The sequence below is a fragment of the Blochmannia endosymbiont of Polyrhachis (Hedomyrma) turneri genome, from assembly GCF_000973505.1.
Lineage (GTDB): Bacteria > Pseudomonadota > Gammaproteobacteria > Enterobacterales > Enterobacteriaceae > Blochmanniella.
Map to the genome: position 1 here is coordinate 115,343 of NZ_CP010048.1, position 57,671 is coordinate 173,013.

40 protein-coding genes, 2 tRNA genes and 1 pseudogene (2 of these 43 running past the window's edge) are annotated in these 57,671 nt (G+C 30.4%); 33 read left to right on the forward strand and 10 right to left on the reverse strand.

From position 1 onward, the window contains the following. The 16 genes and pseudogenes from glmM to dnaJ form a co-directional block, all read left to right on the forward strand. Window positions 1–825: the 3' portion of a phosphoglucosamine mutase gene (glmM, locus tag BTURN675_RS00460; protein ID WP_046288637.1), read on the forward strand. It extends 537 nt beyond the left edge of the window; only the last 825 of its 1,362 coding nucleotides appear in the window; the start codon falls outside the window, past its left edge; its stop codon occupies window positions 823–825. Window positions 826–924: 99 nt separating this feature from the next. Beyond that, window positions 925–1,269, forward strand: a complete 345-nt coding sequence (secG, locus tag BTURN675_RS00465; protein ID WP_046288638.1) for a preprotein translocase subunit SecG — start codon at window positions 925–927, stop codon at window positions 1,267–1,269. Window positions 1,270–1,418: 149 nt separating this feature from the next. Further along, window positions 1,419–1,502: transfer RNA gene (locus BTURN675_RS00470), tRNA-Leu, on the forward strand. Window positions 1,503–1,589: 87 nt separating this feature from the next. Beyond that, window positions 1,590–1,666 (forward strand) — tRNA-Met (locus BTURN675_RS00475). A 519-nt stretch (window positions 1,667–2,185) separates the two neighbouring features. Continuing rightward, window positions 2,186–3,463, forward strand: a pseudogene (gene nusA, locus BTURN675_RS00480) (transcription termination factor NusA); the annotation flags it as partial. Between the two features lie 312 nt (window positions 3,464–3,775). Further along, complete coding sequence (gene infB / locus BTURN675_RS00485; protein WP_046288639.1) at window positions 3,776–6,475, forward strand: translation initiation factor IF-2; 2,700 nt, start codon at window positions 3,776–3,778, stop codon at window positions 6,473–6,475. A 106-nt stretch (window positions 6,476–6,581) separates the two neighbouring features. Further along, window positions 6,582–6,941, forward strand: coding sequence for a 30S ribosome-binding factor RbfA (rbfA, locus tag BTURN675_RS00490; RefSeq protein WP_046288640.1), 360 nt, complete (start codon window positions 6,582–6,584; stop codon window positions 6,939–6,941). Window positions 6,942–7,066: 125 nt separating this feature from the next. Beyond that, complete coding sequence (truB, locus tag BTURN675_RS00495) at window positions 7,067–7,987, forward strand: tRNA pseudouridine(55) synthase TruB (protein WP_046288641.1); 921 nt, start codon at window positions 7,067–7,069, stop codon at window positions 7,985–7,987. Between the two features lie 223 nt (window positions 7,988–8,210). Further along, window positions 8,211–8,486 (forward strand): 30S ribosomal protein S15, encoded by a 276-nt coding sequence (gene rpsO / locus BTURN675_RS00500; RefSeq protein ID WP_046288642.1) that lies wholly within the window; start codon window positions 8,211–8,213, stop codon window positions 8,484–8,486. Between the two features lie 231 nt (window positions 8,487–8,717). Continuing rightward, window positions 8,718–10,799, forward strand: a complete 2,082-nt coding sequence (gene pnp / locus BTURN675_RS00505; protein ID WP_046288643.1) for a polyribonucleotide nucleotidyltransferase — start codon at window positions 8,718–8,720, stop codon at window positions 10,797–10,799. A 107-nt stretch (window positions 10,800–10,906) separates the two neighbouring features. Beyond that, window positions 10,907–12,622: a DEAD/DEAH box helicase gene (locus BTURN675_RS00510; RefSeq protein WP_052722566.1), complete on the forward strand. Its 1,716-nt coding sequence runs from the start codon at window positions 10,907–10,909 to the stop codon at window positions 12,620–12,622. A gap of 1,242 nt (window positions 12,623–13,864) precedes the next feature. After that, window positions 13,865–16,339, forward strand: coding sequence for a bifunctional aspartate kinase/homoserine dehydrogenase I (gene thrA / locus BTURN675_RS00515; protein ID WP_046288644.1), 2,475 nt, complete (start codon window positions 13,865–13,867; stop codon window positions 16,337–16,339). Further along, window positions 16,336–17,268, forward strand: coding sequence for a homoserine kinase (gene thrB / locus BTURN675_RS00520; protein ID WP_046288645.1), 933 nt, complete (start codon window positions 16,336–16,338; stop codon window positions 17,266–17,268). Before thrA ends, thrB begins: the two co-directional genes overlap by 4 nt. A gap of 4 nt (window positions 17,269–17,272) precedes the next feature. After that, on the forward strand, window positions 17,273–18,589 hold the full coding sequence (gene thrC / locus BTURN675_RS00525; protein WP_046288646.1) for a threonine synthase: 1,317 nt from the start codon (window positions 17,273–17,275) through the stop codon (window positions 18,587–18,589). Between the two features lie 357 nt (window positions 18,590–18,946). Next, on the forward strand, window positions 18,947–20,863 hold the full coding sequence (dnaK, locus tag BTURN675_RS00530) for a molecular chaperone DnaK (protein WP_046288647.1): 1,917 nt from the start codon (window positions 18,947–18,949) through the stop codon (window positions 20,861–20,863). A 105-nt stretch (window positions 20,864–20,968) separates the two neighbouring features. Further along, window positions 20,969–22,096 carry a molecular chaperone DnaJ gene (gene dnaJ, locus BTURN675_RS00535; RefSeq protein WP_046288648.1) on the forward strand — a complete coding sequence of 376 codons (1,128 nt, stop codon included), beginning with the start codon at window positions 20,969–20,971 and terminating at the stop codon, window positions 22,094–22,096. A 5-nt stretch (window positions 22,097–22,101) separates the two neighbouring features. Here dnaJ and rpsT read toward each other — a convergent pair whose 3' ends face one another. After that, on the reverse strand, window positions 22,102–22,365 hold the full coding sequence (gene rpsT, locus BTURN675_RS00540; protein ID WP_046288649.1) for a 30S ribosomal protein S20: 264 nt from the start codon (window positions 22,363–22,365) through the stop codon (window positions 22,102–22,104). Window positions 22,366–22,581: 216 nt separating this feature from the next. Here rpsT and ribF point away from each other — a divergent pair, with 216 nt between their 5' ends. The 7 genes from ribF to BTURN675_RS00575 all read left to right on the forward strand — a co-directional run bounded on the left by ribF (window position 22,582) and on the right by BTURN675_RS00575 (window position 33,741). Next, window positions 22,582–23,517 (forward strand): bifunctional riboflavin kinase/FAD synthetase, encoded by a 936-nt coding sequence (ribF, locus tag BTURN675_RS00545; RefSeq protein WP_046288650.1) that lies wholly within the window; start codon window positions 22,582–22,584, stop codon window positions 23,515–23,517. Window positions 23,518–23,570: 53 nt separating this feature from the next. Next, on the forward strand, window positions 23,571–26,408 hold the full coding sequence (ileS, locus tag BTURN675_RS00550; RefSeq protein WP_046288651.1) for an isoleucine--tRNA ligase: 2,838 nt from the start codon (window positions 23,571–23,573) through the stop codon (window positions 26,406–26,408). An 8-nt stretch (window positions 26,409–26,416) separates the two neighbouring features. Continuing rightward, window positions 26,417–26,896, forward strand: coding sequence for a signal peptidase II (lspA, locus tag BTURN675_RS00555; protein WP_046288652.1), 480 nt, complete (start codon window positions 26,417–26,419; stop codon window positions 26,894–26,896). Window positions 26,897–27,687: 791 nt separating this feature from the next. Continuing rightward, window positions 27,688–28,512: a 4-hydroxy-tetrahydrodipicolinate reductase gene (gene dapB, locus BTURN675_RS00560; protein ID WP_046288653.1), complete on the forward strand. Its 825-nt coding sequence runs from the start codon at window positions 27,688–27,690 to the stop codon at window positions 28,510–28,512. Window positions 28,513–28,637: 125 nt separating this feature from the next. After that, window positions 28,638–29,774 (forward strand): glutamine-hydrolyzing carbamoyl-phosphate synthase small subunit, encoded by a 1,137-nt coding sequence (carA, locus tag BTURN675_RS00565; RefSeq protein WP_046288654.1) that lies wholly within the window; start codon window positions 28,638–28,640, stop codon window positions 29,772–29,774. Window positions 29,775–29,798: 24 nt separating this feature from the next. Beyond that, window positions 29,799–33,038: a carbamoyl-phosphate synthase large subunit gene (gene carB / locus BTURN675_RS00570; RefSeq protein WP_046288655.1), complete on the forward strand. Its 3,240-nt coding sequence runs from the start codon at window positions 29,799–29,801 to the stop codon at window positions 33,036–33,038. Window positions 33,039–33,210: 172 nt separating this feature from the next. Then, window positions 33,211–33,741: a dihydrofolate reductase gene (locus BTURN675_RS00575; protein WP_046288656.1), complete on the forward strand. Its 531-nt coding sequence runs from the start codon at window positions 33,211–33,213 to the stop codon at window positions 33,739–33,741. Window positions 33,742–33,813: 72 nt separating this feature from the next. On the opposite strand, the gene BTURN675_RS00580 is transcribed toward BTURN675_RS00575, so the two are convergent. The 9 genes from BTURN675_RS00580 to leuA form a co-directional block, all read right to left on the reverse strand. Then, window positions 33,814–34,653 carry a symmetrical bis(5'-nucleosyl)-tetraphosphatase gene (locus BTURN675_RS00580; protein WP_046288657.1) on the reverse strand — a complete coding sequence of 280 codons (840 nt, stop codon included), beginning with the start codon at window positions 34,651–34,653 and terminating at the stop codon, window positions 33,814–33,816. Window positions 34,654–34,821: 168 nt separating this feature from the next. Beyond that, window positions 34,822–35,637, reverse strand: coding sequence for a 16S rRNA (adenine(1518)-N(6)/adenine(1519)-N(6))-dimethyltransferase RsmA (rsmA, locus tag BTURN675_RS00585; protein ID WP_046288658.1), 816 nt, complete (start codon window positions 35,635–35,637; stop codon window positions 34,822–34,824). Further along, window positions 35,618–36,628, reverse strand: coding sequence for a 4-hydroxythreonine-4-phosphate dehydrogenase PdxA (gene pdxA / locus BTURN675_RS00590; protein WP_046288659.1), 1,011 nt, complete (start codon window positions 36,626–36,628; stop codon window positions 35,618–35,620). The genes rsmA and pdxA overlap by 20 nt, the downstream gene beginning before the upstream one ends. Further along, on the reverse strand, window positions 36,621–37,976 hold the full coding sequence (locus tag BTURN675_RS00595) for a peptidylprolyl isomerase (protein WP_320408643.1): 1,356 nt from the start codon (window positions 37,974–37,976) through the stop codon (window positions 36,621–36,623). The genes pdxA and BTURN675_RS00595 overlap by 8 nt, the downstream gene beginning before the upstream one ends. A gap of 144 nt (window positions 37,977–38,120) precedes the next feature. Beyond that, window positions 38,121–40,505, reverse strand: a complete 2,385-nt coding sequence (gene lptD, locus BTURN675_RS00600) for an LPS assembly protein LptD (RefSeq protein WP_046288661.1) — start codon at window positions 40,503–40,505, stop codon at window positions 38,121–38,123. Between the two features lie 381 nt (window positions 40,506–40,886). Then, window positions 40,887–41,501 carry a 3-isopropylmalate dehydratase small subunit gene (gene leuD / locus BTURN675_RS00605; RefSeq protein WP_046288662.1) on the reverse strand — a complete coding sequence of 205 codons (615 nt, stop codon included), beginning with the start codon at window positions 41,499–41,501 and terminating at the stop codon, window positions 40,887–40,889. Between the two features lie 25 nt (window positions 41,502–41,526). Further along, window positions 41,527–42,927, reverse strand: a complete 1,401-nt coding sequence (gene leuC, locus BTURN675_RS00610) for a 3-isopropylmalate dehydratase large subunit (RefSeq protein ID WP_046288663.1) — start codon at window positions 42,925–42,927, stop codon at window positions 41,527–41,529. 16 nt (window positions 42,928–42,943) lie between these two features. After that, a complete protein-coding gene (gene leuB, locus BTURN675_RS00615) occupies window positions 42,944–44,032 on the reverse strand; it encodes a 3-isopropylmalate dehydrogenase (RefSeq protein ID WP_046288664.1) in 1,089 nt (362 codons plus the stop codon). A gap of 7 nt (window positions 44,033–44,039) precedes the next feature. Beyond that, window positions 44,040–45,611 (reverse strand): 2-isopropylmalate synthase, encoded by a 1,572-nt coding sequence (gene leuA, locus BTURN675_RS00620; RefSeq protein WP_046288665.1) that lies wholly within the window; start codon window positions 45,609–45,611, stop codon window positions 44,040–44,042. 757 nt (window positions 45,612–46,368) lie between these two features. Between leuA and rsmH the strand changes: the two genes are divergently transcribed. From rsmH to murC, 10 genes are all read left to right on the forward strand, one after another. Next, complete coding sequence (gene rsmH, locus BTURN675_RS00625; protein ID WP_046288666.1) at window positions 46,369–47,352, forward strand: 16S rRNA (cytosine(1402)-N(4))-methyltransferase RsmH; 984 nt, start codon at window positions 46,369–46,371, stop codon at window positions 47,350–47,352. After that, the gene (gene ftsL / locus BTURN675_RS00630; protein WP_046288667.1) at window positions 47,349–47,681 is read left to right on the forward strand and encodes a cell division protein FtsL; all 333 of its coding nucleotides are present in this window, start codon (window positions 47,349–47,351) and stop codon (window positions 47,679–47,681) included. Before rsmH ends, ftsL begins: the two co-directional genes overlap by 4 nt. A gap of 45 nt (window positions 47,682–47,726) precedes the next feature. After that, window positions 47,727–49,478 carry a peptidoglycan glycosyltransferase FtsI gene (gene ftsI, locus BTURN675_RS00635; RefSeq protein WP_046288668.1) on the forward strand — a complete coding sequence of 584 codons (1,752 nt, stop codon included), beginning with the start codon at window positions 47,727–47,729 and terminating at the stop codon, window positions 49,476–49,478. A 3-nt stretch (window positions 49,479–49,481) separates the two neighbouring features. Then, window positions 49,482–50,978: a UDP-N-acetylmuramoyl-L-alanyl-D-glutamate--2,6-diaminopimelate ligase gene (murE, locus tag BTURN675_RS00640; RefSeq protein ID WP_046288669.1), complete on the forward strand. Its 1,497-nt coding sequence runs from the start codon at window positions 49,482–49,484 to the stop codon at window positions 50,976–50,978. Continuing rightward, complete coding sequence (murF, locus tag BTURN675_RS00645; RefSeq protein WP_046288670.1) at window positions 50,975–52,342, forward strand: UDP-N-acetylmuramoyl-tripeptide--D-alanyl-D-alanine ligase; 1,368 nt, start codon at window positions 50,975–50,977, stop codon at window positions 52,340–52,342. Before murE ends, murF begins: the two co-directional genes overlap by 4 nt. Next, window positions 52,332–53,417 (forward strand): phospho-N-acetylmuramoyl-pentapeptide-transferase, encoded by a 1,086-nt coding sequence (gene mraY, locus BTURN675_RS00650; protein ID WP_046288671.1) that lies wholly within the window; start codon window positions 52,332–52,334, stop codon window positions 53,415–53,417. The genes murF and mraY overlap by 11 nt, the downstream gene beginning before the upstream one ends. Before the next feature lie 3 nt (window positions 53,418–53,420). Continuing rightward, on the forward strand, window positions 53,421–54,755 hold the full coding sequence (murD, locus tag BTURN675_RS00655; protein WP_046288672.1) for a UDP-N-acetylmuramoyl-L-alanine--D-glutamate ligase: 1,335 nt from the start codon (window positions 53,421–53,423) through the stop codon (window positions 54,753–54,755). Between the two features lie 4 nt (window positions 54,756–54,759). Next, window positions 54,760–55,953: a putative lipid II flippase FtsW gene (gene ftsW, locus BTURN675_RS00660; RefSeq protein ID WP_052722568.1), complete on the forward strand. Its 1,194-nt coding sequence runs from the start codon at window positions 54,760–54,762 to the stop codon at window positions 55,951–55,953. Further along, window positions 55,950–57,029 carry an undecaprenyldiphospho-muramoylpentapeptide beta-N-acetylglucosaminyltransferase gene (murG, locus tag BTURN675_RS00665; protein WP_046288674.1) on the forward strand — a complete coding sequence of 360 codons (1,080 nt, stop codon included), beginning with the start codon at window positions 55,950–55,952 and terminating at the stop codon, window positions 57,027–57,029. The genes ftsW and murG overlap by 4 nt, the downstream gene beginning before the upstream one ends. 67 nt (window positions 57,030–57,096) lie before the next feature. After that, window positions 57,097–57,671, forward strand: the 5' end (the start) of a protein-coding gene (murC, locus tag BTURN675_RS00670; protein ID WP_046289080.1) for a UDP-N-acetylmuramate--L-alanine ligase. Its footprint extends 880 nt past the window's final position; the window shows 575 of its 1,455 coding nt (coding positions 1–575); the start codon lies at window positions 57,097–57,099; the stop codon falls past the right edge of the window.

The following is a 57,671-nucleotide window of genomic DNA, read 5'->3' on the forward strand; positions in this document are numbered from 1 at the left end:
AAAATTGTATTAGATTGTGCTAATGGAGCTTCATATTATGTTGCTCCTAATGTGTTATGTGAACTTGGTGCAACCGTGCAGTGTGTTAATTGCCAACCAAATGGCATTAATATTAACAAGGAATGTGGAACTACTGATATTCGTCAGTTGAAAAATTTGGTGATACAAGAAAAAGCTCATTTGGGTATTGCGTATGATGGTGATGCTGATCGGGTAATTATGGTAGATCATTTAGGTAATAAAGTGGATGGAGATCAAATATTGTATATTATTGCTCGTGACAGATATAGGAGTTCCCAGTTGTTTGGAGGAGTAGTTGGTACTCAGATGAGTAATATGGGTTTAGAGTTATCGTTAAAAACATTGGGCGTTCCATTTGTACGTTCTAATGTAGGTGATCGTTCTATTTTTTCTATGATGCAAAAAAAAAGATGGTATATTGGTGGAGAGAATTCTGGGCATATTATTCTTTTAGACAAATCTACTGCTGGAGATGCTATTATCGCGTGTCTTCAAGTTTTATTAGCGATGGTTAATAATCAAATTAGTTTATATGATTTATGTAAAGGGATCTATTTATTCCCTCAGGTCTTGTTAAACGTTCCTTTTGTATGTTCTGGTGATCCTTTGAAATATAGTGTGATTAGGAATATTATTCAAGAAGTTAAGAATGAATTAGGAAGGGATGGTCGTGTTTTTTTGCGAATGTCTGGGACAGAACCATGTATTCGTATTATGGTGGAAGGAAAGTATTATAATCAAGTTACTGATTTAGCAAACAAAATTGTTGATGTATTGAAAAATATTAATGATGAGTTTAGTTAATTTTTGTGTTTGATTATTTTATAGTTTTTTTTAAAAAGTTCATTACATTTATAATATATTTATATTTACACAATATAATGATAGTGTGGATCAAATAATATGTATACTATTTTTTTGGTAATATATTTGTTGGTAGCGATAAGTTTAGTTGTATTAATTATGTTGCAACATGGGAGAGGTATTGATTTTGGAGGTGATGCTTTTAATGTTCGGTCTACATTAGGAGGGTGGAGTACTAATCTTGTTGGTAATTTTATGACTCGTTTAATAACTGTATTAGGGGTGTTGTTTTTTTTTCTTAGTTTGTTATTAGGGAATATTAATAATCAACATAATCATGAAGAGAATAGTAGTATTGATGATAGTCGTTCATTACAAAAATTGCATGATGATGCTAAAGTTAGCAGTGTAGTAGAGAATATACCCAAATCATTATTATGGTAATTTTTTTATGTTAATATTTGTTTTGTGAGATGAATTAGTGTATTTTTTTTGTATTAATATGATAAATAGTAATATTTATGTTGATGGTGTGATTTTTGTTATTGTGGTGAATGTTGTTTATAATTGTATTATGTATACTGTTGGTAGATACCGAGGTGGTGGAATTGGTAGACACGCTACTTTGAGGTGGTAGTGCCCAGTTGGGAGTACGGGTTCAAGTCCCGTCCTCGGTATAGATTTTATTGAGAAAAAGATAATTTGCTTTTTTATTTGTATTGGCGTATCATCAAAATTAATGTCTTGATAGTTTTGATATGAGACGCGGGATGGAGCAGTATGGTAGCTCGTCGGGCTCATAACCCGAAGGTCGTTGGTTCAAATCCAACTCCCGCAACCATGCCATGTATGTATGATGTAGTGGCATTGATTTGTTTGAGTGATGCTATTTGTGTTCTGTTTAATTATATTTATTTTGGGTAGTGTGTTGTGTTTTGTTATTTTATAGTTTTGATATTTTAAGTTAATATTTTGTTAATTCATAATACTAACGTTTCTGTATTAGAAAGATTTTATTTATAAATTTATTATTATTTTAGAATAAATAATATGGCAATGTTTTTTTGTAGATACATTGTTACTTTTGTCGTATTATTTATAAGTATTCGTTGGTTCTATTGTTTTAAATATGCCTGTTGTTGTGTGTTGTTGGATATGTGTGTATTTTTTTACATTAACGTATTTGATATCATCATAAGTAAAGCTTAGTGTATTTTCCCAGATAGGAAAAATCTCGTTTTTTTGTTTCGTTATACATACATAAACTATAAACAGGATTTATTGTATAGTTTGTCAATTAAAGAAGGTTATTGATTAAAAAATATTATTAGTATTTATTAATTTGTGTGAGGCATCTGGGATGAATAAAGAAATTCTAGCTGTTGTTGAATCTGTATCTAACGAAAAAGGTGTTCCGAGAGAAAAAATTTTTGAAGCGCTTGAGATTGCTCTATCGGTTGCTACTAAAAAAAAATATGAACGAGATGTTGATGTACGTATTAATATTGATCGCAAGTCTGGGGATTTTGAAACATTTCGTCGTTGGTTAATTGTAGAAAAAGTTACCCAACCTACTCGTGAAATTACTTTAGAGGCTGCCCAATTTGATGATCCTTCGGCACAGCTTAATGAATATGTTGAAGATAAAGTGTCATCCATAGTATTTGATAGAATTACTACTCAAACTGCTAAACAAGTGATTGTACAAAAGGTACGTGAAGCTGAACGAGCTATGCTTGTGGATTATTTTCGTGATCGTGAAGGTAGTATTGTTACGGGTATAGTGAAAAAAGTATATCGTGATAGTATGAGTGTTGATCTTGGTAATAATGCGGAAGCTGTAATTAATCGAGATGAGATGTTGCCGGGTGAAACTTTCAGGGCTGGTGATCGAATTCGTGGTGTTTTATATTCTGTACGTCCAGAAGTTCGTGGTCCCCAACTTTTTATTAGCCGTTCTCGTTCAGAAATGTTAGTGGAGTTATTTCGTATTGAAGTTCCTGAAATTGGAGAAGAGTTAATTGAGATTAAAGCTGCTGCTAGAGATGCTGGTTCGCGTGCGAAAATTGCTGTTAAAACAAATGATAAACGAATTGATCCTATTGGTGCATGCGTGGGTATGCGTGGTGCTCGGGTGCAGGCTGTATCGAGTGAGTTATCTGGTGAACGAATTGATGTTGTGTTGTGGGATGACAATGCGGCACAGTTTGTTATTAATGCTATGGCACCTGCGGATGTTGTATCTATCATTGTGGATGAAGACAAACATATGATGGATATTGCGGTAGAGTCCAATAATCTTGCTCAAGCTATTGGTAGAAATGGACAAAATGTTCGTTTAGTTTCCCAATTAAGTGGTTGGGAATTAAATGTAATGACTGTTGAAGATTTAAAAAAGAAACGCCAAATAGAATGTAATGAATCTATTAAAATGTTTAGTAGATGTTTAGATATCAGTGAAGAACTATCAAGTATTTTAGTGGAATCAGGTTTTTTTTCTTTGGAAGAATTAGCATATATTCCGATCAATGAGTTATTGGTTAGTCTTGGTGACAAAAATATTAGTAAAGATATGATATATTTTTTACGTGATCAGGCACAGAAGGCTTTAAATGGAGTTATTACAGATGAAGAAAAAGATTATAATTTAGTTTAAAGATTTAACGTATTGATATTTCAATATATTTGAAATGGCTTTTATTGTATTTACTGATGATAGTATCAAGAAAGTAATGAAATGTTTTAGTGGATGTTAGTGTTTATGTTCTTTTTAGAGATTTTTATAATAGTAATTATAATTATATTAAATATATAGTTTTGTTTAGTTAATGTATGGCAGTATTAAAAATGTACAGTTGTATTATAGTTATACAGTCGTATTAGTGTAGTTGGTGAGTAATATTTGGTAATATACAATAAATGATATTTAGTAATATATAAGGAATATAAAATGACAATAGATCTGACTGTAAAGTTACTTGCGATGGAACTTAAGATATCGATTGATCGATTACTATCTCAGTTTGCAGATATTGGTATTAATAAAATTTCTTCAGATTATGTTAGTCAAGAGGAGAAGAATGTTTTATTTACATATATAAATTATAATCAACAGCGGATGGGTGTGTTAAGTAAGTTAACTTTACAGCGCAAAGTACGAAGTACTTTAAATGTTTTTGGTTCTGGTGGTAAAAGTAAAAAAGTTCAAGTTGAGGTACGTAAGAAGCGCACGTATATTCAATGTAATTCAAATATATCACATGATATTAAACAAGAAAATATTGAAAAGACAGATACTAATGCAATTGTAGATAAAAAGGTTGATGTTCTAAATGATACTGATTTTAGTAAAAACAGTTGTTTGCAGTCAAAAATTTCTAGAAATAGTGTTTCTATGGTCGTAAATGATATGCAAGATAAGTATAACCAGTCAAATATTACGTTAATTAAAACAAAATTGAGCGATAATGATGTCATAAAAAATTTTAAATCTAATCAATATAAAAAAGTTAAAAATATTGTTCATGATGCAGCCGAAAAACCAATATATACAAATATTACTTCGCAGGTTTCATATGATGATGTTGATACTAGTATAACTCATACTGTTGGTAATAAAAAGAAAATAAATACTGATCGTCGTGTTCGTGTCCGTCAACGAATTCGTCTTTCTAGATCTCGAAGTAATAAAGCAAACATTAATTTAAAAAATAGAAAGCACAAAGATTCTTTTTTTGAAATGAAATATGATGAGTATGATGATCATCGTTTGTATGTGCGTGGTGTAAAGAATAGACAGAGGAAGCCTAGTGTTTTAACTCATGCTTTTAAGAAACCTGTTAATGTTGTTAGTCGTGACGTTGTTATTGGAGAAATGATAACTGTATCAGAATTAGCGAATAAGATGGCGGTAAAAAGTTCACAAGTGATTCAAGTAATGATTCGATTAGGTACGTTGGCAACTATTAATCAAGTGATTGATCAGCAAATGGCTCAGTTAGTTGCAGAAGAAATGGGACATAATGTTGTTTTACGTCATGAAAACGATTTAGAATCTATGGTTATGAATGATCGAGACGTTAATGTTGGTAGTAATGTTTTATTAAATCATCTTGAACATCGAGCGCCAATTGTGACAATTATGGGTCATGTTGATCATGGTAAAACTTCGTTGTTGGATTATATACGTTCTAGTAGATTAGTGGATTTAGAAGCAGGTGGTATTACTCAGCGTATGGGGGCATATTGTGTTGAAATCCCTAATAAGGGTATGATTACATTTATTGATACTCCTGGTCATGCGGCGTTTACTAATATGCGTATGAGAGGTGTTCGAATAACAGATATAGTAGTGTTAGTTGTAGCCATTGATGATGGTGTTATGCCTCAGACTGTTGAAGCCATTGAACATGTTAAATGCGCTAATATTCCCATGATAGTAGCGTTAAATAAAATTGATAAGTCTATTGATGTTGCTAATGTTGATCGTATCAGAAATGAATTGGCACAACAAGGTGTCGTTTCTGAGGAATGGGGAGGTGAGACACAATTTGTTAGTATATCTGCTAAATTAGGGACTGGTATAGATATTTTATTAGATGCAATCTTGTTGGAATCTGAGGTTTTGGAATTAAAATCTGTTCGGTCTGGCATGGCTACTGGTATAGTGATTGAGTCTTTTTTGGATAAAGGCCGGGGTCCGGTTGCTGTTATTTTGATTCGTGAAGGGACTCTACGGTGCGGTGATATTGTTTTATGTGGTTTAGAGTTTGGACGGGTGCGAGCCATGCATAATGAATTTGGTTCTAATGTTGATTCAGCTGGTCCTTCAGTGCCTGTTGAAGTGTTTGGATTATCTGGCATTCCTTTTGCTGGTGATGTAATGAGTGTAGTTCGTAATGAACGAAAAGCCCGTGAGGTAGCTTTATATCGACAGGGTAAATTTCGTGCTGTTAAGTTAGAAGAAAAGAAAAAAGATAAATTTAAACAAGCGTTAGTTGATATTTCTTCGTTAGAAAACGGTTCAGTTGTAAATTTTAACGTTGTGTTAAAAGCTGATATACAGGGTTCAGTTGAAGCTATTGTCGATGTTTTAAGTCGTTTATCTAATTCTGATGTAAAAATTAATATTGTAGGTTCAGGAGTGGGTGGTATTACTGAAACTGATGTTTCGTTAGCTATTGCCACTCGTTCTATACTATTGGGATTTAACGTTCGTTCTGATATATTAGCACGTCGTATAATTGAATTAGAGAATGTTGATGTTTATTGTTATTCTGTTATTTATGATTTAATTCGAGATATTAAAAAATTAATTACTGGTATGTTAATGCCGAGACATTGTAAAAAAAATGTTGCTGTCGCTGAAGTTCGAAATGTTTTTGGTTCGTCTAAATTAGGTAATATTGCTGGTTGTATGATTTTAGAAGGTGTAGTGCGTCGTCGTAATAAGGTTCGTGTGTTGCGAAAGAAAATTGTAGTTCATGAAGGTGAGGTGGAGTCTTTACGTCGATTTAAAGATGATGTTAATGAGGTTCGCGCTGGCATGGAGTGTGGAATAGTAATAAAGAATTACAATGATATTCATTCAGGAGATTATATTGAAATTTTTGAGGAAAATGTTGATAATATTGGGACAATTTGTGTTTAGTTTTTGATTATTGTGTTGTATATCATTGGTAATTATTGTTATTTATTGATTATATTTAATTTTGTTATTTGAAAATGTTGTTTTAATGTAAATAAAGGGTATGTGAGTGAGAGATTGTAATCGTATTTGTCGCATTTCTAGTGAGATTCGAAAAAATATTGCTATTATTTTGCAGTTTAAGATTAGAGATCCTCGTGTAGCAGGTATAATTACAGTATTAGGGATAGATATTTCTAGTGATTTATCTTTTGCGAAGGTGTTTGTAACTTTTTTGGGAAATATTACTGTCAACCAGTTGGATCAAAAATTAAAAATTTTACGGGGTGCTTCGGGGTTTATTCGTAGTTCTTTAGCACGCGTGATGTTTTTACGGATAGTACCGGAATTGTTATTTATTTATGATGATTCTTTATCAGAGACAATGAAAGTTTATCATGTTTTAACTAAAAAAATCAGTAGTATGTAGTCATTTGAGAAGAGACATTTATCAAATGGTTATTATGTGAATCAATAGACATTGAGGACGTTTTTTAAATAGAATTTTTTGCAATTAAAGAATATATAATATATTTGGTGTAATGTAAAGTGTTTATGAGGGATGTTCATGGGGTGTTGTTTTTAGATAAGGTATCTGGAATTTCATCAGCTTCTGTATTACGTCAGGTTAAAATTTTATTTCAAGCTAAAAAAGTTGGTCATGCTGGTACTTTGGATCCTTTAGCTACTGGTATGTTACCAATATGTTTTGGAGAAGCTACTAAATTTTCTCGATATTTTTTAGCAGCTGATAAATCTTATAAAGTAGTTGCAAAATTTGGTGAACGTACTGATACTTATGATTCTTATGGAAGAAGTATATGTATTCGTCCAGTAAAATTAAATAAAGAATCTTTATATCAGACTCTAAGTTTTTTTATTGGAAAAAGTTATCAAGTGCCTCCTATGTTTTCGGCATTGAAGTATTGTGGACGTCCTTTATATCAATACGCGCGTCATGGTATAAATATCGCAAGGGGTTCAAGGTTGATTAATATATATAATATTAATTTGCTTCAATGGGATGACATGTATATTGAATTAGAGGTATTTTGTTCCAAGGGTACTTATATTCGTTCGTTTGTGGATGATTTAGGAGAGTATCTTGGATGTGGTGCACATATTGTCTCGTTAAGACGATCTTCTTTAGGTCATTTTACCTCTGATTTTATGATTCATGTTACAGTATTAAAAACGTACGTTGATAATGACATGAGTAGCAGTGATTTTGAGAAACTTGATTCGTTGTTATATCCAGTGGATGTAATGGTTAAACATTTTCCAGAAGTTAATGTTTCAGTAGGTGTTTATCGTTTATTACGATGTGGACAAAAAATAGAAATTAGTGGGTTTGGTATTAATGTTACTGGTATTAAATTAGTTCGCATGACCGTAGGGGTTAACAGAAAATTCTTTGGTATGGGTAATATTGTAGATAATAAGTATTTATTAGTAGATCGTTTATCTATTTTTTGAATGTGTTTGTGTGAAAGTATTTTTTAATTTTTAATGATCTTGTGATTATTTTTTTTGAGAGTAAAATAAATGAATGTTTTTTAAAAAGTGATGATGTTGTGTATATATTTGTTGTACCAAATTATTTATTGGTATATAACTGGTAATTAATGAAATTTAATTATTTTGTGTTGTTTTTTTGAGTTATTTGTTAAATTATTTTTGGTTTTTTTAGGACATTGATATGTTAAACCGTATTGTAAAAAAAGAAGTAGAAAAAGTTATTGAGCAATTTGGTTATAATGTTTATGATACCGGTTCCAGTGAGGTTCAAGTGGCTTTCTTAACGAGTCGTATTGCTCATTTACAGAGTCATTTTATTAAACATAAAAAAGATTATCACAGTAGACGTGGTTTGTTACGTATGATTGCCCAACGACGAAAATTGTTGAATTATTTAAAAATTAGTGATAAGGGTCGTTATATGAATTTAATTGGGAAATTGGGTTTACGGCGTTAAATCAAATATTGTGATTGTATATTATAGTAGTGTTGGAAAATTAGTATTATGGGGTAAAATTTTGATTTTTGGTACTATTATTGTGTCGTATTTGATGAGTTTTAATATAAATGTAATTACAAAATTAGTGATATAATATTTTGTTGTTAGATGGTATTATGTAGTGTTGAGAATTTTGTCATAATTAATTTAGCTTATTGATGTTAAATTTTATTATTAAAGGATGGTATTTTGATCAGTCCAATTATTAGACAGTTTCAGTATGGTAATCATATGTTAACATTAGAGACTGGAGTTATTGCTCGTCAAGCAAATGCTGCAGTTATGGTGAGCATGGGGGATACCGCAGTTCTTGTTACTGTGGTAATTGATACCGATGTTCAATCAGGACAAGATTTTTTCCCTTTAACGGTTCATTATCAGGAGAGAAGCTATTCAGTTGGAAAATTTCCGGGGGGTTTTTTTCGTCGAGAGGGTCGTCCCACTGAAAATGAAATTTTAACATCGCGATTAATTGATCGACCTATTCGTCCTTTATTTCCGGAACGATTTATGAATGAAGTGCAAATAATTGCAACGGTGGTTTCGGTAAATCCACAAATAAATCCAGATATTTTAGGAATAATTGGTGCTTCAGCTGCGTTGAGTTTGTCGGGTGTTCCTTTTTTTGGTCCAGTGGGTGCGGCACGTGTTGGGTATGTTAATGGGCAGTATGTTTTGAATCCTACTACAGATGAATTAATTCGTAGTCGTTTGGATTTAGTTATTGCTGGCACGGAGAGTTCTATATTAATGGTAGAATCTGCATCGCAATTTTTAAGTGAAGAGGAGATATTAGAGGCTCTCATTTTTGGTCATCGTCAACAAAAGTTAGTTATTGAAAATATTCATGCTTTCGTTATGGAGGCAGGCAAGCGAAATTGTCAAGTGCAAATAAGAGAAATAAATAATGATTTACAGTTAGTTATAACTAATTTGGTTGGGTGTCGTTTTTTAGATGCATATTCTATTGTTGATAAAAAAAGTCGTTATTCAAAAATTGATTTTATTAAAGGTGAAGTTATTGATGTATTGACTCAAAGTGATAGAAATGTGGATAAAAATGAGATATCTCATATATTACATGATATAGAAAAAAATATTGTCAGGCAGCGAATTTTACAAGGTCAGCCTCGTATTGATGGTCGTTCTTATCAGATGATTCGTGAATTGGATATACGTACTGGCATTTTGCCACGAACCCATGGTTCTGCATTGTTCACGCGTGGAGAAACACAGGTTTTAGTAAGTACAACACTTGGTACTGAACGTGATGCTCAAAATATTGATGAATTAACTGGTGAGCGAATTGATCGTTTTTTATTGCATTATAATTTTCAACCATATTGTGTAGGTGAAATTGGGGTAGTGAGTTCTCCAAAACGGAGAGAAATTGGACATGGCAGGTTAGCGAAACGTGGTATGTTAGCTGTCATGCCAAACATGAATGAGTTTCCTTATACCATACGTGTAGTTTCAGAAGTTACTGAGTCGAATGGTTCGTCTTCTATGGCTTCTATTTGTGGAGCATCATTGTCATTAATGGATGCAGGAGTGCCTATTAAGTCAAGTGTGGCTGGAATAGCAATGGGTTTAGTAAAGCAAGGTGATAATTTTGTTGTTTTATCTGATATTATGAGTGATGAAGATCGTTTAGGTGATATGGATTTTAAAATTTCTGGTAATCGTAATGGTATTACAGCATTGCAAATGGACATTAAAAATTTTGAGATTACTTATGAGATTATTGGTGTAGCGTTAAATCAAGCGAAAGGTGCTCGTTTTAGTGTTTTAGATGTTATGGATCGTGTTATAAAGCTGCCACGAAAACATATTTCTAGTTTTGCTCCTCGTATACATATAATAAAAATAAATCAGGATAAGATAAAGAATTTAATTGGAAAAGGTGGTTCGGTGATCCGTTCTTTAATTGAGGAAACCAAGACTACTATAGAAATTGAAGATGATGGTACTGTTCAAATAGCATCTGTTAGTGATATTAATGTACAGCACGCTATTCGTCGTATTAAAGAAATTACAAGTGAGCTTGAAATAGGTGTAGTTTATACTGGCAAAGTTACTCATATTGTTAATTTTGGTGCTTTTGTTGCTCTTTTAGGTGGTAGTAAAGAAGGTTTAGTGCATATTTCTCAAATTTCCAAAAATCATGTGGATAATATTGATGATTATTTAAGTGTAGGCCAGGATATTTTAGTTAAGGTATTAGAGATAGATCGGCAAGGTCGTGTTCGTTTAAGTATGAAAGATATTTAATTTAGTTATGTATTTTTTTATGAATTTTATGTTGAGAATACCGTTAGTTGGTTATGTGTTGTTTTATATTTTGTTAATAATTGTGGTGATGTGATTTGGAAGTATATATGTCGAAGCTTGAGCTTTCTTTTTTTGATTTAGGATTAAATAAAAATATTTTGAAAGCTTTATCAGATCTTGGGTATGTAAAGCCTTTTTTCATTCAGGAGAAATGTATTCCTTATTTGTTAAATGGTCATGATGTTTTGGGTTTAGCACAAACGGGTAGTGGTAAAACGGCAGCTTTTATTCTGCCGTTGTTGCAGAATATTAATCCTACTTTGTGTTTCCCACAAGTGTTAATTTTGGCACCGACTCGTGAGTTATCTATGCAACTTAGGGATGTTTGTTTGAATTTTTCAAAATATATTCAGGGTGTTAATGTGGTATCTTTGCATGGTGGTCAGAGTTATAATATACAATTTCGTTCTCTAAAAAAAGGGCCTCAAATTGTGGTTGGTACTCCTGGTAGATTGTTAGATCATTTAAATCGGGCCACTTTAACATTATTAAAATTACATAGTGTAGTAATAGATGAAGCTGATGAAATGTTACGAATGGGTTTTATAGAAGATGTTCGATCCATTATATTTAAAGCACCTAAAAATCGTCAAACTGCTTTATTTTCTGCAACATTTCCAAAAGAAATTCGTTCTATTGCACGTCAGTTCATGAATCATCCTAAAGAAATATATTTAGATAACGAAAAAATATCTACTACTATAAAACAAGATTATTGGGTTGTGTCTGGTGGTTTTCATAAAAATGATGCTTTAGTTCGTTTTCTTGAAGTGGAAATATTTGATGCCGCAATTGTTTTTGTTCGTACTAAAGGTGCCACGATAGAAGTTTCTGATATGTTGGAAAAAAATGGTTATAACAGTGCGGCTTTAAATGGCGATATGAATCAAGTTATGAGGCAACAGACGTTAGAGCGCTTAAAATCAGGTCAATTAGATATTCTTATAGCTACTGATGTTGCAGCACGAGGATTAGATGTAGATCGTGTTACATTAGTCATTAATTACGATGCCCCTGTGAATTTTTTATCTTACATACATCGAATCGGACGTACTGGTCGTGCAGGTCGTATAGGTAGATCATTATTGTTTATAAGACATTCAGAATATCGTTTATTAAGGTATATTAAGAAAAGTGTGAATTTAAATATATCTAAAGTGCAAATTCCATCTTTGCTTGTATTAATTAATAGTCGATTAACTAAATTTTCTGCACAAGTTGAGCATGTGTTGGCAAATAGTACTGATTTGGATAAGTATCGTGTTTTGTTATATAAAATTAAACCCCAAAATAATTTTGATATGGAGACTCTTGCAGCAATATTATTAAAAATGGCACAAGGCGGCAGGTCATTAGTATTATCTGCAGATCAGGGACAACAACATATTGAGTCCGAGTTTAAAAATAATAGTAAAATTCATCATGGTCGGTTTTCATTGACTGGTCCTAGAGGTTCAAATAAAGAATGTTCTTCTTTGAGTCGTAGAAGTACGTCGCGAAATAGGAGCATGGACCTTTACCGCATTGATCTTGGCAGAGATGATGGGCTTAGTGTTCGTCATATTGTTGGGGCTATTGCTAACGAATGTGATATTAGTAGTCGACACATAGGGCATATTAGAATGTTTTCATCTTATTCTATTGTTGAGTTATCTAAGGGTATTCCAAGTAGTACATTATTGCATTTTAGTAAAGTTCGTGTATTAAATAAAACTATGAATATTAAATTGTTAGAAAGAGTAGATAAAGATATATGTGTTTAAATAGTATGTACGTGTTAATTGTGTTTGTGTTATTATTATTTGTTTTAGTAAGTGCGTGTAAGTTTTAAAGTTTATTTACAAGGTATGTAGTGATAGTATTTATTTTTTAAATAGATAAAAATTTGTTTAAAATGTTGTGTGTGTTATGTTGATATTTGAAATGATTGCTTTATTTTGGTATGAATTGCTGTTTAACTATAATTACGTGTGTTTTTGATTTGTTAAATTATATTTATATTTAGTGATATTTTTAATTAATTGATATTATATGTAATGCAATAATTGTAATTTTTAAAATTATTAAGAAGTGTTATATCGGTAAATATCGCGTATTTTATTGTTAATTATATTTATATAAATAGAATATTATTTAGTAAATAATAATTATTAAACAGATATTATAAAAATTTTAATATGAATGATTATTTTATTAATGAATTTTTTAATTATATTTTAAATGATAATTTTTAAAAAATATATTTGTAATATATTTTTATATATAAAATTAATTTTGAACTTATGCACAATATAGTATAAAATCCATCAATGTTTTTCGATCATTTTCATGTTATATGTATTATTTTATTTGGATTAATTTTAATAAATTAAGTGGGTATAAATTATTCAGTGATTATTTTTATGAAAATGATATTTTATTAAAAGAGTGAGATTTATTGTATGTTCATTGGTGATTAATAGAGTGTTATGTCCATGATGGTATAATATTTATAATAATAATTAATAATTTTTGAATGTATTTTGGGATTTGAATATAATATATATTATTTTTTTGATACTACTATTACTAGTTTATGGTTTAATTTTAATTGTATTTAAAGATTTTATTTATTAGTAGTATATATTTGATATATTATTTATTAAATAGATAATATAGAATAGTTTGAATTTTAATGATATTGAAATTATTTTTATGTTTGTATTAGTGTTTTATTTGAAATTTATATTTAATATAACAATGTATTTTATGTAATGTTAATTATGAATTATTTTAGTATAAATACTTTGGAGATTATGTATGGATATAATGAGACTATAAATTAATCATATTTTTATATGATATTTAATGATTAAATTATTTTTTGTATACGTAATTATAAATATGGTTATAGTATATATGATTATGACGATTGTTATATATAAATATGAAGATTTTGTCTTTTTCTATATGTATTATTATGTTTGTGTATAATTTATTTTAACATTTTTTAGGAGATTAAAAGAATGCGAGTGCTGAAATTTGGAGGTACTTCACTTGCTGATGCTGATTGTTTTATTCATGTTGTTAATATTCTTGAGAGTAAAATTAGTCAGGATCAAGTAGCGGTGGTATTATCAGCACCAGCGTTTGTTACTAATTATTTAGTGGCTATAGTTGAGAATACATTAAACGGAATAGATCATGTGTTATGTTTTCGAAAAATTGAATCTATTTTTAATCAATTATTAATTGATATGGTTCAATTGCAGCCCAATTTTAATCATTTAAATTTGCGTATTATTTTAGATAAAAAATTTAATAAAATTAAAAATTTGTTGCATGGTGTATTTTTATTAAGGCACTGTCCTGATAGTATCAATGCTAGTATTATTTCTTTGGGTGAAACATTATCTATTGTTTTTATGGAAGCTTTATTGGTTTCACGCGGGTTTAGTGTGACGATTATTAATCCTGTGAAAAAGTTATTAGCATATGGGAGTTATTTAGCATCAATGGTTGATATTAAAGAATCTACTCGTCGTATTCAAGATTATATTATTCATAATAATAATAGTATTATTTTAATGCCGGGTTTTATTGCAGGTAATGAACATGGTGAATTAGTAGTTTTAGGTAGAAATGGTTCTGATTATTCAGCTACTGTATTAGCAGCTTGTACAGGTGCAACATGTTGTGAAATTTGGACAGATGTAGATGGTGTGTATACTTGTGACCCCCATCAAGTTCCTGATGCACAGTTATTAAGTTCATTGTCATATCAAGAAGCTATGGAGCTTTCATATTTTGGAGCAAAAGTTTTACATCCTCGGACAATTATGCCAATAGCACAATTTCAGATACCTTGTTTTATCAAAAATATTTTCAATCCTCAGTCTTCTGGAACATTTATCGGTCCTATTAATTCTGAGAAATTAGATATTAATTCAGCAAAAGGAATTACTTATTTAAATGATATAGTGATGATAAATGTTTCTGGTCCTGGAATGAAAGGGATGATTGGTATAGCGGCACGTGTTTTTTTAGCTATGTCGCGCGCTTCATGTTCAGTGATTTTAATTACTCAATCTTCTTCAGAATATAGTATTAGTTTTTGTTTACCTAATTATGAATTATTAGTTGCACGTAAAGCATTAGAAGATGAATTTTTTTTAGAGCTAAAAGATGGTTTATTAGAACCTTTAGATATTATGGATTGTCTTGCAATCATTTCAGTAGTTGGAGATGGTATGCGTACTCAAGTTGGTTTATCTAGTAAGTTGTTTAATGCTTTATCACATGCTAATATAAATATTATTGCCATTGCTCAAGGTTCGTCGGAACGTTCTATTTCAGTGGTTGTGAATAATAGTACTATTAATACTGGAGTTCGGATTGCGCATCAAATGTTATTTAATACTAATCAAATAATTGAAATATTTATTGTTGGTGTAGGTGGTATTGGCAGTGCTTTAATAGAACAAATTCATCGTCAATATTTATGGTTAATGGATAAACATATTGATTTACGTATTTGTGGGATTGCTAATTCTAAATCTATGTTGCTTGATTTTCATGGCATTGATTTAAGCTGTTGGAAATCTTCTTTATTAGAATTTGGTGAAAGTTTTCATATAAATAATTTTATTAATTCTTCGAATCAACATCATTTATTTAATCCGGTAATTGTGGATTGTACTAATAGTATTGATATTGCCAATCAATATATATTTTTTTTAGAAAGTGGATTTCATGTTGTTACTCCTAATAAAAAAGCTAATACTGGTTCTATGGAATATTATCGTCAAATTCGTACTACTGCTTTGAAAACGCATCGTAAATTTTTATATGATACGAATGTTGGTGCTGGATTGCCAGTAATAGAAAATCTTCAAAATTTATTACATGCGGGTGATGAATTAACATATTTTTCTGGAATATTATCTGGCTCATTATCATTTGTTTTTGGAAAATTAGATGAGGGTATGCCTTTATCTCAATCCATATTGACTGCTCATGAAAAAGGTTATACTGAGCCTGATCCTCGTGAAGATCTTTCAGGTATGGATGTAGCTCGTAAGTTGTTGATTTTAGCCAGAGAGGTTGGTTATTCATTGGAATTAAATGATATATATGTTTGTCCGGTGGTATCTAATGTTGATATTGATGAAGAAAATTTAAGTGATTTTTTAGAAAAACTTTCTTTTTTTGATCATGATTTTCTTGTTAAAGTACAAGAAGCACATAAATTAGGTCGTGTGTTACGTTATGTGGGTAGTATTAATCAAGGACATTGTCGAGTACGTATTGAATCTATAGATGATACAAATCCACTTTTTAAGATTAAAGATGGTGAAAATGCTTTAACTTTTTTTACTAGGTATTATCAGCCGATTCCATTAGTGTTACGTGGCTATGGTGCTGGTAACAATGTTACAGCTGCAGGTGTATTTGCTGATATTTTACGCACATTGTCGTGGAAAGTGGGGTATTTAAAATGATTAAAGTATATGCTTCAGCTTCTATTGGTAATATTGGTGTAGGTTTTGATGTGCTTGGAGTAGGTATTTTACCGATAGATGGTGCTTTATTGGGTGATATTATTTCTGTGGAGAGGTCTGATTCTTTTAGTTTATATACTTCTGGAAAGTTTTTCCATGAGTTACCTACAGAGGTTGAAAATAATATTGTGTATCATTCTTGGAAATATTTTTGTGCATGTGTTGGAGAAGATTTCCCTGTTTCTATTTATTTGGAAAAGAATATTCCTATTAGCTCTGGTCTTGGTTCCAGTGCGTGTTCAATAGTAGCCACGTTAGTAGCTATGAATCATTATTCAGGGAATTTGTTAAGTAATCACCAATTATTAATGCTGATGGGCGAGATGGAGGGGAAAATTTCTGGTGAAGTACATTTTGATAATGTATCCCCTTGTTTTTTAGGAGGCGTGCAAATTATTTTACAGACAAGTTCTATTATTAGTCAACGAATTCCAATTTTTTCAGATTGGTTATGGGTTATGGCTTATCCAGGTATTAAGATTTCTACTTTAGAGGCTCGTTCTATGTTACCTATACAGTATCATAGAAATGATTGTATTACACATGGTCGTTATTTGTCAGGTTTTGTACATGCATGTTATACCGATCAAGAATCTTTAGCAATTAATATGATGAAGGATATTATTAGTGAACCTTATCGTTCTCAATTATTACCAGATTTTTTTTCTATCCGAGAGGAGGTGATAAGTCTTGGTGCATTAATATGTGGAATTTCAGGTTCTGGGCCAACATTGTTTTGTGTAGTTAATGATCAACTTATTGCTAATAATGTAGCTAATTTGTTATCGGGGCGTTATTTACAAAATGATGAAGGATTTGTATGTGTTTGTCGTTTAAATTTTTCTGGTGTACAAATATTATCGGAGTAGTTTAATGAAATTTTATAATATAAAACATCCTAATGATAGTTTAGTGGATTTTTCTCATGCAGTAATTTATGGCCTTGGTCGAGATCAAGGATTATTTTTTCCATCATATTTGCCTGAATTTACTAACTCTGAGATTGATGATTTATTGAATATGGATTTTATTACTCGTAGTGTAGAAATTTTATCTGTTTATATTAATAATGGAATATTGTCAAAAAATCAGATATTGAACTGTGTGTCTTCTTCATTTACATTTCCTGTTCCGGTGTTGTGGATTGATGATAATATTGCTGTATTAGAGCTTTTTCATGGGCCAACATTAGCTTTTAAAGATTTTGGTGCTCGTTTTATGGCTCAAATGTTAATTGAAATTAATAAATATGTAAAATTATCGTATATGACTATTTTAACTGCTACATCTGGTGATACTGGTGCAGCAGTAGCGCATGCATTTCATAATGTAGATAATATTCAAGTGGTTATTTTATATCCGGAAAACAAGATTTCTGTTTTGCAGGAAAAGTTATTTTCCACGTTAGGTGGGAATATTCATACTATAGCAGTAAATGGTGATTTTGATGTATGTCAATTGCTAGTCAAACAGGCTTTTAGCGACGATTTACTTAATAAAAAGTTATTTTTAAATTCTGCTAATTCTATGAATATTTGTCGATTATTAGCTCAAGTTTGTTATTTTTTTGAAGCTGTAGCGCAATTACCTCCATTATTAAGAAATAAGATAATCATTTCTGTACCTAGTGGTAATTTCGGTAATTTAACTGCCGGTTTATTAGCTAAATCTCTTGGGTTACCTATTAAACGTTTTATTGCTGCCACTAATATTAATGACACTGTTCCTAGATTTCTTTCCACTGGTTCTTGGGAGCCTCGTGCCACTGTTCCTACTTTATCTAATGCTATGGATGTTAGTGTGCCCAGTAATTGGGAAAGAATAATGTTGTTATTCAGAAATAAAAATTGGAATTTATCTGAATTGTCCTATGGATCTGTTCATGATACTATTGTTTGTGATACTATATCTGGTATGTTTAATGATTATAGTTATTTATCTGAGCCGCACGCAGCTGTTTCTTATTATTTATTACGCAATGAGTTGAAATGTGGTGATTATGGGTTATTTCTTGGTACAGCTCATCCTGCTAAATTTAAAGATATTCTGGATACTATTTTGGATAAAAATATTGCAAGTGTGTTATTGCCTGATTGTTTGAGTTCCCGTATTTTTTCACCATCCTTATCTGTACGAATGCCTAATAATTTTGAATTATTTCGTGAATTTATGTTAGATTTAAAATATTAGTATTTATATAACGTGATTAATTTCTTTGTTTTTTATAGTTCTTTTGATTATTTTTTATGATAGAACATGTAACATGAAATTGATTTTTATAAATGTTTGTATTGATGAACAATATAATATTTAATTTTTATTTGTGTAGTTAGATACTTTTTGTTGTGTGGCGATTTATATAATGATGATTGATAATTGTCATTTTATATATTGTAGGCGATATTTTTGATGTATTTTTAAATTTACTAATATAATTAGTGAAATGTTAATGAAACTTTGCAAACAAACTTTTTTTTGAGGTTGAAAAGAATCTTTTTGGCCTCATATCAATCTTACGATAAATCTGGTCTCAATGGAGATGTTTAGATGGGAAAAATTATTGGTATCGATTTGGGTACAACCAATTCTTGTGTGGCGATCATTGAAGGTAATAAACCTCGTGTTATAGAAAATAGCGAGGGTGATCGTACAACCCCTTCCATTGTTGCTTATACACAAGATGGTGAAGTGTTGGTTGGGCAACCGGCTAAGCGACAGTCTGTTACTAATCCGAAAAATACTTTATTTGCTATTAAACGTCTAATTGGTCGTCGATTTCAAGATGAAGAAGTACAACGTGATGTTAGTATTATGCCGTATAAGATTATTTCTTCTGATAACGGGGATGCTTGGTTGGATGTTAAAGGTCAACAGATAGCTCCTCCGCAAGTATCTGCTGAGATTTTAAAAAAAATGAAAAAAACTGCAGAGGATTATCTTGGTGAACAGGTTGTTGAAGCGGTAATTACAGTTCCAGCATATTTTAATGATACTCAACGTCAAGCCACCAAGGATGCAGGTCGTATTGCGGGTTTAGAGGTAAAACGTATTATTAACGAACCAACTGCTGCAGCTTTAGCCTATGGTTTAGATAAAGAAACTGGTAATCGTACTATTGCAGTGTACGATTTGGGTGGCGGTACATTTGATATATCTATTATTGAAATTGATAGTGTAGATGGTGAAAAAACTTTTGAAGTTTTAGCAACAAATGGTGATACCCATTTGGGAGGGGAAGATTTTGATAGTCGATTAATTAATTATTTAGTGTCGGAATTTAAAAAGGAACAAAATATTGATTTATACAATGATCCATTAGCTATGCAACGTTTGAAGGAAGCAGCTGAAAAATCAAAAATAGAATTATCTTCTGCTCATCAGACTGATATTAATTTACCATATATTACAGCAGATAGTGTTGGTCCTAAGCATATGAATTTGAGAATTACTCGCGCTAAATTAGAGTCATTAGTAGAAGATTTAGTAAATAATACTCTGGATCCTGTAACAGTAGCTTTAAAAGATGCTAATTTGTCTATTCATGATGTTAATGATGTTATTTTAGTTGGTGGGCAGACTCGTATGCCGTTGGTGCAAAAAAAAGTATCTGAATTTTTTAAAAAAGAACCTCGTAAGGATGTTAATCCGGATGAAGCTGTTGCGATTGGTGCTGCTGTACAAGGAGGTGTATTATCAGGTGATGTTAAGGATGTGTTGTTGTTAGATGTCACACCATTATCGTTAGGTATTGAAACAATGGGTGGTGTTATGACTTCTTTAATTGCTAAAAATACCACAATTCCAACCAAACATAGTCAAATTTTTTCTACAGCAGAAGATAATCAGTCTGCAGTAACTATTCATGTTTTACAAGGTGAACGGAAGCGTGCTGGTGATAATAAATCATTAGGGCAATTTAATTTGGATGGCATTTCTCCAGCCATGCGTGGCATTCCTCAAATTGAGGTTACTTTTGATATTGATGCGGATGGTATTTTGCATGTTTCTGCAAAAGATAAAAATAGTGGACGAGAGCAAAAAATCACTATTAAGGCGTCTTCAGGTTTAAATGAAGAAGAGATACAAAAAATGGTTCGTGAGGCTGAAGCTAATGTTGAATCTGATAAGAAATTTGAAGAACTAGTTCAGTCGCGTAATCAGGCTGATCATTTGTTACATAGTACTAAAAAACAGTTATCAGAATTGGGAGATAAAATATCATCTGAAGATAAAAAATCTATTGAAGATGCTTTAAAAAATTTAGAATCTGTAGTTAAAAGTGAAAACAAGAATGATATTGAAGATAAAATACAGGTTTTAATTAAATCTTCTTCTAAATTATTAGAAGCTTCTCAAGAAAAGCAACAGTCTGACAATAAATCTCAAACAGCTGCGAATGGGAATTCTAAAAAATCGGGAGATGTTGTTGATGCTGAATTTGAAGAGGTAAAAAATAAAAAGTAATTTATTTTTATATATTGTAATAAATGTTAGTGATTTACGTATTGTAAGAGATAGATGAGAAACATATAATACCAATGGATAAAAAGCAGTGAAAGGAAAAAAAGGATGGCAAAATCGGACTATTATGAGATTTTAGGTGTTTCTAAAAACGCGGATGAGCGTGAAATAAAAAAGTCCTATAAACGTTTGGCGATTAAGTTTCATCCAGATCGGAATCCAGGAAATGTTACTGCTGAAGCTAAATTTAAGGAAATTAAAGAAGCATATGAGGTTTTAAGTGATGCTCAAAAGCGGGCGGCATATGACCAGTATGGTCATTCTGTTTTTGAGCAAGGTGGTATGAGTGGCAATAATACTGGAGAGGCTGATTTTGGTGATATTTTCGGTGATGTATTTGGCGATATTTTCGGTGGTGGACGGCGGAAACGGGCTTCTCGGGGGTCAGACGTAAGATATGATTTGACGCTTAGTCTTGAGGAAGCTGTTCGTGGTATAACCAAAGAAATTCGTATTCCAATTTTAGCAAAATGTGATGTTTGTCGTGGTACTGGAGCTAGGTCAGCTGCATCCATTGTTACGTGTTCAACTTGTCGTGGTCAAGGTCAAATACAAATACGTCAGGGTTTTTTTTCTGTGCAGCAGACTTGTCCAGGTTGTCGCGGGCATGGTAAAATTGTTAAAGAAGTGTGTAATAATTGTCGTGGACATGGTAGGGTTGAAAAATTTAAAACTTTGTCTGTTAAAATTCCTTCTGGCGTTGATGTTGGTGATAGAATTCGTTTATCTGGTGAAGGAGAGGCTGGTGAACACGGCGCGGCCTCTGGTGATTTGTATGTACAGGTACAAATTCGTAAGCATCCTATTTTTAGTCGAGAAGAGAAGAATTTGTATTGTGAGGTACCAATTAATTTTGCTATGGCAGCATTAGGGGGTGAAATTGAGGTTCCAACTTTGGATGGTCGTGTTAAGTTAAAAATACCTTCAGAAACGCAAACTGGACGGTTGTTTCGGATGAGAGGTAAAGGTGTGAGGTCTATTAAAGGTGGTGGTCAAGGTGATTTATTGTGTAGAGTAGTGGTGGAGACCCCGGTAAGGCTTAATGACAGACAAAAACAATTATTGAGGGAACTATCGGATAGTTTCGGTGGACCGAATGGTATTAATCAAAATAGTCCGCGGTCAAAGAGTTTTTTTGATGGAGTAAAAAAATTTTTTGATGATTTAACGAGCTAATATTTTTATTTCATATTATTAATACGTTTTATTAATTTTGATTTATGACGAGCGGATTTGTTTTTATGAATTAATTTTTTGTTAGCTAATCTGTCAATGATTATTTGCATGTTAAAAAATGCGTTTTTTGCTGTGTTTTTATTTCCTAAATTGATAGCATTTAATACTTTTTTTATAAAAGTACGTAACATTGATCGTTGACTGGTGTTATGTTTTTTTCGTTTCAGAGATTGTATCATTCGTTTTTTTGCTGATTGAATATTAGGCATAATTTTATTGCTCCAAATTTCAAGTGTTATGTAATTAGTAATTAATATTAGTTATACGTAATATATATACGTATGTAGCTAGCAGTAGTATATTTTTAACGAAATATCATTTTGATTATAAATGATAAATATATTTGTTAATGTTGGCAAATGAATTTCTAATTTTTTTATCTTTGATTCTGTAGTGTTAGAGTATTATTTTGGTATTAAATGATAATGGAGTTTATTCGTGGTATTCATAATTTAAGATCTTGTCATCGTGGTTGTGCATTGACCATTGGTAATTTTGATGGTTTTCATCGTGGACATCAGTTATTAATTTTAAAATTACAACAAATTGGGATAAATCGTGGATTGCCAATCATGGTGATGATTTTTGAACCTCAACCACAAGAATATTTTTTTGGTATGTCTGTGCGATTAACTTCCTTGCGTGATAAAGTAAAATATTTATCTAATGCTGGTATAGATATGTTGTTATGTGTATTTTTTAATGCAAAATTTTCATCTCTTTCACCGTGTGCATTTATTTCTGATATTTTAGTTAAAAAATTAAATGTTAGATTAATATACATTGGTGATAATTTTTGTTTTGGTGCTAATCGTCAGGGTAATTTTAATTTTTTAAAAAAAATGAGTTACAATTTTGGGTTTGAAGTTATGAAAATTAATACTTGTATTGATAATTGTGGGGATCGTATAAGTAGCACTGCTATACGTAATGCATTAGTGGAGGACAGATTGGGGAATGCCGAGATATTGCTTGGGCATGTTTATTCAATATCTGGTCGCGTGATGCATGGGTCGCAATTAGGTACTTTTATTGGTTTTCCGACATTGAATATATCGTTAAAAAAATCGCAAAGGTTGCCGATCAATGGTGTATATGCAGTAGAGGTGTATGGTATATCTGATCATTTATCGTTATTAGGGGTAGCAAATATTGGAAATTGTCCTACAGTTCACAGATTTCGTCAACCAAGATTAGAAGTGTATTTACTAGATCATGTAATTGATGTATATGGTTGTTATATTCAGGTATTAATACGTGCTAAAATTCGTAATGAACAAAAATTTTCATCAATTTCAGAATTGAGAGATCAAATTAAATATGATGTAATGAATGTTAGAAAATATTTTAATAGTAAGTAGTTTAATGTTCTTTTTTCAAAAAATAATTTCAGAAATTAGGTGTTATTATTATTATGATTGATTATAAAAAAACTTTAAATTTACCAGTTACAAAATTTTCAATGCGTGGGAATTTGTTAAATTGCGAGCCTATGATATTAGAAAATTGGTACAATCACAACTTGTATAAAATACTTCGCATTGTAAAACATGGCAAGAATATGTTTTTTTTACATGATGGGCCGCCTTATGCTAATGGGAAGATTCATCTTGGTCATGCGGTTAATAAAGTTCTTAAAGACATTGTTGTTAAATCAAGGAATTTCATGGGATATGATGTTCCATATATTCCTGGTTGGGATTGTCATGGTTTGCCTATTGAGTTAAAAGTTGAAGAATCAATTATTAGTAATAAGTGTGATTGTGATAATGAAATAAGTGATAGAGATTTTCGTTTTATGTGTCGGCAATACGCATATACGCAGATTGATCAACAAAAAAAAGATTTTATCAGATTAGGTGTTTTGGGGGATTGGGACGGTAGTTATTCAACTATGGATTTTGTTACCGAAGCAAATATAATTCGATGTTTAGGTGAAGTCATTGATCAAGGTTATTTGTATAGAGGTATTAAACCTGTGCATTGGTGTATTAATTGTTGTTCTGTTTTAGCAGAAGCGGAAGTAGAATATAAAAATCATATATCTCCTTCTGTGTATGTAGAGTTTATTGCATTTGATAGTTATGGTCTTTCAATTAAGTTTGGATGTGTGAATTTTAAATATTCCATTTCGTTTATAGTATGGACTACTACTCCATGGACATTGCCTGGTAATCGTGCTCTTGCTGTACATCCAGAATATGATTATTGTTTAGTGAAAATACATAACAAGTGTTATATTGTTGCTGTAATATTATTAGATGATGTTATTCGTCGCTTGGGTTATTTAAATTATAAACTTTTTGGTGTTATTAAAGGGAAACATTTAGAATGGTCGTTATTTAAACATCCATTTATGTCATTTGATGTTCCTGTTGTTCTTGCTGATTATGTATTATCAACTGTTGGTACTGGTGTAGTACATATTGCGCCTGGGCATGGAATAGAGGATTATAATGTAGCCCAACAGTATCATTTAGAAATTTTTAATTTAATTGATTCTTATGGTCATTATAAATGTAATATATTATCTTGTTTGGATAATTTAAAAGTATTTGATTCTAATCATGTAATTATTTCTTTATTGAGAACATGTGGAGCACTTTTATATTTTGAGGAGTGGGAACATAGCTATCCTCATTGTTGGCGGCATAAAACTCCAATAATATTTCGTGCTACTTTTCAATGGTTTATTAGTTTAGATCACTGTGATTTACGGCGGAAATGTTTAAGTGCGATAGATGATATGTGTTGGATCCCAAATAATGGAAAATCAAGCATGAAATCAATGGTTCTCAATAGACCAGATTGGTGTATTTCACGTCAGCGTCGGTGGGGGGTGCCAATAACTGTTTTTTTACATAAACAAGATGGGACTTTACATCCTCGTACCGTAGAATTAATAGAGATAGTAGCAAGAATGGTAGAAAAATTTGGTGTGCAAGCGTGGTGGGATTTAAATCCTGAGGATATTATAGGGAGTGATGTGAATGAATATAATAGAGTATATGATGTACTTGATGTTTGGTTTGATTCTGGTTCCACGTATTTTTCGGCAATTGCTTATGTTCGTGATGAATTTAAAAATAGTATACCTGATATATATTTAGAGGGATCTGATCAGTATCGTGGGTGGTTTATGTCTGCTTTATTGTTATCTTTGATAATAAAAGAACAATCTCCCTGTAAATTAATTGTATCTCATGGATTTAGTGTAGATTTTCAGGGAAAAAAGATGTCTAAATCTGTTGGTAATGTTATTAATCCACAAGAGATTGTAAATAAATTTGGTGCAGATGTTTTGCGTTTATGGATTGCTTCTAATGATTATACTACAGAAATGGTATTTTCTGATGAAAATATACAATCTTCTACTATTACATATCGTAGAATTCGGAATACTGTGCGTTTTATTTTAGGTAATCTTAGCGATTTTGATCCCAATCAAGATATTGTTGATCCTGAAGATATGGTGGTTCTAGATCGTTGGATTGTTAGTCGTGCTTTATCTGTACAATTAGATATTATTTCAGATTATGAAAATTATAATTTTCATAATATAGTTAAAAGGATTATGTGTTTTTGTTCAGTAGAGTTGGGGTCTTTTTATTTAGATGTTATTAAAGATCGTCAATATGTAGTTAAAAAGAATAGTATTGCTAGAAAAAGTTCGCAAAGTGCGTTATATCATATTATTGAGGCCATGGTGCGTTGGATTGCTCCTATTATTTCTTTTACCGCGGCCGAAATTTGGAGTTATATTCCCGGAGAACGTTCACTGCATGTTTTCGTGGAGGAGTGGTATGATGGTTTATTTAGTATGGATGCCTCTGAAATAATGAATGAAAATTACTGGAATCTGTTTTTACAAATTCGTGGTGAAGTTAATAAAGTTCTTGAAAAGGCGCGTGAAGATGGATATATTGGTTCCTCATTAGAGGCAGGAATTATTTTATACGCACAGTCAAAGTTATCAGCGTTATTAAATCAGTTAGGTCATGAGTTACATTTTGGTTTTTTGACATCATCAGCAAGGGTGGTTGATTTCTATGATTTAAATGAAAAAAAGAGTGTATATAGGCAGAACGTAATGGAAGGATTGAGTATTGGTTTAGAAAAGGCAGTAGGAAGTAAGTGTCAACGTTGTTGGCATTATACTTTAGATGTTGGAATTGTTGGTTCTTATCCAGATATATGTTCTCGTTGTTTAGAAAATATTTTTGGAAAAGGAGAAGCGCGAATGTTTATTTAGGATGATCAATGAATGCCCAATTAATTTATTTTTCAAATTTGAAATGGCTGTTTTTATCATTAGTAATCATGTTTTTTGATTTGATGACCAAGTTTTTGGTGATGAATAATTGTGTATATGGTAAACCAATTTTTATTTTTTCATGTGTTAATTGTTATTATGTTCATAATTTTGGTGTAGCTTTTAGTTTGTTAAGTCATATTGGTATTAAATATAACGCTCTTTTATCTTGTATTATAATATTAATTATTTTGGTATTAGTGTTTATGTTGTGTTGTTTAGATATTAATAGCAGTTATTTTTTTAAGATAGGATATTCAGTGATTATTGGTGGTGCGTTAGGTAATGTATTTAATCGTATATATTATGGTGTAGTTATTGATTTTATTGATTTTCATATAGGTTATTGGCATTGGCCGACGTTTAATGTTGCTGATTTAGGCATTTTTGTTGGTGTTGTATGTATTATATTAAGTAATAAGGTATAATAGTTATTTATTTTTGACTATATTGTTCATTACTATGTTTATAGTTTAATGTTAATCGTTTTTGTCCCAAGGTGTGTAGAATAGAAATTCTAGCAATTAGTATAGTAGTGTTTTAGCGTGATTTATTTATTGAGGTTTAAAATAGAAAGAATGTTCGTTGCTTATAAGATGTAGTAATTTGTTTGTATAAGTGGAAAATTTTTTTAATGTTCATTGATTATGGAAGTTATTAAGAGTGTTAAAGTGAGTGTATTGATTAGATATTATATTTGATATCTAACAGCATGTGTAAGATGCATATTTTTTTTGGTTTGTATGTTTGTTATTGAGATTCTAGTGTAATTGTTTGATAAAATTGAATTAAAATTACAGTGTTTAACTGATAGTTAGTGTATGAAAGTTATTTGTTATTATGAAAAGCATGAAAAAACAAAAAATATAAAATATCTATTTGTTGAATGAATGATTGAGTAAAATATTTTACTTAAGATTTTGATCTTAGTACAGTATTTCAAAATGTTAAGTAATATTGTTGTTTATCTTTTGTGTCCGTCCATCCGTTGGTTAGTGTATAATATTTAAAACAATATATTTATAGCATTATTTTTTTGTTGTTAATATTTGATGTTGTTTATTATATTTATTATTTTATACTATTATTATAGTTGTATAATTATAATTTTTGGGTATAATTTATTACTTGTTCATATTTCTGTATATGTATGCTAATAAAGATCCTCCTAATTATAGGGAGGATAATTTATAATGGATAATTTCAAGAGTTAATAATAATGGGTGCAGATAATATTCGTGTTGCTATTTCTGGTGCAACTGGACGTATGGGTCGTCAATTAATACAGTCATTGCTGTTAAAGTCTAATTGTTATAAATCAGTTGTTTTCACTGCAGCTATTACTAATAGTAATTCTAAATTTATTGGCAGTGATGTTGGAAGATTAATTGATGGTCGTTCTGTCGGAATAGTTATTCATGATTCCATAGAGGATATTTATAAAGATTTTGATATATTAATTGATTTTAGTTCTAGTCAAGCTACTTTAAATTATTTAAAATCATGTAATATGTACAATAAAAACATGGTAATAGGTACAACGGGATTTACAGAGGAGGAGTTTGTTTTTATTAAAAAAACATCACAAAAAATAGGAATTGTTTTTTCTCCAAATTTTAGCATCATGGTTAATGTCATGTTAAAGTTATTAGAAAAGGCGACAAGTATTATTGGTGGTATGTCTGATATTAAAATTATTGAATTACATCATCGTAATAAAAAAGATATTCCTTCAGGAACTGCTTTAAAGATTCGTCAATCTATTTTATCTGTATTATTTGGTTCTGATAATAAAAAAGTTAGGAACATGTTTTCAAAAATGAATAATGATTACGATATAGATATTCATTCAATGCGTGCTGGTGGTTTTGTCGGTGAACATAATGTTTTATTTGCCAATGATGGTGAAAGTTTAGAGGTTATTCATCGCGGGTTTGATCGTTCTATTTTTGCAAGTGGCGCAATATATTCTGCCTTATGGCTTGGTGTATTAAAAGTTGGCTTATTTGATATGGTTAATGTTTTGGGGTTAGATGAAATATAGGTTTGTATTAATCTGAAAACACTAATATAGATACAATATTATTATATAATATAAAAGGTGTATTATATGTTTATTAGTTTTTATGTTGTGAATATGTATCGATGATATGATATATTTGGAGATATATGAAAGGGACTGCATTATTAGTTTTAGAGGATGGTACAAAATTTCGGGGTCGATCTATAGGAGTAGAAGGTGAATCGGTAGGGGAGTTAGTTTTTAATACTTCTATGACTGGTTATCAAGAGATTCTTACTGATCCTTCTTATTCTAATCAGATAGTTGTATTTACATATCCGCATATTGGTAATGTTGGCATTAATGAACTTGATAATGAATCTTCACGTATACAGGTGAGCGGCTTAGTGGTGCGTGATTTATCATTGGTGCCCAGTAATTTTCGTCATGTCACTTCGTTATCTGATTATCTTGTTAAACAAAATGTTGTCGGTATTTCCAATATTGATACTCGTAGGTTAGTTTGTTTATTGCGTGATAAAGGTGTACAAAATGGTTGTATTATTTCTGGTGCAAATTTAGATGTATTATTGGCCTTACGAAAAGCTCGTGCTTTTAGTCATGTATATCATAAAGGTTTACTAAAAAGTATTACCACAAACAAAAAATATACATGGACGTCTGGTAGCGTGGATATTTATTCTAAGAGATCAAATTCACAGATTAATTTGCCTTATCATGTTGTGATATATGATTTTGGAATTAAGTATAATATTATGAGAATGTTAGTAGATCGAGGATGTAGATTAACAATTGTACCTGCGAAAACCGCGGTGTCTGAAATTTTAAATATGCGTCCTGACGGTATTTTTTTATCAAATGGTCCTGGTGATCCTGCTTTGTATACTGATTCGATTGCTTGTGTGCGATGTTTATTAGATATTAATATACCTATATTTGGAATATGTTTAGGTCATCAGTTGTTAGCATTAGCCAGTGGAGCCAAGGTGATAAAAATGAAGTTTGGTCATCATGGCGCAAATCATCCTGTCAAAGATTTATTAGCTAACAAAGTACTTATTACTACTCAAAATCATGTATTTACAGTGGATGACAAGTCTTTACCTAAAACATTAGAGATCACTCATATATCATTATTTGATGGTACATTAGAAGGTATTCGCTATCTTGGTAAACCAATATTTAGTTGCCAATGGCATCCAGAAGGTTCGCCAGGTCCGCATGATTCTCAAGTATTTTTTGATGATTTTGCGAGTTTAATTAAAATTTATCATAACGGGTAAATAGTAGGTTATTAAGATTGTGATATGTCGAAACGTGGTGATATAAAAAGTATTTTAATTTTAGGTGCTGGTCCAATTGTGATTGGACAAGCATGTGAATTTGATTATTCTGGAACACAGGCATGTAAAGCGTTGCGTGAAGATGGATATCGATTAATTGTAGTTAATTCAAATCCTTCTACAATCATGACAGATCCTGATATGGCTGATGTTACTTATATTGAGCCTATTCAGTGGAAAGTTGTTGATAAAATTATTCAAAAGGAGTGTCCTGATGCCTTATTACCAACTGTTGGTGGTCAAACAGCATTAAATTGTGCTTTAGATTTAGAGCGGCACGGAATCTTAAAAGATTATAATGTAGAATTAATTGGAGCTACTGCAGATTCTATTATTAAAGCGGAAGATAGAAATTTATTTCGAAACGCTATGAAAGATATTGGTTTAGAAACTGCTCGATCAGGTGTTGCAAAAAATATTATAGAAGCTTTGTCTATTGTAGAAATTGTTGGATTACCATGTATTATTCGTCCTTCATTTACTCTTGGTGGGCATGGCGGTGGTATAGCTTATACAAAAGTGGAATTTGAGTCGCTTTGTGAATCTGGATTTGATATTTCTCCCAATCATGAGGTATTAATTGATGAGTCATTATTTGGTTGGAAGGAGTATGAGATGGAGGTTATTCGTGATAGGAATGACAATTGTATCATCGTGTGTTCTATTGAGAACGTTGATCCTATGGGTATTCATACTGGTGATTCTATTACTGTTGCGCCAGCGCAAACATTGAGTGATAAAGAATATCAAATTATGCGTAATGCTGCCATAGAAGTGTTACGTGTAATTGGTGTAGAAACTGGTGGATCTAATGTACAGTTTGCTGTTAATCCAGATAATGGTAGGCTTATTGTTGTTGAAATGAATCCAAGGGTGTCTCGTTCATCAGCATTAGCTTCAAAAGCAACTGGTTTTCCTATTGCTAAAGTAGCTGCTAAATTAGCTGTTGGTTATACACTGGATGAATTAATGAATGATATTGTTGGAGGATGTATGCCTGCATCTTTTGAACCAACTATTGATTATGTAGTAACTAAGATTCCCAGATTTGATTTTGATAAGTTTTGTACTGCAGATGATCGGTTAACTACGACAATGAAATCGGTAGGTGAAGTTATGGGAATTGGTTGTACGCAGCAAGAATCGCTTCAAAAAGCTATGCGTTCTTTAGAGATTGGTGCTACAGGATTTGATTCTAAAGTGGATTTGAGTAACAATTTAGCCGAGTCGGTAGCGGTTATTCGTTATGAGCTTCAACATGCTGGTTCTAATCGTCTTTGGTATATAGGTGATGCTTTTCGTGTAGGTATGTCTTTAGAGGAAATATTTAATTTAACATGTATTGATCGATGGTTTTTAGCACAAATTGAAGAATTAGTTATGTTAGAAAGTGATGTAATTTCTCGTGGTATTTCTGCATTAACTTTTGATTATTTATATTTGTTGAAGAGTAAAGGTTTTTCTGATGCTCGATTAGGTATATTGGTCAATGTATCGGAACATGAAATACGTTATTTGAGAAATACATATAATTTACATCCTATATATAAGCAAATAGATACTTGTGCGGCAGAATTTTTTACACAATCGATATGTATGTATTCTACTTATTCTATTGAGAATGAAGTATTTTTTAAAGAATGCCATTATAATAGGATTATAATTTTAGGTAGTGGACCTAATAGAATTGGGCAAGGGATTGAGTTTGATTATTGTTGTGTGCATGCAGTATTAGCACTAAGACAATTAGGTTATGAGACGGTTATGATAAATTGCAATCCTGAAACTGTTTCTACTGATTATGATATTGCTAATTATTTGTATTTTGAGCCTATCACGCTTGAAGATGTATTAGAAATTATTCGAATTGAAAATCCCAAAGGCGTGATTGTGCAGTATGGTGGTCAAACTCCTTTAAAAATATCTAGAGATTTAGAATTATATGGAGCACATATTATTGGTACTAGTTCAGATTCAATTGATCGTGCTGAAAATCGTGAACGTTTTCAACAGGCAATACGTTCTTTGGGTTTAAAACAACCTAATAATGCGAGTGTAGAGTCTATAGATTTAGCTGTGCAGAAAGCAAATTTTATAGGGTATCCATTAGTTATTCGACCTTCTTATGTTTTAGGTGGTAGAGCGATGGAAATTATTTATGATGAGAAAGATTTGTTGTGTTATTTTCGTGACGCTATAAATGTTTCTCATGATTCACCAGTATTATTAGATCAGTTTCTTGAAAATGCTATTGAGGTTGATGTTGATGCTGTTTGTGATGGGACGGATGTATTAGTTGGTGGTATCATGGAACATATTGAAGAAGCCGGTGTTCATTCTGGTGATTCGGCGTGTTCATTACCTGCATATACATTAAGTTCTGATATTATTAATGACATACATACCCAGGTAAAATTAATAGCATTTGATTTTGGGATTATTGGTTTAATTAATGTTCAATTTGCAGTTAGGAATAACGATATTTATTTACTTGAAGTTAATCCAAGGGCTTCTCGTACTGTACCTTTTGTTTCTAAAGCTACTGGTGTGTCCTTAGCTGGAATTTCTGCTTGTGTGGTACTTGGAAAATCTTTAATTGAGCAAGGTGTGTATGAAGTGGTTCCTCATTATTTTTCGGTAAAAGAGGTTCTTCTTCCTTTTAGTAAATTTTCTGATATTAATCCGGTACTTGGTCCAGAGATGCGATCAACTGGTGAAGTTATGGGTATTGGTAATACATTTTCTGAGGCTTTTGCTAAAGCTATGTTTGCTAGTTATTCGTATGTTAAGAAAAATGGATGCGTGTTAATATCTATTGATCGTAAAGACTATGCGAGGTTAGCTAATTTAATTTTTCAGTTATTTCATTATGGGTTTTCTATAGATATTACTGATAAAACTAGTATTTTTTTAAAAAAATTCAGTTTTTGTTCTGATATAGTTAATTATGTGGAAGAGAATAGTGTGTATGTGCAAAACAGAATTAAGAATGGTGAGTATAATTACATAATTGACACTTCTTGCAGATATAATCGATCTACATCTCGTTCAAGTGCTTTCATATGTCGCAGTGCTTTGCGTTATCAAGTATATTATAACACTACATTAAATGCTAGTTTTGCAACATTGATGTCGCTTGAGTCTGATCCTACTGAAAGTGTAGTGTCGATTCAAGAAATGCATGCTCAGATTTTTAAAAGTTGATATGTGAAGTTTGATGATATTGTATTTAATGTAGTTGTTTGAATTAATAGATTTGATATTGAATGGATTAATATTGTTCATTGTTATGGATAGTGTTTTAAATACTGCAAGTAATAATTTTTGTGTATAATTATTATATTTTTGGTTTATTGTTTATTAATGTTATTATGTTATGGATATAAGCTTAATAGTTGCATTAGCAAATGAACGTGTCATTGGTAAATTAGGTACGATTCCTTGGGAATTATCACATGATATGTTATGGTTTAAATATCATACTTTAAATAAACCCATCATTATGGGTCGTAAAACATTTGATTCTATTGGTAAAAAACCGTTATTGAATAGATTTAATATTGTTTTAAGTCGTAGTTTGGTACAGAATCGGTATGCATCTGATCTTGTTTTTGTTTCAACACCTGAAGAAGCTTTATGGATATCAGCAAAAATATGTAATTATTTTATTTCCGAGGTTATGGTGATTGGAGGAGCACAGATTTATGATTTGTTTTTACCTTATGTTAATCATTTGTATATAACATATATTAATATGAATGTTTTTGGTGATGTATTTTTCCCAAGTTATCGGGAAGGAGAATGGAATGAAATATTTACTAGATCTTATTGTCTATTTCCATTTGTTAATTATACTTATTGTTTTAAAATTTTTGAGCGTTGTGTGAAATATTATTATAATCTGTAATTTTATGTTTATCGTTAATGTTTTTATAGTTATTTTTTTCTTATTTTAAACTGTTTGTATACTTTTTTAAAACTATAGAGCACGTGGAGTACAAGATATTCGAATAAAGTTTTTGTTTTCCCATTGTAGCAATGTTAGTTGTTTACCTCGATAACAACCTGAATCTAATCCATAAATGTTATCAGGTGTGCCTTTCCCTTCTAGGGTTGACCAATGTCCAAAAATTATATTATAACAAGACGGAATTAATCTTGGTAAATTAAACCAAGGTTGTAATGGGTATGGCGATTTTTCTGGAATATCTTTAAATTTTAAATCTAATTGTCCATCTGGATATAAATATCGCATTTTTGTGAATATGTTAATGTTATGTATGATGCGTGTTAGATTTTTATCTTGTACGTTCAATAGAGAATGAGTAGTGGTTATTTTTGTAGACTGTATATTTTGTAAGAACATTGCATAGTGTTTACTTTGTAGAATTTTTTCTATTTCTTTAGCGTTTTTTTTAGCAGCACAAATAGTCCATGTAGGTGTAATTCCTGCATGTGTCATTATTATTTTTTTTGATTCATCAATTTGTAACATTGGTTGGTATCTCAACCAATTAATTAATTTATCTGCATGTGATGATTGGAATATATTAGTATGGCAGGCATATTTTTTTTTATATCGGTAGTTAAAGTTGGCGTATGATCTTAATAAATTTAAGTCGTGGTTACCTAGTACAATTCTGACACTATTTTTTAGTTTGTAAATTAAATTCAATACTTCTAATGAATGTGGTCCTTTTGCCACCAAATCTCCAGTAATCCAGAGAGTATCTATTTTAGGATTAAATTTAACGGTGTTTAGTATTTTTTTTAAGCTTGTATAGCAACCGTGTATATCACCAATTAAATAAGTTGACATAGTATGTTACAAATTTGTAAAAAAGAAAATTATCGATATAAAATTTTTACGATTTTTTTAGGTATTTTTATGTTTTATATTTGTTATTGTTATTTATTTTAGACATTTATGGTTAGTTATAGTTGTTTTAAGTGTTTTTTGTGATGTGTGTTTTTTTAAGTTTTTATGTTATTGGTATATGCATTTTTTTGTGGCATTTGCTAAGTTACAAAATTGTTCAATATTTAAATTTTCTGCTCGTGATTGTAAGTTGATTCCTTGGTTTTTTAGTTCTTGTGGTTCAAATATTGAACTTAAGCTATTTTTAATAGTTTTTCGGCGTTGATTAAATGCTATTCTAGTGACTGTATTTAATTTTTGTATATCAGTTTTTGGGTATGGATTGTTGTTTGTATGGTACGGTACTAATTTCACCATTCTTGAGTTTACTTGTGGTTTTGGTACAAATGCATGTGATTGAACTTCTAATACACCGGTTATTGAACAGTAATATTGTGAAACAACGCTTAGTTTTCCGTAATTTTTATTATTGGGAGCGGCCATTAAACGTTTGGCTATTTCTGTTTGTAACATAAGATACATATCTTGAATGATATCAGAATATTGAAGTAAATGAAATATTATTTTTGTTGCGATATTGTAGGGTAAATTTCCAATTATTCTGATTGGTTGTCCAATGTGATTAGATAGTTCTTTAAAATTTATAGTTGTAACATTTTTTTGTATTACATTTATTTTTTTTATGGATAAATTTTTGATTAATCGTTGAGATAGATTTTGATCAATTTCAATTACCGTTAGTTGATCGACTAGTTTGATTATTTCTTTAGTTAATGCACCTAATCCTGGGCCAATTTCAACAGTTATTTGTTGTTTTTTTAATTGAATATGATTGATAATAGTATTAATAATGTTTTGATCTTTTAAGAAAGTCTGTCCTAGTTTTTTTTTTATTAAATGGTTTTTATAGAAAATTTTTTTCATGTGATTTATTGATCATTTGAATTGCAAGTTTGATGGCCATATTTATACTTCCAGTATTGATGTATTTTGTTCCTGCTAGTTCAATAGCAGTGCCGTGGTCAACAGAAGTACGGATAAAAGGTAATCCTAAAGTGATATTGGTTGATTTTCCAAAGGATTTAAATTTTAGTATAGGTATTCCTTGATCGTGATACATGACTAATATGGCATCTGCATGTTTTAGATATTTTTTGATAAAAATTGTATCTATTGGTAGTGGACCAGTCAAGTCATATCCTGTATTACGTAATGTATTTAATGTTGGTATTATGATTTCCTTTTCTTCTTGTCCGAGGTAACCGTTTTCTCCAGCGTGGGGATTTAATCCAGAGACGATGATTTTTGGTGTTGATATATTAAAGTATTTTTTTAAATTTTTAGCAAGAATTATAATTGTGTTAGATAATGATTCTTTTGTAATAAATTGTGTTATTTTAGAAATAGGTAGATGTGTAGTCATTAAAGCTATTCGTAGTTGATTATCAGTGAACATCATGACCACTTTTTTAGTTTGAGTATAATTAGCAAGAAATTCGGTATGTCCAATGAATGATATACCACTTTCATTTATAGTAGCTTTATGAATAGGTCCGGTTACTAATGCTGAAAATTCTCCGTTAAGGCATCCTTGGCAAGCGCGTGTTAATGTGTTAATGACGTATTTACTGTTGTTAATATTTAATTTTCCTGGTGTTATTGTGTCTGGAGCGTTGATTGGTAATATTGTTAATTCTCCATTTTTTTTTATATTATTTTTTTTGTTTTGATAGGTATGTAGTTGTATAGGTAAATTTAGTTGTTTAGCTCTGTTAATTAATAAATTGGGATCAGCGCAAATAACTATTTCTATTGGCCATTTTTGTTTTTTCTGTGCAATCATAATAGTGAGATCTGGTCCTATTCCAGCAGGTTCACCTGGTGTGATTACAATAGGGCGATGGTTATTAGTCATTGTTTTCGTTAAAAATTTTAATATAAGATGATGATTTTAGTTCTTGTATCCATCGTTTGGTTTCATCGTTAATTTTTTTATTGAAAATTATTTGAGATGCATCGAATTGAGATATTGTTTCATTTTTGTTTATTATTTTGGTATCTATTAGTTGAATGATAGACCATCCATCTGTGGTTTGTATTGGTGGGCTAATTTCTCCTTTTTTTAGTGATTGTAAAATTTTTTGTGTATTTCGGTCAAATTCATCAAGATATTTCCATTCTGAGTTTACATTTTGATTGTATGAATCAGTGTTTTTAAACATTTGCTGTGCTTCAAGAGAAAACGTAGTTTCTTTGTTTTTTATTTTTTTTGTTATTTGTAGTAATTTTTGTCTATTTTTTTGGTGTTCATGGGTGTTTGATGTTTTTAATGTAATATGTTTTGTATGTATTATTGTAACCATATTGGTGTTTATGTTGTGTTCTATATCATTTATTTTTAAAATATGTAGTCCAACGTTAGAACGGATAGGACCGATAACACTATTTATTTTTAAATCGTGTTGGATCAAAGTTTCGGAGAATAATGTTGGTAGTTCTTTTAATGTGCTCCAATGAACTTTTTTGATCTGAATATTTTGAAATTTATTGTTTTTTTCATGTATTAGTTGTTGTATGTTAGCTCCTTTTTTAAGTTTGCTGATGAGTGAAGTACTTAATGAGTATGCTGTTGTAATTTCTTGTTTTGTGGGGTTTTTTGTAAGTGGAATTAAAATGTGATTTAATTGAAACGCATTATTATTATTTTGTGTAAGTCTTTTAGTAAGAGTTTGTATTTCGTAGGGGAGTATTTTTATTCGTTGGTGCATTTCGTAGTTATGTATTGCATTGATAAGAGTATTTTTTCGAACATAATCCATGTAAGTATCGTAATTGATACCATTATTTGTTAGGTGAGATCGGAATTGCGCATTGTTCATGTTGTTTTGTTTTGCAATATAATTAACAATTTCGTTTGTTTGCTGATCGCTAATATTGATATTCATTTTTTGTGCTAATTGTAATATAAGTGTATCAGAAATCAATTGTTTAAGTATGTTTTTTCGTGAGTTTAGTTTATTATTTTTTGTTTCCAAAAGAGTGTTTTTATTATCTTGAATATTAAATTCTCGTATTTTTTGTATGTCGCTTTCAAGGATGATATTTGTATTTACTATTGCGGCAATTTTGTCTATTGTAGATGTTGCAATACTGTTATTGATAGATAATGATAATAGGGAAATAGAAAACAATATTAATATTTTATTATATTTCATATTAGTTTTTTGTATCCAATCTAACAGGTCATAGATAATATATGTAATTTAGATAATACATAATATTATGAATATTATATATTATGAATATTATATTTATATTTATTTTGTTATTGTGTTGTTTGTTTATAAAATGTAGAAATATATTGATTATTTGTAAATTAAATATTAATAAATATTATTATTGTGAAGTTATAGAATAGTTTGATAAGGTAATGCACTGATATTCAGTATATCACAAATTTTTGATTCTGATTTCAAATATTGGTTTGATGTGTATAATGTTACTTTAAACAGTAATTTATTGTCGTATTTTGTTGAGTTAGTTTTCTTGTTCCAAATGTTGATTTTTCGTTCGTATCCTGTGTTTATTTTCCAACAGCATGTATAAAATTGCATGCCAATTGTTTGATTAATTGTTTGTTTGTTATTAGTTTTGTAAAACTGAGTACCGCTTATTGTCCAGTGTTTGCTAATCGGCCAGTTTCCGATAATTCCTAGTTGTGTAATATTTTTTTGATAGTCTTTGTTAATTAATTCTGGTGTTATTTTTGCAAAGTATTTTGAGTTGAGATAACAATAATTTATTTGTAATATTTTATTATTGTTTTTTTTGTGTTCTATAATGGCATTTCCTGATTTAAATTGTTTAATGTGTGTATTATATTGGATATTGGTTTTTATTTTTAGTGATTTTTTAATAGTTAAGTTGCTATTAGCTATCCATGTTATATTATGATTTTTTTTGTAGGGGTTGTGTTTTTTTATGTCATTGTTAATGTTTTGGTGTTTTAAAAAATAAATTTGTCCTAATGAAATATTGAATATTTCAATATCATTTTTATCATAAATTTTTGTGTATATGTTGCTTGTTAATTGATTAGCAGGAGCAATTCGATCTAAACCACTATATAATGTGTCTTCAAATGGATTAGGATTATTCGTTTGAAAAATTGTAGTGTCGTATATTGCAATATTGTTTTGGTTGCGATATGGTATGTATAAATATTGGAATTTTGGTTCTAATGTTTGTTTATATTTTTTTAATATTTGTGTTCGTTTTTGTAATATAATTTTGGTATTGCTCTTGAATTCTGGAATATATCTATTAATAGTGTGTGTTAAATGTTTGTTTGTGTGCATTGTCGTATTGTTGTAATAATCGATATTGTTTTGTTGATAATGTGTTGTTTTTAATGTGATCTTGGTATGAGAGTCAGTGTTAAAGATATTAGATGATATAATGATGCTTGGTTCGATATGTACTCTGGTTGTTCTGGGGTAATTATGGTTAATATTTTTAAAGTAAGTTAATTCTCCAAATAGTTGAAAATTTACCGGTTTAAGTTTATTTGTGTAAAGGTTTATATTTAATTGTGGTTTAGTATTATATATATTTTTAATGTTATTTTTCAGTGGTTGAAATTCTTTATATAACAAATTAATATACCATAGGTTGTCAGTGTATTGACAGGACATTGTTTTTTTAGTATAAAAATTTCTTACGGGATGCAATTGTTTTAGTGTACTATTTTGTAAATAGTTGCAATCGTTAATTTTTATATAGTGGCTTTTTATTCGCCATTTTTTGTGTATTGTGTTATTTAAATTATAATATAGTAACCATTGGTTAGTATGTTTATTGTTATGTGGTTGATTGTTATTTAATATTTCCAAATTTATCACTCCTGTGTTTAGTTTTTTAAGATATTGAATGGTATTTTTTATTTGTATTCCTTGTTGTGGTATAAGGTTGGTTGAAATATTTCCATAACAGTATTGATTAATATTAAAGTGATATGGTAATTTAATTTCTAGTCCATGTTCATTATTATATTCTGGAGTGGGTGGATGAAATCCTTCATGGTTTTTGTGGTCTAATGATAATTGTAAGTAAGGGATGTATAAAATTGGTATGTTTTTTATTTTAAAATATGCGTTCCAAATATCTAAAATATCTTTTTTGTGGTCATATGAGATTTGTGATCCTGTGATTTTCCAGTAATTCCTTTTTGGAAGGCAGGAGGTTAAGTTTGCATGTTTTAATATAGTATAACGATTATTATAACGTTGTTTGATATGATTTGCTGTACCGTATGTTTGATATTTGATGAAATGAAAATTGCTAGAATATAAGTCTGTATTTTTAGTTTGAAAATCAGTTTGAATTTTTTTTCCTGTAATGTTGATAGTATCATTACAATAACAGATATTACCGGTTCCTAGTAATATTGTGTGGGGTGTTGTATTGTTGATTAATTGTTTATGTAAGTATATTTCATTTGCGTATAAAATATTGTTATGATGTGTAACTATAACATTTCCTGAAAAATAAGCTTGTTTCTCGTCGAGATAAAATTTAGCTTGGTTAGCCTGAATTGTAATTTTTGTATCATTATTTATTAGTTGTTCATTGATTATTGGATTTTGTTGAATAAAGTTTTTTTCAAGCGGGTAAGTATTTGTGGGATTGGCTAAGCTATGTTGTATATTTTGATAAAATATTAAAATAATAACGGTAATATCAATGAATATTTTTATTACATTTTTTTTAGTATGTTGTATTGAATATTTCATTTTTAGACAAAGGCGGTAATTTTTTGAGTAATATTATGGGTGTGGGTGAAATATTATAGGTGTAGGTGTTAAAACGGTTGTTTGAAGTAGGTTTTTTTATGTTATCGTGACTTAGTTTTTATATTATTAATTATTATTATGGATCGAATTATTGGTTATATTATTATTAATAATAATATTATGATTGATATTTCATTAGGTTGTGAATTCATAAATAATAATTATTTGTTGGTATATGAATAAGTAGCGAGTATGTGTCGAATAATAATTTAAGTATGTTAAGTACAGACATTTTATATTTTGAGAATGTATTGTGTTTTATATAAACATTTATGATGTAAAACTGATAATTTAATGTTAGCATTAGTGAAAATAAATTGTTTATTTTAGAAATTTTGGTTGACTATTTTCATAGTTAGTGATTTTATCTTCGTATTGTAATGTTGTATGGATGTAGTCAATATTATTTAGGATAGAATTGAGATGATGATCGTTTATTGCAAACGTATAGTAATGCGTGTGATTTATTAAAATAATTTTTTTATTTAAATCGATGGTGAATTTTGTTGTTTTTTGTTGATTTTTAAATATTGTTTTAAACATTTGATTGATTGTTGTATGTGATACACATATTGCTAATAGTTTATTTTGTATGCAGTTATTATAGAAAATATCAGCAAAACTTGGTGCAATAATTACATGAAATCCGTAATCCGCCAATGCCCATACTGCATGTTCACGTGATGAACCGCATCCAAAATTTTCTCGTGTAAGTAAAATACTGGCATGTTTATAATGTGGTTGATTTAGGATAAAATGCGGGTTGATTATTTTGCATGTTTTATCTAGGAATCTCCAATTGCTAAATAGATATTTTCCAAATCCATGTTGTGTTGTTTTTGTTAAGAATTGTTTGGAAATAATGGCATCTGTGTCTACATTGACCATATCTAATGGTACGACAATTCCTGTATGTTGAGTATGATTGTTATTCATTTTAGTATTTGATTATTCAGTTTTATTAAATTATTTTTCGAATGTCAGTGAAATATCCGGTAATTGCTGCTGCAGCTGCCATGATTGGACTAAGCAAATGTGTTCGACCGCCATATCCTTGTCGTCCTTCAAAGTTTCTATTACTCGTTGAGGCACAACGTTCACCAAAATTTAATTTATCATTGTTCATTCCTAAACACATAGAGCAGCCTGGTAATCTCCATTCACAGCCTGCATCAAGAAATATTTTGTCTAAACCTTCTGTTTCTGCTTGTGTTTTTACTGGGGTTGACCCTGGAACGATGATTACCTGTATTTTTTTGGCGATTTGTTTGCCAAAGATTACAGCAGCAGCTAATCGTAAATCTTCGATTCGTCCATTTGTGCATGATCCAATAAATACTTTGTCGATTTTTACATTAGTTAAATAAGTATTTTCTTTAAGCTGCATATATTTTAAAGCCTGTATAGCGTTTTTTCTTTCTATTTGATTTTTGAAAGAGTTTAGAGATGGTATTTTTTGATCAACAGCTATCACTTGTCCTGGATTAGTTCCCCAAGTAATTTGAGGGGCAAGCTTATTTACGTGTATAGTGTGTGTTGCATCAAATTTTGCATCTTTGTCAGAATGTAATGTTTTCCAATATTGAATAGCTTGTTGCCAATATTTTCCTTTTGGCGTAAATAGCCTATTTTTTAAATAATTAAATGTAACATTATCTGGGGCGATTAAAGCTGATTTTGCTCCCATTTCAATCCCCATGTTGCAGAGTGTCATTCGTTCTTCCATAGTAAAATTATCAACAATATTGCCACAAAATTCTATGACATGTCCATTGGCTCCTGATGTTCCTATTGTGCCAATAATTGATAATATGACATCTTTAGCAGTGGTGCCTGGTGGCATTATTCCTGATATTGTTATTTTCATTGTTTTATATCGATTTTGTTGCAATGTTTGAGTGGCTAATACATGTTCTACTTCTGATGTACCGATTCCAAATGCTAATGCCCCAAAAGCACCATGAGTGGAGGTGTGTGAATCACCGCATACAATTGTCATACCTGGTAATGTAATTCCTTGTTCTGGCCCGATAACATGCACTATTCCTTGATATGGGTGATTGATGTCATATAATTTAATTCCGAATTGTTGGCAGTTATTAATTAATTTTTCCATCTGAATTTTTGCCATATTTCCTGAAGCGTAAATATTTTTTGTTGTAGTGGGGACATTGTGATCCATAGTTGCAAATGTTTTATTAGGTTGTCGAATAGATCGATTTTTTTTTCGTAAATTATCAAATGCTTGTGGTGAAGTAACTTCATGTAATAAGTGACGATCGATATACAATAACGGGGTTGTATTATATGTTTCATGAATAATGTGTGAATCGTATAATTTTTGATATAAGGATTTTCCCATGTTATTTAACCTGTGTTTAATGTTTAATTAATGAAGCAATTATATCACCCATTTCATTAGTTCCTACTATTATATTTTTATTATTAGCTATATCTTGAGTTCGGTATCCTTTTTGCAATGCTTGAATAACGGCATGTTCAATAATATTTGCAATTTTGTGTAACCGTAGGCTGTATCGGAAAAGTAATGCAAGAGAAAGAATTTGTGCTATTGGATTTGCGATATTTTTTCCCGCAATATCAGGAGCAGATCCTCCTGCTGGTTCGTATAATCCAAAGTATTTTTCGTTTAAGCTTGCAGAGGGCAACATACCAATTGAACCAGTAATACTAGCGCATGCGTCAGATATAATATCTCCGAAAAGATTAGAGCATAGTATTACATCAAATCTATGTGGATTTTCAATTAATTGCATAATAGCATTATCAATATATAAATGAGTTAATGTAATTTCTGGATAGTTTTTTGATATTTTATTAATAGTATTACGCCACAGTATAGAACTTTCTAGTACGTTTGCTTTATCAACAGAAGTGATATGTTGTCGTCGTTTTCGTGCTAATTTAAATGCAATATGAGCTATTCTTTCTATTTCATAACGGTAATAAATTTCAGTATTATAAGCATACTCGTTGTTTTTTTCTATATTGTGTCCTCTTGGTGTTCCAAAGTAAATTCCTCCTGTTAATTCACGTACACATAAAATATCGATTTCTTGAGAATGTGTGTTATTCCGCAGTGGAGAAAGATGTTTTAATGTTTGATAAGTACGGGCGGGTCGTAAATTAGCAAATAGTTCAAATTTTTTTCGTAGCGTCAATAATCCTCCTCGTTCTGGTTGTTGATCAGGTGGTAGTGTATTCCATTTTTTTCCTCCTACGGATCCGAGTAAAATGGCATCTGATTTTTCACAGGCTGTTAATGTGTTTTGAGGCAGTGCTGTTCCCGTTTTATCGATAGCAATTCCACCTATTTGGTGTTCGTGTAAAGATATTGTTATTTTAAAATATTGTTGTATGTTATTAATAATTTTGTAGGCTTGTTGCATGATTTCTGGACCAATACCGTCTCCAGGTAAGATTGTAATTTTATATTTTTTGTGCATTGTTTTATTATTTTCCTGATATAATGTTTTTATTATTGTATTGTAATTTTTGTCGTTTGATTTCTACTTGTTGTACCAGCCAAATGTTGTTTAAAGCATTTACCATGGCCTTTGTGGAAGATTCAATGATATCTATAGCTAATCCCACTCCATGGAAGCATCTTTTTTTGTATGTTACTACAACATCTACTTGTCCTAGTGCATCTCGTCCGTGTCCTTTAGAGGTCAATTGATATTTTTCTAAATTAATAGACAAGCCTGTGATATTATTTAAAGCTTCGTATATTGCAGCTATTGGTCCATTTCCTGTTGCAGATTTTGAGTGGGTGGTGTTACCACATTTTAATTTTACTGAAGCTACAGCAAGGTTGAAAGATCTTGATTGAATATTGTAATATTCCAAATGAAAGTATTCTGGTTGTTCTTCTTGGTTGTTTATAAAGGCTAATGCTTCTAAATCATAGTCAAAGACTTGTCCTTTTTTGTCAGCTAATTTTAAAAATACTTCGTATAGTTTGTTCATATCATAATCGCTATCTTGATAGCCCATTTTGTTCATATGATGTTTTACTGCTGCACGGCCAGATCGTGAAGTGAGATTGAATTTTGCTTCTTGTACTCCAATACTGCTCGGTTCGATAATTTCATAATTTTTTCTGTTTTTTAAAACACCATCTTGATGAATACCAGATGAATGTGAAAAAGCATTATTGCCGACAATTGCTTTATTTATTGGGATAGGTACATTACATAGTTGACTAATTATTTGACTAGTTCTATAAATTTCTTGATGTTTAATATTGGTGTATGCTTTCAGTAATGGTTTATGTATTTTGATGGCCATGATTACTTCTTCCAAGGCTGTATTTCCTGCTCGTTCCCCGATGCCATTTATAGTGCCTTCAATTTGTCTAGCGCCAGCTTGTATAGCGGTGATGGAATTCCCCACAGCCATTCCTAAATCATCATGACAGTGTACTGAAATAATAGCTTGGTCTATGACAGGAACACGGTTGTATAGTGTTTTTATTATTTTTTTGAATTGACATGGAATTGTGTATCCTACTGTATCCGGGATATTAATGGTTTTAGCTCCTGCTTTTATAGCAGCTTCTACAATATAACATAAGTTATCTATTTGAGTTCTTCCAGCATCTTCGCAGGAGAATTCTACATCGTCGGTGTATTTTCTTGCATATTTAATTGCATAAATAGCCATTTCTACAATTTGTTTGAAATTTTTTTTTAATTTGGATTGTATATGTAAATTTGATGTACCTAAAAATATATGAATTCGAAAATTACTGGCTATTTTTAATGCTTCTGCGGCAACATCAATATCTTTATCAATACATCTAGCTAATCCGCATATGCAACTGTTTTTTATTTTTTGTGCTATAGTATGTACTGATTCAAAATCTCCCGGTGAAGAAATTGGGAATCCAACTTCCATGATATCTACTCCTAATTTTTCAAGAGCAAATGCGATTTGCAATTTTTGTTTAACGTTTAAACTGACTTGTAATGATTGTTCACCATCACGTAGCGTTGTATCAAAAATAATTATTTTTTGTTCCATGCTTGGTCCTTCGTTTATTTAACATCAATATTTTAAATTTACAGTATATATTATTTTTATTTAATAATTGCGATTGCGTATAAAATATGATGAAATAAAAAAATAACAAATTATAAATATAAAATTTAAATATTTTATTATGAAAATATTCTTGCCTGATTATATATAATTTGTCAACTATTAATATAGTGAAATTATATTGGAGATTCATGTTTTTATCTGTTTAATGTTTTTCAAATAGGTGATTTTATATGTATGTAACATAATTTTTGTTTTTTTGTTTTATTTCAAATAGCATTTATTATTATAATGAATGTGATACTTAACAGTTATAACAAAATATATTGATTATATCTTTAATAATTTAATTGTAATTATTTTTTATTTTTTGTAATTTCTTGTTAAAAAATAGTTGTTAATTATTTTGAGGTTGTTGGCGATGTGTATTTAGAATATTTGTATTTATGGTTAATAAATTGTAAGAAATAGAAGTATGTTTTAAGTTTTATTTTTTTAATATTTTTTAATATTTTAAGTGAAATATTATTGTTAAATTATTTTAATATAGTTGTTATTGCGTAATTTTCAGGAGTATATTTAAACAATAATTATTTAATTTTTTAATATTTAATATTCATTTGTTAATTAGTTTTATTAATAGTTATTAAATTATATTAGTGGATTTGATTTTTAATAATTTAATTTGTGTTAAAATATAAAAAATATCATTTTTATCTATTAATTATAATTGTATTTTATGTCAATAAAAGATTTTAAACGTGTTGTGTTATTATGTGAAGTTTTAAAATTTTTAAATATTATTTCTGATGGAATTTACATTGATGCCACTTTTGGTCAAGGCGGCCATTCTGAAGGAATTTTATCTTATTTAAGTAAACAAGGGCGATTGTTTGCTATTGATCGTGATTATGCTGCAGTTCGAATCGGTAAAATTATTGCTAAACGCGATCACCGAGTAACTGTTATTCATGGTCAATTTTCTAAATTATTTCAATATATGAAAACTCATAATTTGATTGGGAAAGTAAATGGAATTTTGTTTGATTTAGGGGTGTCTAGATTGCAATTAGAGGATAATAATCGTGGTTTTTCATTTAAAAACAATGGTTTGTTAGATATGCGAATGGATACTAATTCCAGTTTATCAGCTTCTTTATGGTTGCGTACAGCTTCATTGAAGAGAATTGTTTGGGTATTAACGACATTTGGAGAGGAAAGGTTTGCTAAAAGAATTGCGAATGCTATTGTTACATATAGAAAACATAAAAATTTAATTTATACGCATGAATTGGTAAAATTGATTACGAGTTCTGTACCATATTATGATAAACATAAGCATCCTGCAACGCGTACTTTTCAAGCTATTCGAATGTATATTAATAATGAATTATCTGAAATTCAAGATGTATTACAGGCAGCCTTGCTTGTTTTAGCTCCTGGCGGGAGGTTGTTGGTAATTAGTTTTCATTCTTTAGAAGATCGTATTGTAAAATATTTTATTCGTGCACACAGCTTACCATCATTAATATTAAATAAATCTAATTCTGATATACAGTATAATGATACTTTTGAGAAGAAATTTTTCACAAATTCAAACAATAATCAATATAAGTATTATTTAAAATTTATAAAGAGGGTATTTCCTTCGAAAAGTGAAATTCAATATAATATATCCGCAAGGAGTGCAGTTTTACGTTGTGCTGAAAAGGTAGTAATATGATGAATAATAACTTTGGTAGATTGCCTAATCTTGTTAGAATTATTTGTTGTGATTTATTTTATCGTGCTAGATTGTGTCTTATTTTGTTATTTTTAGTTATATGTTCAGGAATTTCTGTGGTTATAATGACGTATAAGACACGAGAATTGATTATGTTTAGTGAACAAATAGTATTAGAAAAAGATGCCTTAGAAATAGAAAATCATCATTTAATGCTTGAAGAAAAAGTATTGGGGGATTTAACTCGTATTGAGTCTTTTGCTATTAAAAAACTTAATATGAAGTATGTAGATCCTTATGAAGAAATCGGAATTTATTATTATAACTAGATATTTGATAGATATTACAATTTTTGTTTTGAGTGATTATTTTTTATGAAATTAAAATATCATAAAGTTTATAATGATTTTTCTGATTTTCGTTTTTTTTCTTTATATATATTCATTTTTTTGTTATTTGTAGTATTAATAGTGCGGATTGTTTATTTGCAGTTAATTAATCATGATTGGTTATTACGTGAAGGTGATATTCGTTCTTTACGTAACCAACGAGTGGATATTACTAGAGGTATGATTCGAGACCGCGTGGGTCGATTACTTGCGGTTAGTGTACCTGTATATGCGGTGTGTGCTAATCCTAAAGAATTAATTAAAGATGAGTTATTAAATATGTTTGTTGGTTCAAAGTGGCAAGTGTTTTCTGATGTATTGTCTATGCCGTTAAATCAAATTTCTTCTCGTATACGTTTACGTTCTAATGATAATTTTGTATATTTGGCTCGTCAAATTAGTTCATCAACAGGTGAGTATATTTTAAATCTTAAATTACCAGGTATTTATTTATCTAAAGAATCTAGAAGATATTACCCTTGTTCTCAAATTACAGCTCATATTATAGGTTTTACTGATATAGATGGTTATGGTATTGAAGGAGTTGAAAAAAGTTTCAATAGTTTATTACAAGGTGTTCCTGGTCAAAGAATAGTAAGACAAGATCCTAGTGGAAAAGTGATTGAACATGTTTCTTCTGTAGATAGACGATTAGCCAATAATTTATTTTTAAGCATTGATGAACGTTTACAAAATTTAGTGTATCGTGAATTAAATCATGCAGTGATTGCACATAAAGCAGAATCAGGTAGTGCTGTGTTAATAGATGTCAATACAGGTGAAGTGTTAGCTATGGTTAATAGTCCATCTTATAATCCTAATAATTTATCTGTTGCGGCTAAACGTTTTATTCGTAATCGTGCTATTACTGATTTATTTGAACCTGGTTCAACAATAAAACCTGTTGTGATAATAGCGGCATTACAGCAAGGAATTATACAAGAGGATAGCGTACTTAATACATTACCTTATTTTATTAATGGGTATCAAATTAAGGATGTTGTTCGTTATGAACGATTAAGTATTAAAGATATTTTGCAAAAGTCAAGTAATGTTGGTGTTTCTAAGTTAGCATTGAATATGCCGTGTTCTGTTTTAGTAGATGCGTATTTACAATTTGGAATTGGAGTGAAAACAAATTTGGGATTGGTAGGAGAGGCTTATAGTTCGTCTTTTTGTAAAAATCATTATTCTGATATAGAACGAGCTACATTATCATATGGTTATGGTTTGATGGTTACACCATTGCAGTTAGCGAAAGTATATGCCACAATTGGGAGCATGGGAATTTCACGACCGATTTCTATTGTTCGAATAGAAAAATCTACCATAGTGTCAGGTAAACAAATTTTTCCTGCGTCATTAGTACGTACTGTATTAAATATGATGAATACTGTATCGTTATCTATTGGAAATAATGTTGAGGATAGCTATAAGTATCGTATTGCTATTAAAACAGGCACTGTTAAGAAAATCAATCAAAGTGGAAAATATGTTAATAAGTATATTGCATATGCTGCTGGTGTTGCTCCAATATATCAACCTAAATTTTCTTTAGTGGTTGTGATTAATGAACCTAAATCTGGTCAATATTATGGAGGTATAGTATCTGCACCTGTTTTTGAGAAGATTATGAAAGGTGTTTTTCGCATCACAGATATGACACTTAATCAAAAGGTATCTGCTGGAGATGTGTTTGATGATAATTTTTTCTTCGAAAGTTATAGGAAATCTTAAATTATGCATATTTGTAATAATTTACAAACATTATTATCTTTATGTAAAGTTCATGGCCCGGTGGTTTTTATTAAAGCTATAAAGTTAGATAGTCGTCATATATTTCCTGGCGATTTATTTATAGCGCTTTATGGTTATCAATTTGATGGACGGAATTATATCATGGATGCTATTAGGAATGGGGCGCATGCAGTTATATCTGAGTCTGATGGTAAATTCGATCATGGTTATATATATTATATTGATAACATACCAATTATTAATTTGAATAATATTAAATATTATTTATCGTTAATATCTGGAAAATTTTATAATTATCCTTCATTATCATTAAATTTAGTAGGTATTACGGGCACCAATGGTAAAACTACTGTTGCTCATTTGTTATTTCAATGGGTAAATTTATTATCTGAAAAAAGTGCTGTCATGGGTACTATTGGTAACGGAATGGTTAATGGTTTGTCTTATTCTGTAAATACAACTTCCTCTCCTGTTGAGATTCAAAAAATGTTGGCGTATTTTCTTCAGAAAGGTGTTACTTTTGTTTCTATGGAAGTATCGTCACATGGTTTGGTGCAAAATAGGGTTCGTGATTTATATTTTCGAGCCGCAGTATTTACTAATTTAAGTCACGATCATTTAGATTATCACGGTGACATAAAATCTTATGAAGCGGCAAAGTGGATTTTATTTAGTGAATTAGATGTGAAAGAATATATTATTAACGCTGATGATATTATTGGGTTTAGATGGTTGTTGAAATTAAATCAAGGCACTGCAGTGACATGGCGTAGAAAGTTACCGAGAAATTGGTCTGGTAAGTGGCTGCATATTATTTCAGTTAATAATGTTTCTGGTGGATTTGATGTTGTTTTCGATTCTGTTTGGGGGTATGGTGTGATTCATAGTCAGTTAATAGGAGCGTATAATGTTAGTAATTTGTTATTAGCTTTAGCTACATTGTTGACATTAAATTATCCCTTATCTATTTTATTAGATACAGCACCGTACTTAAAATCTATTTGTGGTCGCATGGAAGTATTTAGATCAGCAGGTTACCCCACAGTAGTAGTAGATTATGCGCATAATCCGGAGGCTTTGAGAAATGTATTATTGGAAATCAGAGCTCATTGTTTTGGTAAAATATGGTGTGTGTTTGGTTGTGGTGGAGGTCGAGATGCAACAAAAAGGCCTATAATGGGAAATATTGCAGAAAGATATTCTGATTGTGTAATTATTACTGATGATAATCCTCGTACCGAAGAATCTAAAAAAATTATAAGTGATATTAAATCTGGGTTTGTAGACATAAACTCAGGACGCATACAGATTATTCAGCAGCGTGAAGAAGCATTGAGGGCGGCTGTTTTTCAGGCCACATCAAAAGATTGGGTATTAGTAGCTGGTAAAGGACATGAAAATTATCAAATTATTGGGAATAGTAAAATAATATATTCTGATCAAGTTATTATAAAAAATTTATTGAGTATAGTAACGTGATTTCTTTTGCATTGTCGGAAATTGCATCAATAATAGGTGCTGAATGGATTGGGCAAGATAGAATCATTGAAACAGTAACTATTGATTCTAGAAAAATTACTCAGCGATGTTTATTTGTGGCGTTAGAAGGTCATCGTTTTGATGGCCATCATTTTATTTCACAGGCGGTTTTTAATGGCGCTTATGCTGTGTTAGTACATCGTTATTCAAAATTGGAGGTTCCTCAATTAATAGTTGAGGATACTCGACGTGCTTTTTCTCAACTAGCTGCTTGGGTTCGTCGGCAGGTTTCGTGTAAAATCATAGCAATAACTGGCTCCAGTGGTAAAACTTCAGTGAAGGAAATGACAGCTTCTATTTTGTCTCAGCGTGGAAAAATTGTAGTAACTCAAGAAAATTTTAATAATGATATTGGGGTATCTTTAACATTATTATGTTTAACCAATGAAGATGATTTTGCAGTAATTGAATTAGGTTCGAGTAGTTTTGGGGAAATTGCCTGGAGTAGTAGTTTGGTGTTTCCAGATATTGTATTAGTAAATAATATTTTTTCCTCTCATTTATCAGGTTTTGGTTCTTTGGTTGGTGTTGCGATAGCTAAAGGTGAAATTTTTTCTAGTTTGCCAAATTCGGGAGTATGTGTTTTAAATGCTGATAATAATGCTTGTTTGTTATGGAAGCATTTATTGTTATATCGGAAAGTTGTATATTTCTCACTTCAACGGCGAGATAAAGTAGATTTTTTTGCTAGTAGTATTGTTTATTCTTGGAACAGTATTAGTTTTATTTTGCATACACCACTTGGTAGTGCTGTGGTTACTTTGTTAGTGTTAGGAAAGCATAGTGTGTCCAATGCTTTAGCTGCTAGTGTGTTAGCATTTTTTGCAGGAGCAACATTGCAAGAGATAGTGTTAGGGTTAGAAAAAGTGCGTCCTTTGCCTGGCAGGTTGTTTCCTATTGTTTTGGGTATAGGAAAATTGTTATTGGATGATAGTTATAATGCTAATGTTGGTTCTATGATTGCATCTATTGATGTGTTAAATAGAATGGCAGGTTATCGTGTTATTGTAGTGGGTGATATGTTAGAATTAGGGGGGTTACATGAGGTTCAATGTCATCGTGATATTGGTAAGTTTATTGCAGTAACGAATATTCATCAAGTGTTTAGTATTGGATGTATGAGTTGTTTTATTAGTTATTATAGCGGTCGGGGTGAACATTTTTATAGTTATAATATGTTGATTTCTCGTATTGTTCAGGTATTTAAGATGCATGATAGAGTTACAGTATTAATTAAAGGATCGCGTAGTATGTTGATGGATCAGTTAGTAATGGTATTACGGGAGATATTATATGGTGCTTGAATTAGTTGAATATTGTTTTAAATTTTACTCTAATAATAGTGGTGTGTTTTCGCATGTAACGTTTCGTTCATTTTTTAGTTTGTTAAGTGCTTGGTTAATATCGTTATGGATTGGTCCATATTTAATTACTTTATTGAAAAAATTAAAAATAAATCAAGTGATACGTACTAATGGTCCATCGTCTCATAGCTTAAAACAGGGCACACCCACGATGGGTGGTGTTATGATTTTATTTTCTATTATTTTGTCAATATTATTGTGGAGTAATTTATGTAATCATTATATTTGGTATGTGATATGTATATTGGTGTTTTATGGTTGTGTTGGTTTTTTAGATGATTATTACAAAATCTTAAAAAAAAATAGTTGTGGATTAAGTGCGTTATCGAAATATTGTTTGTTATCAATAATTGCATTATTATTAATGAGTATAGTTTTTATGTTAGAGAAAAATATGATTAGTACACGATTAACGGTACCTTTTTTTAGTAATGTTATTATCGAATTAGGAGTATGGTATATTATTTTTGGTTATTTAGTGGTTGTTGGTACTAGTAATGCTGTTAATTTATCAGATGGTTTAGATGGTTTGGTTATTTTTCCTATAGTATGCATTGCTATTGGTTTAGGTATAATAGCATTGGTGTCTAGTAATATATATTTTGCTAATTATTTTTCTGTTCAGTATTGTGTTTTTGTTAGAGAGTTGGTAGTAGTTTGTAGTTCTATTATTGGGGCAGGACTTGGTTTTTTATGGTTTAATGCATATCCTGCACGAATTTTTATGGGGGATGTTGGTTCTTTATCTCTTGGTGGAGCGATTGGAGTGATTGCTGTATTATTGCATCAGGAAATTGTGTTATGTATTATGGGTGGTGTGTTTGTGTTAGAAACTTTTTCAGTTATTATTCAGGTATGTTTTTTTAAATTTTATGGTTATCGTATATTTCAAATGGCTCCCATTCATCATCATTTTGAACTACAAGGATCTCCAGAACCTCGTATTGTGGTTAGGTTTTGGATTGTTAATTGTGTTTTAGTTTTAATTGGTTTAATAGTATTGAAGGTATGTTAATTTATGGTTAATTATCGAAAAGCTCGAATTGTTATTGTAGGATTAGGTCTGACTGGTTTATCGTGTGTCAAGTTTTTTTTAGATCGAGGTGTGGTTCCTAAAGTCATGGATACTCAATATTTTCCTCGATGTTTACATCAGTTACCGAAAGATATTAAATGTTGTTTAGGAAGATTAAATGAAGAGTGGTTATTAGATGCGACATTGATTGTTGTAAGTCCTGGAGTGTCATTATCGGATCCAATTTTGGTACGAGCTTTAAATGCAGGAATAGAGATTATTGGTGATATAGAGTTGTTTGTGCGTGAAACTGATACACCTATAATTGCTATTACTGGTTCTAGTGGTAAAAGTACAGTGGTTAGGTTATTGTCAAATATGGCCATTTGTGCTGGTTTGATAGTAGGTGTTGGTGGGAATATTGGTGTTCCTGTGTTGATGTTATTGAATAAATGTTATCAATTATATATTTTGGAAATATCTAGTTTTCAATTAGAAACCACCACCAGTCTATGTTCTGTTGCATCGACAATTTTAAATATTTCACATGATCATATGAACCGATATTCGTCTGATTTATTACAATATCATACTACGAAGTTAAAGATATATAATAATGCAAAAGTATGTTTGGTCAATGCTTCTGATCCATTAACTTTTCCTGTATCATCTAGAGATCATCATCGTTGTTACTGTGTTAGTTTTGGTGATGAATTTGGTGATTATCATATAGGTTGGCAGTCTGACAGATATTGTTTAATGAAACATAATACATTATTGTTATATTGTTCTGAAATGAAAATATCGGGTCGTCATAATTATATGAATGCGTTAGCCGCTTTGGCTTTAGCGGATATCATGATGATTCCTCGTAAGTGTTCTTTGTTAGTTTTGCGTAATTTTTCTGGTTTATCGCATTGTTTAGAATTAGTACATGAAAAAAATGGAATACGTTGGATTAATGATTCTAAGGCGACTAATATTAGTAGCACTATTGCAGCGATAAGAAGTGTATCAATATTTAACAAGGGAACATTGCATATATTATTAGGAGGTGACGGTAAGCGTGTTGATTTTTTCCCTTTAGGATATTGGATGAAAAATGATAGAATATCAATGTATTGTTTTGGTAAAGATGCAGTATCTTTAGGAGAGTTAAGGTCATATGATGATACGATCATAACTGAAAGTATGGAGCAATCAATATGTATTATTAGCACTCGAGTAAAGAAAAATGATGTTGTATTATTATCTCCTGCTTGTTCTAGTTTAGATCAGTTTGAAAGTTTTAAGATGCGTGGTCATATATTTTCTCAATTAGTTAAGAAAATTGGGTAGTAGTTTGTTGATAAATTTATTGATTAAAAAGTTGAAATATTTATTGACATTTCGTTTAAATTCATCTCCAATTGTATTATTATACGATCGATTGTTACTGTGGCTAATATTATGTTTATCTTGTATTGGTTTAATTATGGTGACTTCGTCGTCTATGTTTGTTGGAATAAAATATTTCAATGATTCGTTGTATTTTTTAAAACGTGAAATATTGTATTATTTTTTATCAGGTTTGTTATCTGTATGTGTTTTATATTTTCCTATTTATATTTGGCAACGTTTTAGTTTTTTTTTATTGTTAATTACTTTAATAATACTATTATTAATACCAATATTTGGTTATTCAATTAATGGGGCTTCACGTTGGATAATATATGGATATTTTCATATACAGCCATCGGAATTATTGAAATTAACATTTTTTTGTTATTTTGCTAATTATTTAGATAAAATGAAAGGTGTGTTTATAAATATTTTAGATATTTGTGAACCAGTAATTATAATTTTTATTTTTTTTTTATTATTATTAATGCAACCTGATTTTGGTGCAGTAATTATTTTCATTCTTACTATATTATCTGTTTTATTTATTTCTGGTATTTTATGGTGGAAGTTTTTATTTTTAGTTAGTTTTATCATACTATTAGTTGTTTTATTAATTTTTGAGCAACCGTATCGTATATATCGTATAATTTCTTTTTGGAATCCATGGCTTGATCCATTTGGGGGTGGATATCAGTTAATCCAATCATTAGTTGCATTTGGTCGTGGTGAATTTTTTGGACAAGGATTGGGTAATTCTATTCAAAAATTTGAATATTTACCAGAAGCTTATAGTGATTTTATATTTTCGATTATTGCTGAAGAGCTTGGATTTTTGGGTGTATTGTTAATATTGTTCATGATGATTCTAGTTATTTTTAGAGGTATGTTAATATCGTATAAAGCATTTAAAATGCGTCAATTGTTTTTTGCTTATTTATCTTCTGCTATTAATTTTTGTTTTTCATTTCAAGTATTAATTAATATAGGGACTGTTACTGGGATGTTACCTACCAAGGGATCTACATTACCATTGATTAGTTATGGTGGTTCTAGTTTTTTAGTTGCTTTTTTATCTATTGTATTTTTGTTGAGAATAGATTTTGAGCTTCGTGTTATTGATGATCAGGCTTTTATTAAAGGATTTGTTGAATGACGAAAAATTCAAAACGTTTGTTAATAACCGGGGGTGGTACTGGTGGTCATATATTTCCAGGATTGGCGGTGGCTCATTATTTAATTAAGGAATATGGATGGAAGGTATATTGGTTGGGTTCTATTGGTCATTTAGAGGCTGATATTGTTCCTAAAAATGGTATTCAGATTAATTTTATTCATGCGATTGGTTTTTGTGGAAAGAGTTGGTATAAACAATTAATATCGTTATTGTTTTTTTGTTTTTCAGTTTTGAAAGCAAGAAGTATTATTCGTTTTTGGAAACCAGATATTATATTAGGTGTAGGTGGATATGTTTCTGCGCCAGTTGGGGTTGCTGCTTGGTTTTGCGGTTGTCCTGTGATTGTACATGAGCAAAATTCTGTTGCTGGATTGGCCAATCGTTTTTTAGCTATGACAGTAGCTAAAAAAGTTTTACAGGCGTTTCCTAATGCTTTTTCATATGCTGAAACAGTTGGTAATCCAATTCGTGATGTTATATTAGATATTAAAGATCCTGAAGATCGTTTGTGTAATAGAGTGGGTCCTGTTCGTTTATTAATAATAGGTGGCAGTCAAGGTGCTCAGATATTTAATCACATGATGCCAAGGATTCTTTCAGTTGTTATTAATCAATTTATTATTTGGCATCAGGTTGGTAAAGGAAACATACAAGAAGTGTATCATTTTTATAGTGATTTAGTAAAACAAGATGTGTATAAAATTATAGAATTTATTGATGATATCGCTTTTGCTTATGAGTGGGCTGATATAGTAATTTGTCGTTCTGGTGCATTAACGGTAAGTGAAATTTCTTCTGTTGGTGTACCAGCTATATTTGTACCGTTTGCACATAGAGATTGTCATCAATATTTGAATGCTTTGCCTTTGCAACAAATAGGTGCAGCGAAAATTATTAGTGAGCAAGAATTTACAGTTAACCATGTTTCTTACATATTACACACTTGGAGTGATCGTTCTTTGCTGTTAAAAATGGCGAAACGTGCTAAAATTTTAAGTATTCCTGATTCTACTGAGCAAATTGCGTATAGAATCAGATCATTACTTATTAGATGATATATTAAATGGTGATGGCATATATTTATTTATATTGAATTATAGTTATAAAATTGTGAATATAAATATGAAAAGTTCTAAAAGGTTAGAAATTGATTTATCTGAAATTGTTCCATGTATTCGTAAAATACATTTTATTGGTATTGGTGGTTCTGGTATGTGTGGTATTGCTAAAATTTTAGTGAGTGCAGGTTATAAGATTAGTGGTTCTGATTTAGTTTCAAATGAAATGATTATGCAGCTTATTACACTTGGTGTAAAAATTTTTTTTGATCATAAGTCTAAAAATATTTCTGGTGCGAATCTTGTAGTGATATCTAGTGCTATTCCTGTAGATAATCCGGAGGTTCTTGCTGCTAAGCGAGCTAGAATTTCAATAGTACATCGATCTGTGATTTTATCGGCTTTAATGCGATCTGTTTCTTGTAGTGTTGCTGTTGCTGGCACACATGGTAAAAGTACTACTACTGCGATGATAGTTAGTATTTATTGTGAATTGGGCTATGTGCCTACTTTTGTAAATGGAGGAATAATAAAATCATTAGGCACATCTGCCCATTTTGGTGATGTTCGTAATTTGATTGTAGAAGCAGATGAAAGCGATGCTTCATTTTTGAATTTATATCCAACTTTTGCAGTGAT

Coding starts and splice junctions, on each gene's coding strand:
- mraY (WP_046288671.1), top strand. CDS start 52,332: ATGGTGCTTGAATTAGTTGAATATTGTTTTAAATTTTACTCTAATAAT.
- lptD (WP_046288661.1), bottom strand. CDS start 40,505: ATGAAATATTCAATACAACATACTAAAAAAAATGTAATAAAAATATTC.
- lspA (WP_046288652.1), top strand. CDS start 26,417: ATGAATGCCCAATTAATTTATTTTTCAAATTTGAAATGGCTGTTTTTA.
- dnaJ (WP_046288648.1), top strand. CDS start 20,969: ATGGCAAAATCGGACTATTATGAGATTTTAGGTGTTTCTAAAAACGCG.
- ribF (WP_046288650.1), top strand. CDS start 22,582: ATGGAGTTTATTCGTGGTATTCATAATTTAAGATCTTGTCATCGTGGT.
- truB (WP_046288641.1), top strand. CDS start 7,067: ATGAGGGATGTTCATGGGGTGTTGTTTTTAGATAAGGTATCTGGAATT.
- thrC (WP_046288646.1), top strand. CDS start 17,273: ATGAAATTTTATAATATAAAACATCCTAATGATAGTTTAGTGGATTTT.
- rsmA (WP_046288658.1), bottom strand. CDS start 35,637: ATGAAAAAAATTTTCTATAAAAACCATTTAATAAAAAAAAAACTAGGA.
- ftsL (WP_046288667.1), top strand. CDS start 47,349: ATGATGAATAATAACTTTGGTAGATTGCCTAATCTTGTTAGAATTATT.
- infB (WP_046288639.1), top strand. CDS start 3,776: ATGACAATAGATCTGACTGTAAAGTTACTTGCGATGGAACTTAAGATA.
- ftsI (WP_046288668.1), top strand. CDS start 47,727: ATGAAATTAAAATATCATAAAGTTTATAATGATTTTTCTGATTTTCGT.
- dnaK (WP_046288647.1), top strand. CDS start 18,947: ATGGGAAAAATTATTGGTATCGATTTGGGTACAACCAATTCTTGTGTG.
- thrB (WP_046288645.1), top strand. CDS start 16,336: ATGATTAAAGTATATGCTTCAGCTTCTATTGGTAATATTGGTGTAGGT.
- dapB (WP_046288653.1), top strand. CDS start 27,688: ATGGGTGCAGATAATATTCGTGTTGCTATTTCTGGTGCAACTGGACGT.
- leuD (WP_046288662.1), bottom strand. CDS start 41,501: ATGAATAACAATCATACTCAACATACAGGAATTGTCGTACCATTAGAT.
- pdxA (WP_046288659.1), bottom strand. CDS start 36,628: ATGACTAATAACCATCGCCCTATTGTAATCACACCAGGTGAACCTGCT.
- rsmH (WP_046288666.1), top strand. CDS start 46,369: ATGTCAATAAAAGATTTTAAACGTGTTGTGTTATTATGTGAAGTTTTA.
- carB (WP_046288655.1), top strand. CDS start 29,799: ATGTCGAAACGTGGTGATATAAAAAGTATTTTAATTTTAGGTGCTGGT.
- leuA (WP_046288665.1), bottom strand. CDS start 45,611: ATGGAACAAAAAATAATTATTTTTGATACAACGCTACGTGATGGTGAA.
- BTURN675_RS00510 (WP_052722566.1), top strand. CDS start 10,907: ATGTCGAAGCTTGAGCTTTCTTTTTTTGATTTAGGATTAAATAAAAAT.
- murD (WP_046288672.1), top strand. CDS start 53,421: ATGGTTAATTATCGAAAAGCTCGAATTGTTATTGTAGGATTAGGTCTG.
- BTURN675_RS00575 (WP_046288656.1), top strand. CDS start 33,211: ATGGATATAAGCTTAATAGTTGCATTAGCAAATGAACGTGTCATTGGT.
- secG (WP_046288638.1), top strand. CDS start 925: ATGTATACTATTTTTTTGGTAATATATTTGTTGGTAGCGATAAGTTTA.
- murG (WP_046288674.1), top strand. CDS start 55,950: ATGACGAAAAATTCAAAACGTTTGTTAATAACCGGGGGTGGTACTGGT.
- thrA (WP_046288644.1), top strand. CDS start 13,865: ATGCGAGTGCTGAAATTTGGAGGTACTTCACTTGCTGATGCTGATTGT.
- rpsT (WP_046288649.1), bottom strand. CDS start 22,365: ATGCCTAATATTCAATCAGCAAAAAAACGAATGATACAATCTCTGAAA.
- leuB (WP_046288664.1), bottom strand. CDS start 44,032: ATGCACAAAAAATATAAAATTACAATCTTACCTGGAGACGGTATTGGT.
- ileS (WP_046288651.1), top strand. CDS start 23,571: ATGATTGATTATAAAAAAACTTTAAATTTACCAGTTACAAAATTTTCA.
- murE (WP_046288669.1), top strand. CDS start 49,482: ATGCATATTTGTAATAATTTACAAACATTATTATCTTTATGTAAAGTT.
- rpsO (WP_046288642.1), top strand. CDS start 8,211: ATGTTAAACCGTATTGTAAAAAAAGAAGTAGAAAAAGTTATTGAGCAA.
- leuC (WP_046288663.1), bottom strand. CDS start 42,927: ATGGGAAAATCCTTATATCAAAAATTATACGATTCACACATTATTCAT.
- BTURN675_RS00580 (WP_046288657.1), bottom strand. CDS start 34,653: ATGTCAACTTATTTAATTGGTGATATACACGGTTGCTATACAAGCTTA.
- carA (WP_046288654.1), top strand. CDS start 28,638: ATGAAAGGGACTGCATTATTAGTTTTAGAGGATGGTACAAAATTTCGG.